General features: G+C 34.9%; 49 protein-coding genes, 1 other RNA gene, 2 pseudogenes and 1 other annotated feature. Of the genes and pseudogenes, 22 read left to right on the top strand and 30 right to left on the bottom strand.

Annotation, left to right across the window (positions count from 1 at the left end):
- Nucleotides 1–116 precede the first annotated feature (116 nt).
- On the top strand, nucleotides 117–767 hold the full coding sequence (locus tag ACESSZ_RS07280) for a YggS family pyridoxal phosphate-dependent enzyme (protein ID WP_008690201.1): 651 nt from the start codon (nucleotides 117–119) through the stop codon (nucleotides 765–767).
- Between the two features lie 236 nt (nucleotides 768–1,003).
- Here ACESSZ_RS07280 and ACESSZ_RS07275 read toward each other — a convergent pair whose 3' ends face one another.
- The 5 genes from ACESSZ_RS07275 to mutS form a co-directional block, all read right to left on the bottom strand.
- Nucleotides 1,004–1,711, bottom strand: a complete 708-nt coding sequence (locus ACESSZ_RS07275) for a DUF5131 family protein (RefSeq protein ID WP_008690203.1) — start codon at nucleotides 1,709–1,711, stop codon at nucleotides 1,004–1,006.
- 111 nt (nucleotides 1,712–1,822) lie between these two features.
- Nucleotides 1,823–2,557 (bottom strand): tRNA threonylcarbamoyladenosine dehydratase, encoded by a 735-nt coding sequence (locus ACESSZ_RS07270; protein WP_008690205.1) that lies wholly within the window; start codon nucleotides 2,555–2,557, stop codon nucleotides 1,823–1,825.
- Nucleotides 2,542–3,453 carry a tRNA (adenosine(37)-N6)-dimethylallyltransferase MiaA gene (gene miaA, locus ACESSZ_RS07265; protein WP_008690207.1) on the bottom strand — a complete coding sequence of 304 codons (912 nt, stop codon included), beginning with the start codon at nucleotides 3,451–3,453 and terminating at the stop codon, nucleotides 2,542–2,544. The genes ACESSZ_RS07270 and miaA overlap by 16 nt, the downstream gene beginning before the upstream one ends.
- A 2-nt stretch (nucleotides 3,454–3,455) precedes the next feature.
- Nucleotides 3,456–5,534: a DNA mismatch repair endonuclease MutL gene (mutL, locus tag ACESSZ_RS07260; RefSeq protein WP_008690210.1), complete on the bottom strand. Its 2,079-nt coding sequence runs from the start codon at nucleotides 5,532–5,534 to the stop codon at nucleotides 3,456–3,458.
- 38 nt (nucleotides 5,535–5,572) lie between these two features.
- On the bottom strand, nucleotides 5,573–8,104 hold the full coding sequence (mutS, locus tag ACESSZ_RS07255; RefSeq protein ID WP_119957547.1) for a DNA mismatch repair protein MutS: 2,532 nt from the start codon (nucleotides 8,102–8,104) through the stop codon (nucleotides 5,573–5,575).
- A 216-nt stretch (nucleotides 8,105–8,320) separates the two neighbouring features.
- On the opposite strand from mutS, the gene ACESSZ_RS07250 reads away from it, so the two are divergent.
- Nucleotides 8,321–9,529 (top strand): FtsW/RodA/SpoVE family cell cycle protein, encoded by a 1,209-nt coding sequence (locus ACESSZ_RS07250; RefSeq protein ID WP_008690215.1) that lies wholly within the window; start codon nucleotides 8,321–8,323, stop codon nucleotides 9,527–9,529.
- Nucleotides 9,530–9,593: 64 nt separating this feature from the next.
- Here ACESSZ_RS07250 and ACESSZ_RS07245 read toward each other — a convergent pair whose 3' ends face one another.
- Nucleotides 9,594–10,490, bottom strand: a complete 897-nt coding sequence (locus ACESSZ_RS07245; RefSeq protein WP_008690217.1) for a YwqG family protein — start codon at nucleotides 10,488–10,490, stop codon at nucleotides 9,594–9,596.
- Nucleotides 10,491–10,540: 50 nt separating this feature from the next.
- Complete coding sequence (locus tag ACESSZ_RS07240) at nucleotides 10,541–11,314, bottom strand: NAD kinase (RefSeq protein ID WP_008690220.1); 774 nt, start codon at nucleotides 11,312–11,314, stop codon at nucleotides 10,541–10,543.
- A gap of 58 nt (nucleotides 11,315–11,372) precedes the next feature.
- Between ACESSZ_RS07240 and ACESSZ_RS07235 the strand changes: the two genes are divergently transcribed.
- The gene (locus tag ACESSZ_RS07235) at nucleotides 11,373–11,918 is read left to right on the top strand and encodes a CYTH domain-containing protein (RefSeq protein WP_008690222.1); all 546 of its coding nucleotides are present in this window, start codon (nucleotides 11,373–11,375) and stop codon (nucleotides 11,916–11,918) included.
- A gap of 201 nt (nucleotides 11,919–12,119) precedes the next feature.
- On the opposite strand, the gene ACESSZ_RS07230 is transcribed toward ACESSZ_RS07235, so the two are convergent.
- The 11 genes from ACESSZ_RS07230 to yaaA form a co-directional block, all read right to left on the bottom strand.
- Nucleotides 12,120–13,061 carry a hypothetical protein gene (locus tag ACESSZ_RS07230; protein ID WP_008690223.1) on the bottom strand — a complete coding sequence of 314 codons (942 nt, stop codon included), beginning with the start codon at nucleotides 13,059–13,061 and terminating at the stop codon, nucleotides 12,120–12,122.
- Nucleotides 13,062–13,146: 85 nt separating this feature from the next.
- On the bottom strand, nucleotides 13,147–13,737 hold the full coding sequence (gene recR / locus ACESSZ_RS07225; protein WP_008690224.1) for a recombination mediator RecR: 591 nt from the start codon (nucleotides 13,735–13,737) through the stop codon (nucleotides 13,147–13,149).
- Nucleotides 13,737–14,045 (bottom strand): YbaB/EbfC family nucleoid-associated protein, encoded by a 309-nt coding sequence (locus tag ACESSZ_RS07220; RefSeq protein ID WP_008690225.1) that lies wholly within the window; start codon nucleotides 14,043–14,045, stop codon nucleotides 13,737–13,739. Before ACESSZ_RS07220 ends, recR begins: the two co-directional genes overlap by 1 nt.
- Before the next feature lie 5 nt (nucleotides 14,046–14,050).
- Nucleotides 14,051–15,856 (bottom strand): DNA polymerase III subunit gamma/tau, encoded by a 1,806-nt coding sequence (gene dnaX, locus ACESSZ_RS07215; protein ID WP_008690226.1) that lies wholly within the window; start codon nucleotides 15,854–15,856, stop codon nucleotides 14,051–14,053.
- Between the two features lie 77 nt (nucleotides 15,857–15,933).
- Nucleotides 15,934–16,407 carry a tRNA adenosine(34) deaminase TadA gene (gene tadA, locus ACESSZ_RS07210; RefSeq protein ID WP_017144729.1) on the bottom strand — a complete coding sequence of 158 codons (474 nt, stop codon included), beginning with the start codon at nucleotides 16,405–16,407 and terminating at the stop codon, nucleotides 15,934–15,936.
- A gap of 20 nt (nucleotides 16,408–16,427) precedes the next feature.
- Nucleotides 16,428–16,523: signal recognition particle sRNA small type (ffs, locus tag ACESSZ_RS07205), an RNA gene on the bottom strand.
- Between the two features lie 700 nt (nucleotides 16,524–17,223).
- A complete protein-coding gene (serS, locus tag ACESSZ_RS07200; protein ID WP_008690228.1) occupies nucleotides 17,224–18,510 on the bottom strand; it encodes a serine--tRNA ligase in 1,287 nt (428 codons plus the stop codon).
- Nucleotides 18,511–18,549: 39 nt separating this feature from the next.
- Nucleotides 18,550–18,760, bottom strand: a binding site (T-box leader).
- 10 nt (nucleotides 18,761–18,770) lie between these two features.
- A complete protein-coding gene (gene gyrA / locus ACESSZ_RS07195; RefSeq protein ID WP_008690229.1) occupies nucleotides 18,771–21,305 on the bottom strand; it encodes a DNA gyrase subunit A in 2,535 nt (844 codons plus the stop codon).
- A gap of 18 nt (nucleotides 21,306–21,323) precedes the next feature.
- Nucleotides 21,324–23,270 carry a DNA topoisomerase (ATP-hydrolyzing) subunit B gene (gene gyrB, locus ACESSZ_RS07190; protein WP_008690230.1) on the bottom strand — a complete coding sequence of 649 codons (1,947 nt, stop codon included), beginning with the start codon at nucleotides 23,268–23,270 and terminating at the stop codon, nucleotides 21,324–21,326.
- A gap of 10 nt (nucleotides 23,271–23,280) precedes the next feature.
- Nucleotides 23,281–24,381: a DNA replication/repair protein RecF gene (recF, locus tag ACESSZ_RS07185; protein WP_008690232.1), complete on the bottom strand. Its 1,101-nt coding sequence runs from the start codon at nucleotides 24,379–24,381 to the stop codon at nucleotides 23,281–23,283.
- Complete coding sequence (gene yaaA / locus ACESSZ_RS07180; protein WP_008690234.1) at nucleotides 24,378–24,581, bottom strand: S4 domain-containing protein YaaA; 204 nt, start codon at nucleotides 24,579–24,581, stop codon at nucleotides 24,378–24,380. The genes recF and yaaA overlap by 4 nt, the downstream gene beginning before the upstream one ends.
- 215 nt (nucleotides 24,582–24,796) lie before the next feature.
- Between yaaA and ACESSZ_RS07175 the strand changes: the two genes are divergently transcribed.
- Complete coding sequence (locus ACESSZ_RS07175; protein ID WP_117547800.1) at nucleotides 24,797–25,054, top strand: zinc ribbon domain-containing protein; 258 nt, start codon at nucleotides 24,797–24,799, stop codon at nucleotides 25,052–25,054.
- Between the two features lie 50 nt (nucleotides 25,055–25,104).
- Here the strand turns inward: ACESSZ_RS07175 and ACESSZ_RS07170 are convergent, their stop codons facing one another.
- The 5 genes from ACESSZ_RS07170 to dnaA form a co-directional block, all read right to left on the bottom strand.
- Nucleotides 25,105–26,802: an ATP-binding cassette domain-containing protein gene (locus ACESSZ_RS07170; RefSeq protein WP_008690237.1), complete on the bottom strand. Its 1,698-nt coding sequence runs from the start codon at nucleotides 26,800–26,802 to the stop codon at nucleotides 25,105–25,107.
- A 72-nt stretch (nucleotides 26,803–26,874) separates the two neighbouring features.
- Nucleotides 26,875–27,900 carry a tetratricopeptide repeat protein gene (locus ACESSZ_RS07165; RefSeq protein WP_008690238.1) on the bottom strand — a complete coding sequence of 342 codons (1,026 nt, stop codon included), beginning with the start codon at nucleotides 27,898–27,900 and terminating at the stop codon, nucleotides 26,875–26,877.
- Nucleotides 27,869–28,096 carry a helix-turn-helix domain-containing protein gene (locus tag ACESSZ_RS07160; RefSeq protein ID WP_008690239.1) on the bottom strand — a complete coding sequence of 76 codons (228 nt, stop codon included), beginning with the start codon at nucleotides 28,094–28,096 and terminating at the stop codon, nucleotides 27,869–27,871. The genes ACESSZ_RS07165 and ACESSZ_RS07160 overlap by 32 nt, the downstream gene beginning before the upstream one ends.
- Nucleotides 28,097–28,164: 68 nt before the next feature.
- Entirely contained in the window at nucleotides 28,165–29,283 is a 1,119-nt protein-coding gene (gene dnaN / locus ACESSZ_RS07155) for a DNA polymerase III subunit beta (RefSeq protein WP_008690240.1), read from the bottom strand.
- A gap of 149 nt (nucleotides 29,284–29,432) precedes the next feature.
- On the bottom strand, nucleotides 29,433–30,788 hold the full coding sequence (gene dnaA / locus ACESSZ_RS07150; protein ID WP_008690241.1) for a chromosomal replication initiator protein DnaA: 1,356 nt from the start codon (nucleotides 30,786–30,788) through the stop codon (nucleotides 29,433–29,435).
- Between the two features lie 618 nt (nucleotides 30,789–31,406).
- On the opposite strand from dnaA, the gene ACESSZ_RS07145 reads away from it, so the two are divergent.
- The 14 genes from ACESSZ_RS07145 to ACESSZ_RS07080 all read left to right on the top strand — a co-directional run bounded on the left by ACESSZ_RS07145 (nucleotide 31,407) and on the right by ACESSZ_RS07080 (nucleotide 48,131).
- The gene (locus ACESSZ_RS07145; RefSeq protein WP_008690242.1) at nucleotides 31,407–31,802 is read left to right on the top strand and encodes a hypothetical protein; all 396 of its coding nucleotides are present in this window, start codon (nucleotides 31,407–31,409) and stop codon (nucleotides 31,800–31,802) included.
- Nucleotides 31,803–31,921: 119 nt separating this feature from the next.
- Nucleotides 31,922–32,056 (top strand): 50S ribosomal protein L34, encoded by a 135-nt coding sequence (rpmH, locus tag ACESSZ_RS07140; protein ID WP_008977969.1) that lies wholly within the window; start codon nucleotides 31,922–31,924, stop codon nucleotides 32,054–32,056.
- 53 nt (nucleotides 32,057–32,109) lie between these two features.
- Nucleotides 32,110–32,436: a ribonuclease P protein component gene (rnpA, locus tag ACESSZ_RS07135; protein WP_008690243.1), complete on the top strand. Its 327-nt coding sequence runs from the start codon at nucleotides 32,110–32,112 to the stop codon at nucleotides 32,434–32,436.
- A gap of 30 nt (nucleotides 32,437–32,466) precedes the next feature.
- Nucleotides 32,467–33,456 (top strand): YidC/Oxa1 family membrane protein insertase, encoded by a 990-nt coding sequence (locus ACESSZ_RS07130; RefSeq protein WP_008690246.1) that lies wholly within the window; start codon nucleotides 32,467–32,469, stop codon nucleotides 33,454–33,456.
- A 14-nt stretch (nucleotides 33,457–33,470) separates the two neighbouring features.
- Nucleotides 33,471–34,085 (top strand): RNA-binding cell elongation regulator Jag/EloR, encoded by a 615-nt coding sequence (gene jag, locus ACESSZ_RS07125; protein ID WP_008690249.1) that lies wholly within the window; start codon nucleotides 33,471–33,473, stop codon nucleotides 34,083–34,085.
- A gap of 424 nt (nucleotides 34,086–34,509) precedes the next feature.
- The gene (locus tag ACESSZ_RS07120; RefSeq protein ID WP_008690250.1) at nucleotides 34,510–36,600 is read left to right on the top strand and encodes a GGDEF domain-containing protein; all 2,091 of its coding nucleotides are present in this window, start codon (nucleotides 34,510–34,512) and stop codon (nucleotides 36,598–36,600) included.
- A 58-nt stretch (nucleotides 36,601–36,658) separates the two neighbouring features.
- On the top strand, nucleotides 36,659–37,219 hold the full coding sequence (gene pth, locus ACESSZ_RS07115; RefSeq protein ID WP_008690251.1) for an aminoacyl-tRNA hydrolase: 561 nt from the start codon (nucleotides 36,659–36,661) through the stop codon (nucleotides 37,217–37,219).
- A 41-nt stretch (nucleotides 37,220–37,260) separates the two neighbouring features.
- A complete protein-coding gene (gene mfd / locus ACESSZ_RS07110; RefSeq protein WP_017144730.1) occupies nucleotides 37,261–40,710 on the top strand; it encodes a transcription-repair coupling factor in 3,450 nt (1,149 codons plus the stop codon).
- A gap of 181 nt (nucleotides 40,711–40,891) precedes the next feature.
- Entirely contained in the window at nucleotides 40,892–41,743 is an 852-nt protein-coding gene (locus ACESSZ_RS07105) for a hypothetical protein (protein ID WP_008690253.1), read from the top strand.
- A gap of 268 nt (nucleotides 41,744–42,011) precedes the next feature.
- A complete protein-coding gene (gene metK / locus ACESSZ_RS07100) occupies nucleotides 42,012–43,190 on the top strand; it encodes a methionine adenosyltransferase (RefSeq protein WP_008690254.1) in 1,179 nt (392 codons plus the stop codon).
- Nucleotides 43,191–43,486: 296 nt separating this feature from the next.
- Nucleotides 43,487–44,155, top strand: coding sequence for a response regulator transcription factor (locus ACESSZ_RS07095; protein ID WP_026006745.1), 669 nt, complete (start codon nucleotides 43,487–43,489; stop codon nucleotides 44,153–44,155).
- The gene (locus ACESSZ_RS07090) at nucleotides 44,152–45,111 is read left to right on the top strand and encodes a sensor histidine kinase (protein ID WP_008690256.1); all 960 of its coding nucleotides are present in this window, start codon (nucleotides 44,152–44,154) and stop codon (nucleotides 45,109–45,111) included. The genes ACESSZ_RS07095 and ACESSZ_RS07090 overlap by 4 nt, the downstream gene beginning before the upstream one ends.
- 280 nt (nucleotides 45,112–45,391) lie before the next feature.
- Nucleotides 45,392–46,159, top strand: a complete 768-nt coding sequence (locus tag ACESSZ_RS07085; RefSeq protein ID WP_008690257.1) for an ABC transporter ATP-binding protein — start codon at nucleotides 45,392–45,394, stop codon at nucleotides 46,157–46,159.
- Nucleotides 46,149–48,131, top strand: a complete 1,983-nt coding sequence (locus tag ACESSZ_RS07080) for a hypothetical protein (RefSeq protein WP_499842723.1) — start codon at nucleotides 46,149–46,151, stop codon at nucleotides 48,129–48,131. Before ACESSZ_RS07085 ends, ACESSZ_RS07080 begins: the two co-directional genes overlap by 11 nt.
- Nucleotides 48,132–48,298: 167 nt before the next feature.
- Here the strand turns inward: ACESSZ_RS07080 and ACESSZ_RS07075 are convergent.
- From ACESSZ_RS07075 to ACESSZ_RS07065, 3 genes and pseudogenes are all read right to left on the bottom strand, one after another.
- Nucleotides 48,299–48,502, bottom strand: a pseudogene (locus tag ACESSZ_RS07075) (manganese catalase family protein); the annotation flags it as partial.
- A 324-nt stretch (nucleotides 48,503–48,826) separates the two neighbouring features.
- Nucleotides 48,827–50,524, bottom strand: coding sequence for a methyl-accepting chemotaxis protein (locus ACESSZ_RS07070; protein ID WP_008690260.1), 1,698 nt, complete (start codon nucleotides 50,522–50,524; stop codon nucleotides 48,827–48,829).
- 556 nt (nucleotides 50,525–51,080) lie between these two features.
- Nucleotides 51,081–52,484: a GntR family transcriptional regulator gene (locus tag ACESSZ_RS07065; protein WP_008690261.1), complete on the bottom strand. Its 1,404-nt coding sequence runs from the start codon at nucleotides 52,482–52,484 to the stop codon at nucleotides 51,081–51,083.
- A 497-nt stretch (nucleotides 52,485–52,981) separates the two neighbouring features.
- On the opposite strand from ACESSZ_RS07065, the gene ACESSZ_RS07060 reads away from it, so the two are divergent.
- Entirely contained in the window at nucleotides 52,982–53,128 is a 147-nt protein-coding gene (locus ACESSZ_RS07060) for a hypothetical protein (RefSeq protein WP_008690262.1), read from the top strand.
- Between the two features lie 78 nt (nucleotides 53,129–53,206).
- Complete coding sequence (locus ACESSZ_RS07055) at nucleotides 53,207–54,775, top strand: recombinase family protein (RefSeq protein WP_008690263.1); 1,569 nt, start codon at nucleotides 53,207–53,209, stop codon at nucleotides 54,773–54,775.
- A gap of 73 nt (nucleotides 54,776–54,848) precedes the next feature.
- Here ACESSZ_RS07055 and ACESSZ_RS07050 read toward each other — a convergent pair.
- The 4 genes and pseudogenes from ACESSZ_RS07050 to ACESSZ_RS07035 form a co-directional block, all read right to left on the bottom strand.
- Nucleotides 54,849–55,265: pseudogene (locus ACESSZ_RS07050) on the bottom strand (manganese catalase family protein); the annotation flags it as partial.
- A gap of 2 nt (nucleotides 55,266–55,267) precedes the next feature.
- Entirely contained in the window at nucleotides 55,268–55,510 is a 243-nt protein-coding gene (locus ACESSZ_RS07045) for a spore coat protein CotJB (RefSeq protein WP_008690265.1), read from the bottom strand.
- A gap of 19 nt (nucleotides 55,511–55,529) precedes the next feature.
- Nucleotides 55,530–55,718, bottom strand: coding sequence for a spore coat associated protein CotJA (locus ACESSZ_RS07040; RefSeq protein WP_008690267.1), 189 nt, complete (start codon nucleotides 55,716–55,718; stop codon nucleotides 55,530–55,532).
- A gap of 167 nt (nucleotides 55,719–55,885) precedes the next feature.
- Nucleotides 55,886–56,128, bottom strand: a complete 243-nt coding sequence (locus ACESSZ_RS07035; protein ID WP_008690268.1) for a helix-turn-helix domain-containing protein — start codon at nucleotides 56,126–56,128, stop codon at nucleotides 55,886–55,888.
- 174 nt (nucleotides 56,129–56,302) lie between these two features.
- Here ACESSZ_RS07035 and ACESSZ_RS07030 point away from each other — a divergent pair, with 174 nt between their 5' ends.
- On the top strand, nucleotides 56,303–56,797 hold the full coding sequence (locus tag ACESSZ_RS07030; protein ID WP_008690269.1) for an AbrB/MazE/SpoVT family DNA-binding domain-containing protein: 495 nt from the start codon (nucleotides 56,303–56,305) through the stop codon (nucleotides 56,795–56,797).
- A 32-nt stretch (nucleotides 56,798–56,829) separates the two neighbouring features.
- Nucleotides 56,830–57,108 (top strand): RNA-binding S4 domain-containing protein, encoded by a 279-nt coding sequence (locus ACESSZ_RS07025; RefSeq protein ID WP_008690270.1) that lies wholly within the window; start codon nucleotides 56,830–56,832, stop codon nucleotides 57,106–57,108.
- The last annotated feature ends 563 nt before the right edge of the window (nucleotides 57,109–57,671 follow it).

The raw sequence follows: 57,671 nt of genomic DNA, 5'->3' as shown, positions 1-57,671 counted from the left end.
GGGAAAATCTTTTCCCTTTCATATACAGGTATGTCACATACCACGTTGAGGATAGCAACCGCTATCCTTTTCGTTTGTTAAATGCTATAATTACTACGTAATCAGAGGTGAGATTCATGGATAAAAAGAAATTATCAGCAATTCAAAGAGATTTGCCAAAAGATGTGGTCTTAATTGCTGTCAGCAAGACACATACAAAAGAAGAGATTGATGAAGCTTATGCGAGTGGATGTCGGATATTTGGTGAGAATAAAGTTCAGGAAATTAAGGAAAAATATGATCCTAACTACCATTGGCATATGATTGGCCATTTACAGCGCAATAAAGTAAAAGATGTTGTGCCTTTGGTAGATATGATTCAAAGCCTGGATAGTCTGCGTTTAGCTGAAGAAATTGAAAAACAGTGTGCGAAGATTGAAAAGGTGATGCCTGTCTTAGTCGAAGTCAATATAGCAAGAGAAGCAAATAAGACTGGTATATTATTAGAAGAATGCTTATCCTTCGTAAAACAATGCATGAGCTTTCCTCATTTGGATGTGCAAGGTTTAATGTGTGTTGGTCCTATGAATGGTACTACTGCCGATATAGAAGCTTGTTTTGAAAAAATGCAAGTTTTATATCATACATTGCAAAATGAATATGGTGCAGAGCGCATCCGTTATTTATCAATGGGAATGAGTCAAGACTATGCCTTGGCATTAAAACATGGTTCTAATATGATACGTTTAGGTACGATCATCTTCGGACAGCGTAATTATAACAAATAAGGCAAGTGTCGAAAAAACGCAAAACACCGCGAAACAACTAAAAAACCGTCGAATATATTACGCCAGTTAGCTATTTATAATAAATAGTTTCATAAATATATTGCATTTCTGGTGAATTATTTTTACAATAGTATTGCTGGTATACCAGCACTATCCTATATGTCATAGACAAAGACCATTAACCTTGACATAGGGGGGGAAGGGAACCATTACGTTCCCTTTTTTTATATTGGTCGCTATATATTTATATCTGCTTTCTTTGCCTGGCGCATAAGCTCACGAACACTCAGATGATAGTATTTCCCATCCTTTCTGAAATTGGTAGAACATTGCCGAAATTCAAAATGTGTCTGTGTTTCCAAGCACTGTTTTCGGATATCTAAGACCCAGTCATAATCCATAACACGTCCTTGAACATCCGATTCACCACCAACAACTACCAGTTCTACATTTTGCAAATAAGGTTTTATTTTTATCGGCGATAATAATGGCTGACAGATGATATTGCGATGCACAATCGGCAAGGCAGTAAATATGGGCAGGCGAATATCTGCCTGTTTCTGATTTTCAATGGTGCATCCGATAATAACATTGGGATAACCTTCCTGCCAATCCTTAGGAAGACAATTAGCTAAACGTTCGATGCGTTTTGTTAAAAAAAGGAAAGTCAAATCTTGACGTTCTTTCATCATGTTCCAACATTCCCATCGCCATTCGTCACAATCTTCTAAAAGAAAATCAGAACGAAAACAAACATATACCAATTGATTGGATTTCATCTTATATTCACCATTCTTTTTCTTTTCAATCGGTGCGTAAAAACGTTTTGTCTTTACAATCTCATTCGTATCGATACCACGTTTTGCATCTCCTTTATGTATATAACAATGCTTACACCCTTCACTATAGCGATGACAGCCACGCCATGGATCCCATATTGTCATATGACCACCTCTTTTCTTCATCATTATAACATAAAGAAAACCAGACCTAAGTGATTTGTACCCTTCATACTGAATGATTCAGAATGCCAGGTACATATCAAAATAGCCTGGTTACTTTTTTAATAGTTGTTTTATGGCATAAGAAGCAATTGCTAAACCGGCAGCGGATGGTACAAAAGGCGAACTGGCCGGTGGCATCTTTTGTTTACGCGTAATTCCATCTTCATAAATCACCTTTGTCTGCACGGTAGGCTGCTCACTTGACCATACCACCGGAATCTTTCCTTTGATATGATGTTTCCTTACCAAACTGCGCATAATCTTTGCAACCGGATCATAACTTGTCTTCATCAGATCACAAATGGTCACACACGTAGGATCCATGCGATTGGCCATTCCCATGCTAGAGATAAAAGGAATGTTATGTTGCAGACAATATTGTATCAAAGCCAGTTTTGAAGACATGGTATCAATTGCATCAACCACAAAATCGACAGGTTCTTTAAACACTTCCTCATTTTTTGTTGCATTATAGAAAAGATCCTGTGTGATAACCTCACAATCGTTGCGATAGCTTTCAATACGCTTTTTCATCACCTTCGTTTTAGATTGACCGATGGTCGCAAAAGTTGCATGTATTTGACGATTCAGATTACTTGGCGCAACCGTATCTCCATCTACCAGTATCAATTTGCCTATTCCACTTCGAGCGAGCGCTTCTGCAGCATAGGAACCGACACCGCCAACACCAACGATCAATACACTGGCCTGTTTCAATTTTATAATATTATCTTCACCAATCAACAGTTCCATACGTTGTAATGGTGTCTCTACTGGTGAAGCCATGACTCAACATCCTTCCTTAATTGTTCTTGATAAGAAGCATCTGCTATATCATACCAATGCACCTTCATCTGATTGCGAAACCAAGTGTATTGACGTTTCGCAAAGTTACGTGAGTTTTTCTTGATTTGTTCTATGCAAGCTTCTTTTGGACACTGCTTTTCAAAATAAGCTTTCCATTCTTTATAGCCGATTCCCTGAAAACTTTGTAATTGCCAAACATTCTCATGTGTCGTTACTAATTCGTTGATTTCTTCAAACAATCCTTCTTCCATCATCTGATCGACACGTTGATTGATACGTTCATATAATGCATCTCTTTCCATTGTCAAACCAATGATGAAGGCATCATAGACCGGTTTATGATCTTGACAGGCAATGACCTCACTCTTTTTTATACCATCATGTGCCATACTTAATGCCCTGATTATACGTTGGCGATTATTATGATGAATGTTTTCACATGCCTTAGTATCAACGATTTTCAGCAAGCTCCATAATTCGTCATTACTTCGTTTTTTTAGATAGGTTAAAAATTCCGTATCCTCTTTCTGATCTAAAAACTGATAATCGTAGATAACAGATTTCACATACAAACCGGTACCTCCTACAATCATCGCAAGTTTCTTTTTCGCATTGATTGCATGTATATAGTCTCTCGCCTTTTGCTGAAAAATCTTCACATTATATTCTTCATCAAAATGATATTCATCTACAAGATAATGTGGGATTCCCTGTTTTTCATCCTCTTTGATTTTCGCTGTTCCTATGCTCATTTCCTGATAAATCTGCATAGAATCGCCACTGATGATTTCTCCATCATATTGCTTAGCCAGCTGAATGCTTAAGTTTGTCTTCCCTACACCGGTCGGTCCGACGATTACTAATACCTTTTCCATAATCAACCTCTTTCAAAGTCATGAATCAAATCTTTTTCTTCCATACATATCAATGTCGGTCTTCCATGTGGACAATGGAATGGTTGTTCACATTTGCCCAAATCTTCTATGACACGGTTCATTTCTTCCATTGTCAGACTGCGATTAAATCGAATGGAGCTATGACATGCCATCGTTGCGATAGCGTGCTTCCTTAGTTTTTCCAAACTTAACGCTTTATCTCTTTCCCAAATATCAATCATATCCTGTAAAAAAGCTGCTTCCTCAACATCCTTCATCCAAACAGGCAATTCACGACAGACAAGTGTCTTCTCTCCAAAGGATTCCAGATGAATACCAAGTTGTTCCATGACCTTATTCAGATCTTCTAACTGCATGATTGCAGATACACTTGCCTCAATTGTTATCGGCAACAACAAAGGTTGTGCATCATTTTGTCCGGCTAAGATGGACTCTCGAATTACTTCATAGTGGTAACGTTCCTGTGCCGCATGTTGATCAATAATGTATAACCCTTTTTCTCCTTCGGCAATGATATAGCAGTTATGGAATTGACCGATGACACGCAGTTGGGGAAGGCTTGGATTCCGTGGTTTTTTATGAATCAAATCGGATTGTTCCATTGTTTGTACTTGCTTTTTAGGTACTTCCAATTTGCTTGTTTCCATATGAGGATGAAATGCCTGCTCTACGTTTGCTGTAGATGGTGTAAGCATTTCTTGTTCCTTTTCTTGTTCCTTTTCTTCTTTTTTTACTTCATTCCCTGGCTGTTGTTTGATACCTACGTTATGTGTTTGCTTTTGTTTCGTATCGACGGCATCTCTTATTTTATAAATTGTTTCTGTTTCTTTTGTCTCTGTGATACATTCTCTTTTTATCGGTTGTGGATATTTGATATGCGCTTCTTCTTTTGACTTTTCTATATCCACCTTTAACTGTTCCATATTTAATGGTGGTACATCCTTAGGATTCGCAAAGCTTTCATTCACTTCATCATGAAGCTTTTTCACCTTATCATCACGTTCATATGTTAATTGCATTTCAGGCATTTCTACTTTAATTTTCTTTTCCCGATTTACATTGACCTTCGGTACTTGCAGATGTTCCTTTAATGCATTACTTATCGTTTCATACACTAGTTTTTCCAATTGTTTTTCTTTTGATAAGCGAATCTCCCATTTACTTGGATGCACATTCACATCGACTAATTGAGCATCCATTTCCATATTGATAATGGCAATAGGATAACGTTCTTTAGGAAGATAAGGCGCATACGCATCCATCACTGCTTTTTGTAAATGATAATTACGGATCATTCGCCCATTGATATACAATAACATATAATATTTGGTTGCTCGATTGAAATTAGGCTGCATGATAAAACCGCCAATATGATAATCCATATCATTGCCATCTAAAGCAATTGCTGTCTTTGCGCTATCTCTGCCATAAATCTGCATCAACACCTCAAGTAAGCTGCCATTCCCTCTTGTTTTAAATACCGTTCTTCCATCATGTGATAAAACAAAACCAATTTCTGGATGTGATAAAGCAAACTTCTGAACGACATCCGAGATCAAAGAAAATTCATATTGCGGACTTTTTAAATGCTTAAAACGTGCCGGTGTTTTTTGAAATAGGTTTTTTACCTCAATCATCGTTCCTTTTGGTGTACCACATGGTTTTGCACTTACTAACGTACCATAATTGATTTCCACTTCCGTAGCGTCTGTCCCATTGTTCGTTCGCAAGATCACATGAGATACAGAAGCGATAGAAGGCAGCGCCTCGCCACGAAATCCCATCGTATGTATATTCCATAAATCATTTACTTCTTTCAGTTTACTAGTCGCATGGCGTTCAAAAGCTAATGTGGCATCTTCCGCATCCATTCCGATACCGTCATCAATGATGGTAATCGTATCTATACCACCTTGTAAAATTTGTATTTCCACATGACTTGCGGATGCATCAATACAGTTTTCTACCAATTCTTTTACAATTCCCATAGGACGTTCTACAACTTCACCAGCCGCAATCATATTTGATAAATGTTCATCCAAGCGATTAATCTTTCCCATATATCCTCACCTCCTGTTTTCGATAAACGTATTGTTCTTTATTTCATCTTTTGTTTTAATTCATATAGCAGCTGCATAGCTTCTATCGGTGTCATCTTATTTAAATCTATTTTATCCAATTGTTCGATAATTTCTACATGTTTCGGATTTTCTTTTTCAATCACATGCGGTCCGACGATGTTTTGTATAGGATTATCATTCAATTCCAAATTATCAAGAATCTGTTGTGCACGATCCAACACACTACCTGGCAGATGTGCCAATCTGGCAACATTGATACCATACGATTTATCAGCTTTACCTTCTATGACGCGATACAAGAACGTCACCTTTTCATCCTCTTCATGAACATCGACATGAACGTTCAAAATACCCGGATTACGTTCTTCCATCTGTGTCAATTCATGATAATGTGTTGAGAATAAAGTCTTCGCTTTGATATTGCGTAAAATATATTCAATCATCGCCTGTGCCAATGCCATACCATCATAAGTAGAAGTACCGCGCCCTATCTCATCAAATAGAATTAATGAATTCGCACTTGCATGCTTTAAGGCATTATTGGCTTCCATCATTTCTACCATAAAGGTTGATTGTCCTGACATGATATCATCACTTGCCCCAATACGTGTGAAAATCTGATCAAAGATTGGCAATTCCGCTTTGCGCGCAGGCACGTAACAACCTATTTGTGCCATAATCACAAGTAAAGCCGTTTGCCGCATGTAGGTAGATTTACCGCCCATGTTCGGTCCTGTAATGATCATGATATCCTGATCCTCTTGCATCTTAAGATCATTAGAAACATAGCGTGTTGTTTTCATGATCTTATCCAAGATGGGATGTCGTGCCTCTTCCATATAAACCGTATGCTCTTTATGAAAATGAGGTCGGGTATAACCATTTTCACTTGAAATTTCTGCTAAGGCATACAACGCATCAATGGTACTTAACGCAATTGCTAAATCATGTAATTTAGGAAGATATACACGTATTTTGTCTAATAAATTTTCAAACAATTCATTTTCCAGGCGAATACTTCTTTCCTGTGCATGAACGATTGCATCTTCTTGTTCCTTCAATTCTTGTGTGATAAAACGTTCCGCATTTGCCAGTGTCTGTTTTCGCACATAACCAAATTCTTCTTTTATTTGTGAAAGATTCGTTTTCGTCACTTCGATATAATAGCCAAACACTCGATTATAGCCGATTTTCAATGATTTAACTCCGGTGCGCTCCCGCTCCTTATTTTCTAATGCTAAAATCCAATTCTTTCCATTCTTACCGATTTCTCTTACCTGATCAAGTTCTTCATGATAGCCCTCTACGAAGACACCTCCATCTTTTAATGTAACCGGTGGATTTTCCACGATAGCACCATCTATTACCTCATATAATTCCTGACAGACATCAATTGTTTGAAATTCGCTATAAGCATTACAATCTTTGAATAGATCAAAAATCATCGGAGCATGTTCCAGTGTTTTAATCAAACGTAAAATATCACGAGGATTGGCACTTCCATAAGCTACTCTTGCGCTTAATCGCTCCATATCATATACAAAGCTTAAATGTTCTTTCAGCTCATCTTTCGTAATAAAATTATCATTTAAATATTCAATAGCATCTAAACGTTTATTGATCATTTTCGTATCAACAAGTGGATACTCAATCCATTTTTTTAACAAGCGAGACCCCATAGAACTGCGACATTTATCTAAGAAGCTCCATAAAGTCAATGATTTAGAATTATTGCGAATACTTGCCGTTAATTCTAAGTTTTGCTTAGTATTGTAATCCATTTGTAAAAATTCATTTTCATAAACCTGTTCAACATGATTCAGATGAGCCATATTACGGCGTTGTGTTTCATCTAAATAATTCGTAAGTATACCAAATGCATGGCGTATTCGATCATCTTCAATATCACTGATAAGATGTTCATATGCTTCCTTGATGGCTGCATCTTGATAATAAGAAATTGTTATCCGATCCATATCTTCGATCATTTTTACAATTTTCTTATCGAACTTTTCTTCAATGACAATTTCTGCCACATTATTACCAAGCAGTACTTTCTGAATTGCCATCACCTGCTTATCAATCAACTGTGCGCGCATTTCTCCTGTCGTCATCTCACATAGAACGACCGCTAAGCCAAATTGATAATCATGCAATGACGCAATATAAACAGTTGCTTTTTCATCATTCACTTCATCCATGATCGTCCCAGGAGTAACAATTTTAAGAATATCACGTTTTACTAAGCCTTTTGCTGTAGCGGGATTTTCCATCTGTTCCACGATAGCAACTTTATACCCTTTTTGGATCAAGCGCTGAATGTAGCCATTCGCTGCATGATGCGGAATACCACACATTGGCACTCTTTCTTCCACACCGGCATTTTTGCCTGTTAACACAAGATCTAATTCCTGACTTGCTATTTTTGCATCGTCAAAAAACATTTCATAAAAATCACCTAAACGGTAAAAAATAATTTCATCCTTATGTTTCTCTTTTAACTCTAAATATTGTGTCATCATCGGTGTATAGGTATTCTTTTTTGTCATAAAATCAACTCCTGCTCTCGTTTCTATATTATATCAAAAATGAAGGTTGCTTGGTATAAGTATGCAGAAATCTTTTACATATCTTTCTTATATGAGAAGCATTACATTTTCCTTAATTTATTCAAATTTGTATGCCGTGCGCAACATAAGGAAGAAAAACCGTGCTATAATAGATACAAGCCTTTAATTAGGCATAGTAATAATGGAGTGATGCCAATGAAAGTAGGATTATCCAGGGCGAAGAGTCCGGATAAGTTTGATTTTGTTTTAATGGCTTATTTAATTGTCATGGCAATCACCAGCTTCGTTTCTATCTATTCTTCTTTCGGAATTGTTGGAGCCCAAGCTGGAATGGGGTATCTTACAAAACAGATCATGTGGTTTATGGCAGGTTTTATCGCCTTAGGTGTAATCATGTATTTAGGCAATGACAGTATGTTTCAATTCGCTAAGATTGCCTATTGGATATTAATGGTCTGTTTGATCATCTTATTTTTTGCCAGGATATTATACTCACTGACCGGCAGAGTGATTTCTATCATGCAGCCAACCAATGGTGCTATTTCATGGTTTTTCCTTCCTGGAACTTCCTTTCAGCCCAGTGAGTTTATGAAAATTGTATTGATCATCATTACCGCAGGTATTATTGATGAACATAACAAAGAAAAAGTAATTGATTCCTTTGAGATGGATGTTAAACTATTTATAGAAGTTGCAAAATGGGCTCTGCCACCTATGGTACTAATTCTATTACAGCCGGATACCGGAGTTGTTTTGATTATTGGTATCAGTCTATTGGCTATGCTATTATGTTCGGGAATACGCAAAGAATGGATATGGCTATTAGCCGGACTTATCATCATCTTTATTGCCGTCTTTGCTTATCTCTACATATTTCAATTTGATTTACTAACTAGTATGATGGGAGGAAGCTATAAAATGCGAAGGATCACTTCTTGGCTTGATCCTGAATCTAGCATCAATACGGATAGTTATCAACAATATATGGCCTTGTTAGCGTTAGGCAGTGCCGGTGTAAGCGGACATGGTATGCAACAGTTTCTAGTACCGATACCCGAAGCACAGACGGATTTCATCTTTGCTGTTATTGGTCAAAGCTGGGGATTGATTGGTGCAGTATTCATCTTAATACTATGTTTAGGACTTGATCTTCATTTATGTAAGATTGCCAGCATATCGAAGAATATGTTTGAAAAATATCTGATTTTAGGTGTTTTAGGAATGTTGCTATATCAGCAAGTGCAAAATATCGGAATGATCATTGGATTATTACCAATTACCGGTATTACCCTTCCTTTGATATCGTATGGCGGATCTAGCATGCTATCTTATTTGGTAGCCTTTGGAATCATTATGAATGCCAGTGCGAAAGCTAAAAAATTATCAGACTATGTATATGAATAAGAGGTTGTAATGATATTAGATAGATTTACGAAATGAAATCTTCTATACACTACAACCTCTTTTCTTACATACAGTCCCAATTATAAACAACGTTTGTAAAATCTTTATTTTTAAGATCTTGTTCAGAAATAAAGAAATTTGCGACACCAGAATCTCCCCACATAATATCTTCTACTGTATCTAATTGAAATAATAGGATATCGCAAGGATTGTCTTTCATATACTCTCTGGGATCATATTGTGTAAAACAAGGATATCCGCCTATTTGTGAAGCAAATGTTTCTAATCTATCACATAAGTTATCATATATGACATCATCTAAATCGAAAATAGTGTGTTGATCCTCTTTTAATAAATCTTGACATGACTGAGTAAAATAATCTTTAAAGCGATAATCATTTATGGTAATTGTCTGAAAATGTTCATGCGGTTGCAGACGGTATTCACAATCCAATGGAAAGGGTAACATTGTTTCTTTATGTGCTTTCGGTTGAAAGATACGATTGCTTACAGGCTGGTTTGGTATGGATTCATAATAGCGAATTGCCCATCTCTTTTGAGATCTTGGATCATCAAAATCACAGCCATAAAGATCATCATCACCACTTATAAAAATCTGTAAAAGCCCTGATGTTGGAAATCCTTCCGGTGCTTTAAACTGCGAAAAATTAATCTGCGCCAACAAATACAATGGACTCTTTTCTATTTGATCAATTGGAAGTGTCTCATGTTCAGGAATATAATATGCACCTCCGATTTTACAATCAAATAAAGCTGGTTTATCTTTTTCAAGAGTAAAGTAAGTAATCGGTTTTTGTGATGTGTTTTTTAAACGTTCATAAAACATTTCAACGGTTGCTTGTATTTTCTCTTGGTTTTCTACTCTTTCTTCATTTTTTGGTTTTGTTTCATTTTGTGTCTTTACCTCTTGTTTGGCAAATATTTTTTTAAGAAAACCCATAGTCTTTTCCTCCAGTTACTTTCATTCCGATGCTTCCTACTGCTTGCGAATTAATATAAGTTTTTTAATCGTTTTAAATAACTGTATGCACGATAACGAACAAATTGTACTTTAAGATCTGACATACTGCAAATAATTTCGTGTGTATCCGCTAATGATAAATTCAAATGATCATAACATAATACAGCAGTATCAAATGTCTCACTACGCATAGTGATGATGCGATTTTCCATCATAATGTAAGGTACCCCTAGTGAACGATGTTTGGAATGTTGAATTGGTGTAATTTCAGTCAATTGCATTAACGATATACCACTATCAATAACAGCACCTTTTAAGCTTCGATTATATGCAGTAGAGCCTGCCTGTGTACTTAAACATATCCCTGAACCACGGCATGTTTCAAAAAATTCTCCATCTATATAGATATCCAAAATTTGTGATTTCACGATATTTTCAACACGCATTTCATTTAAAGCATAGCGGGGTACAGGATCATTATCCATCTGTATTTTTAACAAATTGGAAGTGAAGATGGATGGCTTTTTGTGTAAAAGATCCTGAATGCATTCATCAATTTCCTCTCCTGTATAATCCGTAAAGAAACCCAATGTACCTGTATGGATACCGAGGAATTTTATTGTATTAATAATGGGAAGATATTTATGCACCCCATATAATAAAGTGCCATCTCCACCTATACAAATTACCAATTCAGGATTTTTTTTATCATATATCCATCCATGTTTATTTAATTGACTACACAAATATTGTTCTGTTTGAAATGATTTTTCATCTTTCTTTGCGACAGTTGCATAATTCATAAGAAATCACTTCCTTTCTTATTCATACTATTGTATTATAACATTTGGGTGATATAAGATGAATAACAATATTGAAAAAGAGTATAAAGTTCTCGTCACAAAGGAACAATTTTATAATTTATATCAAAATTTTGCTACACCACCATTTCATGAACAAGTAAATATTTATTATGACACTCAAGATTTAATGATTCGTAAACATAAAGGAGCAATGCGTATTCGTGATGTCAATGGTATGCATATTTTCACATTGAAGATGCAAAGTGAAGAAGGTTTATTAGAATTTGAGAAGCCAGTACCGAAAAATGCTATTACTAGTTTAGAAGATGAAGAAATTCAGGAACTATTACATCGCTATCAATTACAAGGTCCTTTTTTTAAGATAGCCGAACTTCATACGCAGCGAGCGGTTTATGAAAGTGAGTTTGCTGAGCTATGTTTTGATATCAGCACCTATCATGGAAAAACAGATTATGAAATTGAATATGAATATAAAAAGGAACATGATGGTCTTTCCATATTCCAAGACATCATGAAACAAATAAATGTCGTATATGAGAAAAATTGTATTTCAAAAATTCAAAGAGCAATCAACAGTTTATAATTTTTGATTGTTCAAAATGTAACTACTATGTTGCTATGAGAAATGCAATAGAAACAAAGATTCATTTAGAATAACCACGTTTTCTCCATTCTTGTTTGTGCCTTTAAGTTAGCTTATAGGAATGAGCATATTATAAAATCGTTAGCATCCATCTTTACCATTTCTTTTTATGTTATGTACATTCAAATTCATTTCATAAGGCTAGTCATCATCGACTAGCCTTTCTTCGTAATTTATATGTAACTGACATAATATCTCTCTGTATTCGTCACTTAGTTTTTGATTAAATAACAGACATAATTGTATTGTTGCATTAAATTCACTTTTCTCAATATATGTAGAATAAAACATATAGTGTCCTAACATGTATTGAAACTTTTTCGTAAATTCCAAAGTATTCACAATACAAGGAAGATACAAGATGAGTCCCGCTTTCGTATATTCTATAAACTCTGTTTTACTATTGCTGACAAACTGATATTGGTTATGATTCTTCATGATGGCAATTGCATATTTATAGAGCATACGAACATCATGCGTACTATACATATCACATGCAATTTTATCATGTATATTATTCACAAGATTTATTTGTGCATCGATCATAAAATCATGTGTCTGTTCGTGAAACAAGGATGACCACATATCTGAACCTATTTCATTCGCTAATTTTAATATTTTTGAAGTAAGAAACATATCATCTTTATCAAGATAGATATAACTCTCTACTTTATTTGAAATAGCTACGCCTATTTCACTTAAATAAATGGGAGCTTGAAAAAAGACTAAGTTTTCTAATATAAGGCAATTTAAATAATCTGGAAGTTTATGATTTTTTGTTACTTTACGAATTGCTTCCTCTAATGAATCTTTATCTGGATAACCGTTTTTTGTATCATAACGATTCCACATTTGTGAAAATGTCAGTGTATAGCTTTTTTGTAGTCTGCCATATCCGATTAGACCTTTTTCTTTATTTTTTCCTTTTTCAGTACCCTTCGCCAGAAAAAATAATAAATCACCATTATGAAAATCACTGATTTTTTTGGTATTGCTAGGTTTCCAAAAATTGATGGAATGATTGCCATTCAGTCTATGATATTCTATCATCTTTTTATCTGTAATATAGGCAATGGAAGCCATCGTACAACACCTCTTTCTCTCTTATCTATTTTATCATGTAATCGAAATTGAAACATAGAAAAATCGTGATTTCTCACGATTTCTTTTACATTTTTTTACGACCTTCAATTGCTTTGATTAAAGTGAGTTCATCTGCATAATCTAAATGACCGCCCATAGGAAGTCCATGTGCAATACGTGTGACTGTAACATCATAGCTTTCTAAAAGCTTTGAGAGATATAAAGCAGTCGTTTCTCCTTCTACCGTCGGATTGGTTGCGATAATAATTTCTTTTGTATCTTCTTGAATACGTGTCAATAGGCTTTCAATGTTAATATCTTCAGGTAAAATACCTTTCGCTGTGGATATTACACCATTTAAAACATGATAAACACCTGCATACTCTTTCGTCTTTTCCATGGCAATTACATCCTTAGGACTTTGAACAACACAGATAATATCACGCTGTCTTGTTGTATCCTTGCATATATCACACAAGTCTCCTTCAGCCAGATTTCCGCATACCTCACATTTTTTCAGACCGTCTTTCATATCAGCTAAACTTTGTATAAAGCCATCTAAGGTTTCTTCATCCCACTCTAGTGTTTGAAAAGCATATCGTTCTGCGGTTTTCATTCCTACACCGGGAAGTTTCCGAAAACTTTCTACAAGAGCCTCAAACTTTTTTGGATACATTAAAATCCTCCAGGCATTTTCACTCCGCCTGTTAAAGCATTCATTTTCTGTTCTTTATCTTTTACGGCTTTACTTAATGCATCATTAATAGCTGATTTCAACATTTCTTCTAAATCTTCTTTTCCATCTTTTTCTAATAATGCTTCATCAATACAAATTGTTTCAATTTCCATGCTTCCTTTTACGGTAACTTTAACAACCCCACCACCCATGGTAGAATCGTATGTCTGTTCATTTAAAAGTTCTTCTGCTTTTGCAAGTTCTTTCTGCATCTTTTGTGCCTGTTTTAATAAGCTTTGCATATTCATAATATCTATTCCTCCGTTATAATAATATTTTCTTCACCGAATAAATCCAGTATTGTTTCTTCTTGTGTTTTCTCAACAATCTCTTTTCTTTCTATCTTTACAGTTTCTATCTGTATTGGTTCAGGCAATGTTCCGTTTATCATTCGTTCTTTAAATTCACGAATAATTCTTGTTTGATGTTCTTTGGAAATAGCAAATATTTTTTTATTTTTATGCAGCAGTTCTTGTATAAATGCATTGAATTCATTTTTACTATCTGCCTCATTGATTTCATTTGCTTCTGCCTGATTGTCCACACTAATAACGATGTAGTTACTACCACTACCGACAATCATGCTATTTTTTAATAGATTTGCTGACTTTGCCCATGTTAAATCTAACATATATTCAGCAATTCGATAGAAATCTTTTATGTCTTGCGCCTTTTCTGGTTTATTTGCCCCTGCCAATAGTCCTAAAATAAAATCATCATCTAAAGGTTTAATTGTTTTAGATGTATTAGGAACATCTACTGATGAAATCACCTGAGTATGTAATTCAAGTTCTTGGTTGTCTTCTGTTATGGATACATCCAAATCATATGGTTCATCATCTTCAGGTATTTCAAGTATTTTCTTTTCCTTTTTAGGTTCAAATGTTTCACGTGAAACATTCTTATTCAAATCTTGTTTAATAATAGCTTGTTTACTTTCTGATTTTACTGGCAACACCTGTACTGATTCATTTTTTTGTATTACATCATCATCCAACATTTGCAATAAGCAAACCTCGAAATAAGATCCTACATTCGCTGCACCGCGATATTTATCATATGTTTCCATTAAGAGATGAATCATATCGAAACGTTTCTTGCGACTCAATCTTTCAATCATATGATTGACTTCTTCACCGTTTAATATACGTAATAACCCTATATCTTTAGTATATTCGAAAATAATTGATTCTTTTAGAATTTCAATCAGATCTACTGTCAATCGTTTAATATCTATACCTTTTTCAATCAAAGTGTCTACAATATTTAAAAGATTCACTGCTTCTTTATCGATGATGGCATCAATAATTTCAAGTTTTTCTGTTATTGTGGTAATTCCATATATTTCGTTAATATGATGCACCTTAATATCATTTTGTGCATATGCAATACATTGATCCAGAATTGATAAAGCATCACGCAAACCACCATCTGCTAGTTGTGCAATAATTCTTATTACTTCATCTTCACATGTTAATTGTTCACCCTGTAAGACATCTCGTAAACGATTTTCTATATCATTTCTTGGAATCTTAGTAAAATCGAAACGTTGACATCGTGAGATAATTGTAGGTAAAACTTTATGAGGCTCAGTAGTAGCCAGAATAAAAATAACATGTTCTGGTGGCTCCTCAATCGTTTTTAACAGTGCATTAAAAGCACCAGTGGACATCATGTGAACCTCATCTATGATATACACTTTATATTTTCCTTTTAAAGGTGCATATTTCACTTTTTCAATTAAGGTACGTACTTCTTCAACACCATTATTACTGGCAGCATCTATTTCAATAATATCTGGATGATTTCCTTCTTGTACAGCAATACAATTTTCACACTTTCCACAAGCCTTCGTATGTTCATCTGTACAGTTTATTGTCTTGGCAAATATTTTTGCAATAGAAGTTTTACCAGTACCACGTGGGCCACAAAATAAATAAGCATGTGCTATTTTATTTTGTTCAACAGCATGTTTTAATGTTTGGACAATATGTTTTTGACCGTAAACTTCATCAAAACTATTAGGTCGATAGGTACGATATAAAGCCTTATAAGCCATAATTCACCTGCTCTCTGTCTTATTTATTATATCATAAAGCAATGTTCTCATATAGTAAAAAAGCAAATACTTTTCACCTATTTAGGGCTTGTATTTGCTTTTTTTTGTTTCCTTTTTTGCCTAAAGAATTGTTTCAATAATGCTCCACATTCTTCTTCCAAAATGCCGCCAATAGTTTCGGGATAGTGATTAAAACCGGGTGTCTCATACATTTTCATGCAGCTTTCTATGCATCCACCTTTTGGATCATATGCACCAAACACGACAGTTTTCATACGTGATTGGATAATTGCGCCACTACACATAGGACATGGCTCTAAAGTAACATAAAGAGTACAATCCTCCAAACGCCAACTTCCGATTATATTGCATGCTTTTTCAATTGCTAATATTTCAGCATGTGCAATTGCTGACTGTTTACTTTCTCTTAAATTATGTGCTCTTACTATTATTTTATTATGATAGACAATAACACAGCCAATGGGCACTTCATCGATAGCAAATGCTTTCTCAGCTTCTTTAATTGCTTCAAGCATAAAGTTTTCATGCATGATTATCACCTTCATTTCGGTATAATAAAAGCTACTACACATGATAGAGCTCCCTTAAGGCTGCTTTGTTCCCAATCTGACCTGATTCAGTAGATACCATTGTAGTAGCTTATATATTATAACATATATTCATTTGAATGCAATATCTGTTTTCAATTTATTGTAGTAACAAAGATGAAAAGGAAACATAAAATAGAGGACACCAATATGATAGCTTTTCATACTAAAAAACAATTCATAGAACATGATTTCTTTTTAAAAAAAAGTTGTTTCAATTTTCAGTTTAAATACTTTTTAAAGTAAATATGATTTTTAATAATACACCATATTTAATATAATCATCTGCAACGTTCTTTATCTGAACCGTATCTATCTTCTTTTCTACATAGCTTCTATGTATCAATAATTTTTTATACTTCACTTAATTTATTGGTAATACTCTTTCCAAGATTGTAACACAAGAAAAACATTAACACCTTTCTTTGGTATTTAGATATTTAAATTTAATATTAAAAATCATTTTTCTCATTTTTAAAAATTAGCAAAAAACTACCACAATATTTAAATTCATGTAAAACAATTTTCAAATAATGTTTCACGTGAAACAAAAAAAGTGGTTAAAATGTGAAAATGATGTGCAGTGAGATATACAACTGCCAATCTCTTAGTATTTCAATGCAAATCACAAGCAGTAAAAATATTCTATTTTATTCAAAATAATCCTTTAAATAAAGCTTTTTCTTACTTTTTCAAGCTTTTGAAAATAATGCCTTGAAAATACAAAAAAAGAGGAAATTAAGTGATTTCCTCAATTTTTTATTTCTTCGGTACTAACTTTTCTGTACCACCCATATAAGGCTGTAACACCTTAGGAATATTTACGCTTCCATCCTCATTCAGATTGTTTTCTAAGAAAGCAATCAACATACGAGGAGGAGCAACAACTGTGTTGTTTAACGTATGAGCAAAATATTTTCCATCTTTGCCTTTTACACGAATTCCAAGTCTTCTTGCTTGTGCATCTGTTAGATTAGAACAACTTCCAACTTCAAAGTATTTTTTCTGTCTTGGACTCCAAGCCTCAACATCGACAGACTTGCATTTCAAATCCGCCAAGTCACCTGAACAACATTCCAAAGTTCTAACAGGAATATCTAAGCTTCTAAATAAATCAACAGTATTCGTATAAAGTTTCACAAACCAATCTGCACTTTCCTCTGGTTTACAAACAACGATCATCTCTTGTTTCTCAAATTGGTGAATACGATAAACACCACGTTCTTCAATACCATGTGCTCCCTTTTCTTTTCTAAAGCATGGAGAATAACTTGTATACGTATAAGGCAAATCCTTTTCATCTAAAATTGTATCAATGAACTTACCAATCATAGAATGCTCACTTGTTCCAATCAGATACAAATCTTCGCCTTCAATTTTATACATCATACCTTCCATCTCCGCAAAGCTCATAACTCCAGTTACAACATTGCTGCGAATCATAAAAGGTGGAACCACATAGGTAAAGCCACGCTCAATCATAAAATCTCTTGCATAAGAAATAACAGCAGAATGTAATCTTGCAATATCTCCCATCAAATAATAGAAGCCATTACCTGCAACTTTTCTGGCACTATCTAAATCAATTCCATTAAAACGTTCCATAATTTCCGTATGATAAGGAATTTCAAAAGCCGGTACGATCGGTTCCCCATATTTTTGTAATTCCACATTTTCTGAATCATCTTTTCCAATAGGAACACTAGGATCAATCATGTTAGGAATCTTCATCATGATTTCCTTTATTTCTGCAGCCATCTTCGCTTCTTTTTCTTCAATTTCTTTCATTTCATCTGCCATGGCCTGCACTTTTGCTTTTACTGCATTTGCTTCATCTTTTAAGCCTTTTGCCATCAATCCACCGATTTCCTTGCTCATGGCATTACGCTTTGCGCGCAGATCATCACCACGCTGTTTTAACTGGCGATTCACTTTATCCATTTCGACAACTTTATCAACTAATTCAAGCTTATGTTCCTGAAACTTCTTTTTCATGTTCTCTTTTACAGAATCTACGTTTTCACGTAAAAATTTCATATCTAACATCGCTATATCCTCCTTACAAATAAAAAAGAGGTATTGTCCGAAAGGGACGATACCTCGTGTTGCCACCCTTTTTTAATTCATAGCATCACACTATGAATCCTCTCAAGTGATAACGGTACTACCGGAAGTAACTACTTTATTCACTACTTCACTCCAAGGTTGATTTCATAAAGCTTTGACAATAACTCACACCAGCCGTTATCTCTCTTTGCTCAAAGACTCTATTACTTATCCTTATCGACGTTTTCTTATTTTTTATATCATTCTTTATTCTCGTTGTCAATTGGTTCCACGGCATCTTTCGCAGATTCTTCAGTTTCTACTGCTTTTTCAACTGTTTCTGTCGAAACTTCAGCCGTATCTTCCGCTTCCTCTTCTTTATCAACGATAGCAATCTTCGCTACAGATTCATCTTCTCCAACATTGATTAATTTTACACCCTGTGTATTTCGGCTATAAATACCAATATTTTCAACAGCAATACGGATTATGATACCTGTATTTGTAATGATCATGACATCTTCATCACCATTCACTGCTCTTACAGATACTAAATCACCTGTTTTCTGGGTAATGTTAATTGTCTTAACACCTTTTGCCCCACGAGTTGTTAAACGATATTCTTCAATAGCTGTACGTTTTCCATAGCCATTTTCACTAACGGCTAATAAATGCGTACCATCTCTAGAAGTCGCAACACCTACAACAACGGAACCATCGACATTAAAGCCTTTGACACCACTTGCCGTACGTCCCATAGCACGTATACCATCTTCATGGAAACGAACTGCCTTTCCATTAGAACCGGCAATAATAATTTCATCATCGCCTGTTGTTTCCTTCACACCCATCAATTCATCATCATCACGTAAAGTAATCGCAATCTTACCATTTTGACGAATCGAATCAAATTCACTCATTGGTGTACGTTTTACAAGACCATTCTGTGTCACAAACAACAGATATTCTGATTCACTTTCCGGATTTACCGGTACTAAAGCACGTACCTTTTCTTCTTTATCCAGATTCAATAGATTAACGACTGGAAGACCCTTCGCCGTTCTACCTGCAGAAGGTATTTTATATCCCTTCATACGATAAACCTTACCAAGGTTTGTGAACAACATCAGATAATCATGTGTTGACATGGTTGTTAATAATTCAACGATATCATCCTCATTCACAGACATTCCCTTGACACCACGGCCACCACGATTCTGTGTACGATAGGTATCAATTGGCATACGTTTAATATAACCATTTGTTGTCATTGTGATAACAACATCTTCCACCGGAATTAAATCTTCATCTTCCATGGAATAATCTGCTTCACTGATTTCTGTACGTCGTGGATCACCAAAACGATTTTTTACTTCTGTTAATTCATCTTTAATAATCTGAATAACACGGGAATGATTTGCTAAGATATCTTTTAAATCAGCAATTGTCTTTAACAATTCCTGATATTCATTTTCAATCTTATCACGTTCCAAACCGGTTAATCGACGCAGACGCATTTCTAAGATTGCATTTGCCTGAATTTCGGTTAATTTAAAACGTTCCATCAAACCGCTTCTTGCTTCTGCATCATTTTGACTTTCGCGAATCAAACGAATGATTTCATCAATATGATCCAATGCAATACGCAGACCCTCTAAGATATGCGCACGATCTTCAGCTTTCTTTAAATCAAACTGTGTTCTTCTGACAACAACATCAATCTGATGATCTACATAATGCTGCAGCATTTCTTTAATGCCCATTTGTTTAGGAGCACCATTGACCAATGCCAGCATATTGACACCAAAGGATGTCTGTAAAGATGTCAGACGGAACAATTGATTCATCACTACTTCTACCTGTACATCTTTTCTTAATTCTATGACAATACGAATACCGTCACGATTCGATTCATCATTCAGATAGGTAATACCATCCACCTGTTTTTCACGAACTAAATCAGCAATCTTACTAATTAGATTTGCTTTATTTACCTGATATGGAATTTCTGTGACAACGATACGATTCTTGCCATTGCCCATTTCTTCCACATGATATTTACTTCTTGTGATAATGGAACCTCGTCCGGTTTCATATGCCTGACGAATACCACTTCTACCTAAAATAATACCGCCAGTTGGAAAGTCTGGACCTTTGATATAATTATCCATTAATTCCATGACTGTAATATCCGGATCATCCATAACCGCAAAGGTTGCGTCTATTGTTTCCGTAAGATTATGCGGAGGAATATTGGTTGCCATACCTACCGCAATACCAACAGCACCATTGACGATCAAATTAGGAAAACGTGCCGGCATAACTTTAGGTTCTGTTTCCTCACCATCATAGTTAGGTCCAAAATCTACAGTATTTTTATTAATGTCACGCAGCAATTCCATGGCAATCTTGCTCATTCTCGCCTCGGTATATCGCATAGCTGCAGCACCATCACCATCCATAGAACCAAAGTTACCATGACCTTGTACAAGCATATAACGGTAACTGAAATCCTGTGCCATACGTACCATAGCATCATAAACAGCAGTATCTCCATGTGGATGATACTTACCAATAACTTCACCTACGATACGTGCAGACTTCTTAAAAGGCTTGCTGGCAACAATACCCAACTCATTCATCGCATGCAGAATACGGCGATGTACCGGCTTTAAGCCATCGCGAACATCTGGTAAAGCTCGGTCTACAATAACAGACATGGAGTAATCCAGGAAGGATTTTCGCATCTCTTTTGATATATCAACTTCTTTTAGTTTATCTTTATTCAAATCCATTCAAAAATACACCTCCTGTTAAACATCCAATTCTGCATATACAGCATTTTCCTGTATAAATTCACGTCTAGGTCCAACTTCTTCACCCATCAGCATTTCAAAGACTTTATCTGCTTCCATCGCATCATTGATATTGACTTTCTTCAATGTACGGAAGGCTGGATCCATCGTTGTTTCCCACAACTGTTCCGGATTCATTTCTCCTAAACCTTTATATCGCTGAATACTTACATTTTCACCCATTTCCGCAATGACACGATCACGGCTGGATTCATCATATACGTATTCAATACGCTGTCCTTTTTGAATCTTAAATAATGGAGGCATGGCGATATATACATATCCACCTTCAATAATAGGACGTAAGAAACGATAGAAGAAGGTTAGCATCAGTGTACAAATATGTGCACCATCGACATCGGCATCGGTCATGATAATAATCTTATGATAACGCAATTTCGATATATCCATCTCTTCTCCGATACCGCAGCCAAAGGCAGTAATCATAGAGCGAATTTCATTATTTTCAAAGATTCTATGTAAACGCGCTTTTTCAACGTTTAAGATTTTACCACGCAGTGGCAAGATGGCCTGAAATTTAGAATTTCGTCCTTGTTTTGCACTACCGCCGGCAGAATCACCCTCGACAATATAAATTTCACATTCCGATGCATCACGGCTGGAACAATCCGCCAATTTACCAGGAAGTGAAGATATTTCCAACGCACTCTTACGTCTTGTCAGCTCTCTGGCTTTTTTCGCAGCCATACGTGCTTTGCTAGCTAGGATACATTTATCAATGATGATTTTTGCTGTATCCGGATTTTCTAAGAAGAATTTTTCCAGCTGTTCACCAAGAATACTGGAAACAATTTTACGAACTTCTGAATTACCTAGCTTTGTCTTCGTCTGTCCTTCATATTGTGGATCTGGATGTTTAACGGAAATAATAGCCGTTAAACCTTCACGCACATCATCGCCGGCTAAGGTTTCATCCTTTTTGATCATCCCATTTTCTCTGGCATAAGCATTGACGATTCTGGTTAAAGCTAAGCGGAAACCATCCTCATGTGTTCCACCTTCTGCTGTATTAATGTTGTTACAGAAAGAATAAATATTTGGTACATATCCATCGTTATACTGTAAAGCGATTTCTGCTAAGATACCATCTTCAATACCTTCTACATAAACAACTTCTTCATGCAGTGGACTCTTATTCTGATTCAGATATTCTACATACTGACGAATACCGCCATCATATTTATAAACGATTTCTTTTCTTTCTTCTTCACGTTCATCCGTTAAGATCAACTTAATACTTTTATTTAAGAAGGCCAATTGACGGATTCTGGTATTCAATGTTTCAAAATCATAAACCTGCGTTTCGGTAAAAATCGTTGGATCTGCTTTAAAGCGTACCATAGAACCATGCTTATCTGTCTTACCGATAATCTTTAATGATTCAACTGCTTTACCGCCATTTTCAAAACGCATGAAGTAAATATTGCCATTTTGATATACCGTAACTTCTAGCCATTCACTCAAAGCATTAACAACGCTGGCACCAACACCATGCAAACCACCGGATACCTTATACGCACCACCGCCAAATTTACCGCCGGCATGTAAAATGGTAAATATCGTTTCCACACCGGAAATTCCTGATTTTTCAACGATGCCTGTAGGCATACCTCGACCATTATCTTCGACACGAATGATATTATCTTTTTCAATCGCAATATCAATATCTGTCGCAAAGCCTGCTAAGGCCTCATCAATGGAGTTATCCACAATTTCCCATACAAGATGGTGAAGACCTTTTTCACTGGTGGAACCAATATACATACCAGGTCTTTTCCGTACTGCCTCAAGACCTTCTAACACCTGTATATCATCCGCAGTATAGGAATGATCAACCTTGATGTTTTCCATTTCTTCGATTTCTTTCATCTGATTTTCATCCATAGACATCCTCCTAACATCTCTGTAATGTTCCATTGGCTACTTTCCATAAGGTAACCTTACGCAGTTTTCGTATTTTTTCTGCTTCCGTCGTATCTGTGGTAGAAATGAAGATTTGCACTTCGGCAGGTAACGACGTTAACAGTTTTTCTCTTCGATACACATCCAGTTCGCTGAATACATCATCCAGCAATAATACCGGAAATTCTTGTATGATATCACGTATCATATAAACCATACCTATTTTCAAAGCCAATAAGACACTTCTTTTTTGACCTTGTGATGCATAGGTTGCTAAATCCTTGTCATTGATCATAAAAGTAAAATCTTCTTTATGAATACCAATGATTGTTTGTTTTAGATAGATATCACGAGCAAGATGTTTTGCATATTTTTTTTGCAGAGCTTCTTTCATGACATTTTTATCTTCATCAAAAGGAATACAGCTGTCATAGGAAATATTAAGTAGCGTATCATCCTGTGAGAGTTCTTTATAAAACTTTTGACATTTTTCTAATAGTTCCTTTAAAAAATAATGTCGCTGTTGTATGATCACAACTTCTTCTTCAATCAACTGTGAGGTCAAGACTTCTAAATAAGCCTTATCTACATGTTCTTGTTTCAAATATGCATTACGCTCTTTTAAGAGCTTTAAAGCCACATAAAGCGTACTCACATACTTTTTACTTATCTTACTTAATTCCATGTCCACAAAGCGTCTTCTGACGCGAGGAGAGGCATTAAATAATGACATGTCATCCGGACAAAACATTACGGCATTAAATTCACCGATAAAATCACTTACACGATTTACCGGATTTTGATAAATAAAGAGATTTTTACCTTTTTCATTCACCGTAATTTGAATATCTTCTTTTTTATGCTCTTTTTCAATTTTAGCCCGAATAAAAAAAGCCTCGCTTTTTTCTCTGATCAAATCTTTATCTGTATTTGTCCGATGTGATCTGGTCGTAGAAAGATACAATAATGCTTCCAACAAATTTGTTTTGCCTTGTGCATTCTTTCCTGCCAGCACATGAATGCCATCAGAAAAAACAGCTTGTAAATCCTCATAATTGCGAAAATCATGCAGTCTGATTTCAGAAACTCTCATGACAATGTTATGATTGTTCCTTCAATGTTGATGACATCACCGGGATAAAGCTTTCTGCCACGGCGATTTTCTTTCTCTTTATTTACATAAATTGAAAGCTCTTTTACGGCAAATTTAGCTTCTCCGCCGCTTTGAATAAAGTCTGCCATCTTTAACAACTGGCCCAGAGTAACATACTCGCTGCTTAACTTGATATTCATTCTAAAACCACTCTCACATTCTTATATATTATATCATATTTTAAGGCTTTTTTGTTGGTTTTTTATAAGGTTTGCTATCTTTTTTCAGAAAGTACCATAAGTATTTTTATATATGCAATTTTAGTAAAAATAATAGCGAAAATACATTTTAAATATGACAGGATGATGTCAAGATACCTTGTTTATAATGAGGGTACAAAGAAAGGATGATGAAGATGGAACAAGCCATTTGTCAGAGCTGTGGCATGCCGTTATCTGAAGATGTTTTAGGAAGTAATGCCGATGGTTCAAAGAACGAGGAATACTGCATGTATTGTATGAAAGAAGGAAACTTTACAGCCGATTGTACGATGGAAGAAATGATTGATTTCTGTGTAAAACCAATGATGGAAGAGATGCCTGAAAAAAGTGAAACTGAAATAAGAAATATGATTGCTTCCTATATGCCTCTTTTAAAACGTTGGAAAAAGTAAAAGCATTGCTGTTTGCTTATAACCTAAAAAAGCTGATGATCAGCTTTTTTTCATACTTCTGTTAAATTCAGAAAGTGACAAAATTCTTTATCTTTATACAAAGATTCATAAGAGCCTAACTTATAAATTTGTCCTTTTTTCATCCAAATTATTTCATCATAACAAGGTAATAAATCAGGATACACATGATGAGCCACTTCAATCAAGATAGCAACATCAAGTGTAAGCAATAAGCTTTCTATTTGGTGTCCCATGATGCCATCCAATGAGGAACAAGCCTCATCTACAAGTAATACCTTGGATGGATGTAACAAAGCTCTGGCAATCGCAATTCTTTGTTTTTCCCCGCCTCTGAAATGAACTTTATCTTCGATTATTTGATCATGAAGCCGTTTGATGAGATGTGATAAGCCTACTTTTTTCATTATTGTAATTACTTCATCTTCACGAATATCGGTTTGATAAAGCGTCAAATTTTGTAAAAGCGTGGCTTCAAAAAGAAAATGATCTTGCGTAATAATATGCATATTTTCATATACATTTGCTATTTGTGATACCTCATATTCTCCATTTATTTTTATACTACCTTTATCAGGTGCATCATAGCGCAACAGCATTTTTAAAATACTGCTTTTCCCACTTCCGCTCTCCCCAATCAATAAATATTTTTTACCTGTTTTAAATGTTAAATTGATGTCTTGTAAGATTTTATGATGCCGACTGCTATAAAAAACTGATTGTAATGTAATTGATCTTACATCATCAATTTTATTCGTATGATCAATCATCGGTAAATCAATCGTATGCAATACTTCCTTCATTACTTTTAGACCAGATTGCCATAAGGATGATCTAGTGAAAAAGTCTTGTAAAGGTGAGGCTACATTATTATTAAGCTGACTGATTCCCATTAAGGTACCTAAATGAAACGCACCATGAAGCACTAAATAAGCACCAATAAACCAAGGTACACATACAGTAACATAGTTTAATAAAAAAATGATCGTATCAGATAAACAAAGGACTGTCTGTAGCTGATATTTACAAGTTTCCTGTTTTTTATTCATATCAGAAAATTGTGTATGAATGGCTTCTTCCATTCCATAGAACTTCACCGTATCTGCACCTTTGATGATGTTTTTCATGTAGCTTAGGAAAATGGTATTCATATGAAGTGATTTTTCGGTTCTTGTCATGATTTTCTTGCGCGTTAAGAAAGGAACACAGATGTTCATCAGAGTCATAAGTAGAATGACGCATCCCATCATCATATTCAGATAAAAAATACCAAAAACAGCTCCTAAAAATAACAGAATATCATATAACATAGCCTGTAGAGAATCAAAAAACTTTGTTTGTATTTCCGTCATACATGAAGATAAATATGTTAAATACGTACTGTCAGGAACTTCATGGAATATGGCAATTTGTTTATTGAAAATAGCTTTCATCAAGATAGCTTTCATATATTGAAAGGTTTCTTTTTGATATTTGGCATAAAGTATCTGACGTAGATATTTACAAACACACATACCGCTAATTACCATGCATGTATAGATAATTTGTATTTGTAAATCATCAAGCTTCATTGCTGTAATAGCATCTATTAAATTTTGAAAAACTAAGGCAAATAATATTTGTAAAAAAACAAGTAACAAACAAAAAAATATCCATAAACCTACATATAATTTTTTATGCAATAAAATCGTTAGAAGTATATTTCGATAAAATTGCTTTTCTTTTTTCATAGTATCACCGCCGTTTTTAAGATACGATAGAGATACTAGTATGTAAATAAGTCGCTGTTAGCTAATAGAGAATCATAGCTTCGATATGAAATACGCCTGTTCATAATCAGAATGCTGTTCATGATATTGCATGACGATCGTTTTTAAAAACTTTTTTGTCTGAAAATCATATTCATTCTGTATCCAATCCATCATCTGTTTCATGTCTTTACTTACATCCTCACCTTTTATTTGATGTGCACAATAAGAAAACATGAGCTGTAAGATTGGATCTGTGATTGTCTTCATATTAATAAAAGATTCTTTACTTTTTTCTATATCATGAAGACAAAGATAAGCAAATGCCTGGTAAAAACTAAGGTAGGCAGAATGATAACCTGCCGTTTTGGCTTGTTTTGCGTACAGTAAAAGTGAGGGATAATCTTGCTGTTCCAAGGCGATAGCACATTTATTATTTAATATATGCAAACATAGTTTATCATCCTGTTCACATTTTTTTAAAATTGTATCTAATAGTGAAATAGCATCATCATACTGATGTAATAGGGATACTATATTGGCTTTTGTCACTAAATTATAATACATACGTTTTAAATATAAGCCTTTTTTTAGATATTCATCCGCTTTTTCACAATATACAAGGCTATGATAGATATCACCCAAACGTAGATTAAGTTCTGCTAAACGAAAATACAGCCATGCATCGATTGCCTGATATTTCGTAAATTTATAGTTTTGAATTATTTTATTATATTCTTTTTGCGCTTCTTTCCATGATTTATTTTTCTCTAAGTTATAGGCATAACATACGGATAAAAGATGCTGTTCTTCTATATCTAAAATACAGATAAAATTTTTCATAAATACTTCATCAAAGAAAAACGTCTTATGATCTTCAAAAAGATAGGTTAATGTATATGCCAAAATGTACTGATGAAATACCGAAGTTTCCATATAAATATCCATGTTATCTTCAATATCAGTATATACTTCATGAAGAAACGACATATCAAATTCTAAAATGGCTTGTAGTATAGTAACAATATCAAACTTGCACACATGATTTTCATAAGTTTTCCTGATCAATAAAGAGTTCATGAAATATTTTCTTTTTTGTATATTCCGCAACATCCTTTTTACCATGTTCAATATCACTTAGAAAAGATGGGGTAATTCCAATCATATCCGCAAAATAGTTCAAAGACAGGTTTTGTTTCTTACGATGATAACGAAGAAAGAAACCAAAGCATTTACTATCATGATGGGATGTATATTCTGTTTCAAGAAAACTCATGCGATTACCTCCTTCTATAAAAAGAAAGAAGTGATCAAATGTACAACCACTTCTATCTAAATTGTTATTTATGCGTAAGTTCTTACCGGTAATACTAACTGTAAGACAGAATCATCATCAACGGATTGGATGATAAAAGGCTTCATTTCTCCACACAGACTGAATTTTACCAAAGAGCCGCTTAATGCTTTGATTGCATCAAATACGTAACGTCCGTTGCAGCTGATTTCAAGAGCGTTTCCACTAAAACTTGCACTGCTTAAGACTTCTGTAGAGGAACCTACTTCAACAGATTTACTGGATAATACACATTCCTGCTCACTTAAATTAAATTTAATAACGGATACACCATCATTTTTAATAAAGCTTGCACGGTCAATGGCATTTAATAAATCATGAGCGTCAATTGTTAATTCATAATCAAACTGTAAAGGTATCAAACGGCTTGTTTCCGGATAAACACCATCAATCAGACGAGTCTGTACAATGGTATCATGAATGATAAATTGTGCTTTCTTATCATTGACAGCAATTTCAACATCGCCTTCCCCTTCTAAAGTTTTTACAACTTCTTGAAGAGATTTTGCCGGAATCGTTATATTAAAGTTTAAAGATTCTTCTATTTCTACTGTCTTTTTAGCTAAACGATAAGAATCGGTAGCAACACAATGTAATTGATGTTCTTTACATTGGAAGTTAACACCTGTTAATACTGGACGTGTTTCTTTATCACTGGTCGCAAAACTAGTTTGTAATATAATTTTCTTTAAAATATCTTCACTTACATTAAAACATTCGTTTGGTTTAGAAAAATCAATCGCAGGATATTCAGAAGCTCTCATACCATTGATTCTGAATTCTGCGGTATTGCCGGAAATCTTTGTTAATGATCCATCTAACATTTCAAATTCAATTTCATCAGCATCTATCTTACGTACAATCTCTAAAATATATTTTGCTTCAATGACAATAGATCCCATATCGTGAATTTCTAAGACACAATGTTCACTCTTTTTTAATTTTGTTTGAATGGAAATGTCAGAATCGCTACCTGTTAAAATTAAGCAATCCATGGTAGCTTCAATTTTCACACCAGAGAAAGCTGGTAAAGGTGAAAAGGTTGAGATAGCTCTGGCAGCTACGGATAATGCGTTATAAAATTCTTTTTTGCTTACTTTGAAGTACATGAGTGGAGCTCCCTTCTTTATCTTTTATTTATAATGAAATAATAATAAGTATGTGGAAACTGTGGAAAACTTCAGTATATCCCATAACATACGTTTATTTTAACATATTTTTGCTGTGGATGAAACGTTGAAAGATGTTGATAACTTTTTTATTTTATCCCCAGCTTGTTTTCAATCTGTAATAATGCCTGCTGAAAGGTTTCTTTTTCCTTTAACAATTTTACCATTTTTTCATAACTAGCCATTATTGTAGAATGATCGCGGTTACCAAATTCAAAGCCTATTTTCACAAATGGCATTTCTAAATGTTTACGACATAGATATACGGCTATATGTCTGGCATTGGCGATATTTTTGGTTCTTGATTTGGATTCTATCTGCGTTCTTGTTAATCCATAATATTCACAAACCGCTTTTTTTATTTTCTTAGGTGTTAATTCATCATCCACTGCAATGACGGGATTTTCTTTAAATATTTCCTGCGTAAATGCTAAATCAATTTTTTCCGGATTATATAATATTGCTTTAAAGAAAAGTTCATTTAAAGATCCTTCAAGTTTTCTTACATCACTGGAAAACCGTGTTGCTAAATAATCAAGAACTTCATCTTCAATCATGATTTCTTCTTTTCGTCCTTCCATCTTTTTTTGCAAGATAGCTTTGGCTGTTTCGAATTCCGGAGAACCTACGGAAACAGAAAGACCGCTGGAAAAGCGTGAAATCAGACGATTTTCGATACCTTTTAATTCAGTAGGATGAATATCACTGGTAATAACAATTTGTTTATTATCACTAACCAATTTATTGTAAAGGTTAAAGAAGATTTCTTGTGAAGTACTTTGTTTCAATCGTTGAATATCATCAATTAGCAGATAATCAACAGAACAAATCATTTCTTTGACCTCTTCTACTGTTTTATTTTTCATAGATTCAATCAGTAAAGTGACAAAATCTTCACTATATATGTAAAGAACTTTTTCATCAGGTTTATTTTCTTTTACAAAATTACCGATGGCATGTAATAAATGGGTTTTTCCTAATCCCGAGTTACCAAAGATAAATAATGGGTTATTAAACTTACCGGGATAATGACAGGCGGACATGGCAGCCGCATAGGCTTCACGGTTATTCTTGCCGACAACAAAGCTGTCAAAGGTATATTCTTTTTTTATTTTATCCTCAAACATGATTTCATTTCTTCTTCTCACCGCTGAGGATGGTTGTAACAAATCGACTTCATTTCTTAATAATATTTGACAGGATACTGGCTGATCCAAAACCTGAGATAATTTTTCCTGAATCAGATCAATGGATTCCATCATTATTTGTTTATTAATTTTAAATGGAACAATGATGGTTGCCAATTCACCATCTATATCATATAACGATGAATCCTCTTTAAACCATGCATTAAAAACAGCATCATCAAAATGCGCATTTTCATTTATGAGGGTCAATGTTTTTTGCCAGATCTGATCCAGCTGTATACTAGCAAACTTTGACATAAGCAACTCCTTTTTTCGGTAGTCATATTTTACTATAAATGGTGGAAAAAAACTATGCGTATTATGAAAATATCAAATTTTCCACAGGAAAAGTAAGTATTTCATCGATAAATAAAGGATAAAAAAAGTTTTCCACACTTATCAACGTGGAAAGCCTGTGGATTTTTTAATGTGGATAAGTAAAAATGGTGGAAAAGTTGATAAGTACTAGTATAAGAAATAGCTTTCCCATAGCTTTTTATATTAAAATAAACTGATAATTAAAGGCTAAATGAATGTTTTCCACGTTTTCCACAATAGGTGGAAAACCTAGCTTAAATTTACTGTGGAAAGCTTGTGGATAAATAAGAATATTAGAAATTTTAGCTAGAATTCCCCTTTTTTCTTTTCAATAGGAGTAAAACTTAGAAGTTTTCCACTTTCTTTTATAGAAGAGGATTAGAATTGTTGAAAACTTTTCTGATTATGAAAACATAGTACCTATATAAACATAAAAATTTTGTTGAAATCTTGAAAGAACAAGATCACTTTTTATTTTCTGAAAAGAACTATGGGAAAATGTTTTAATCTTCGTTATAATAGATACGATATATAAATTAATAAGAAAGCAGGTTTTTTATGAATACAATAGGAAATATAGTAAAAGAAAAATTACAGAATTATGAAGAAAAGCTAAAGGCCAGCAATCGTCGTAGTTTATCTAGAATATGCAATTGTACAGAAGGAGCTTTTTTATTGGCCATGACAATCTATGTGGTTGGCAATATGAATGCTTGGACAATTTTAATGTTGGCAATCTGTGTCTTTTTAATATTTAGAATCATACATATCTATATAACGATAACAAGCTCATTGGATATTAGATTATTATATTTTGGAATGATTTTTTGTGAAATTGTGCTTTCCGGAATAGGTTTCTTTTATACACCAATCCTTCTATTTTTAGGTTTGATATTCGCTATGTTAATCGGATTTCCTTTTTTATTCCATAAACTTTCTTTATTGAAAAACTAAAAAAAGAAATACGAATTTTCATTTATTTTAAACTTTTATTGACTTTGATAATGAATTTATGTATAATTTCTTAGCAATGCTCAATTTGTATAAAGAAAAAAGAAGTGGAGGTGGCTCTTGTGAAAAGAACATATCAACCGAGCAAAAGAAAACACCAGAAAACTCATGGATTCAGAGCCAGAATGGCTACTGTTGGAGGACGTAAGGTTTTAGCACGTCGTCGTAGTAAAGGTAGAAAAGTGTTGTCAGCTTAAAAAATCACCTTCGGGTGATTTTTTTGTAGTAAGGTCTGAAAAGGAGCAACGATATGAAAAAAGAATTTCGTGTAAAAGATACGCGAGAGTTTGCGGAAATCATGAATTATAAGAAGTTCTATACATGTCCTTCCTTTGTTATTTATGTAAAACCTAGAAAAGAAGATCATGCGCGTGTAGGAATTTCCGTTGGAAAAAAGATGGGAAAAGCTGTTATACGTAATAAAATTAAGCGGCAAGTACGCAGCATGGTACAAGATATTTATACATTTGATGAGAATTTTGATACGATTATTCTTGTTCGAGTGAAATATCATGAAGAAAATTATATAAACAACAAAAAACTCTTGGAAAGATTGATTAAAAAAGTTAAAATATAAAGGTAGGCAACTTTAGCGAGGAGAAATGAAATGAAAGATTTTTTTAAACAAAAAAAGAAATTGCTTCTTGTTGTAATGCTGATGGTGGTAACGCTCACAGGATGTAGCGTACCGCGTGGTCAGAATGGTAAGACTTATGTGGACTCCATTATTACAATTAAAGAAGAAACCGTAGCAAGGAAGAATGTAGATTTTGAAAAGGGATCAAAAGCAGAAAAGCTGTATAAAGACTTAAAACCGGATGAAAGAATTACCATCAAGCCAACAACTTTCTCAGATGCGATGGATGAAGGTTGGTTCCATGGTATTATCGTATATCCAATTGCACAGCTGATCAACTGGGTAGCAAACTTTACGGATGCCGGTATTGGTATCATCGCAGCAACCTTTTTGATTCAGTTATTAATTTTCCTGTTTTCTATTAAATCACAGGTCGCAAATCAGCGCATGCAGGCATTACAGCCAGAAATGCAAAAAATCCAGGCAAAGTATGCCGGTCGTACAGATGATCGTTCCAAAATGGCGCAAGCACAGGAAATGCAGGCTTTATATTCTAAATATAAAATTAATCCATTTGGAACTTTATTAATCACTTTTATTCAGTTCCCTGTTATTTTGGGTATGTATCAGGCAACAATGCGTGCTTACAGTGTAGTAACTGGTAGTTTTGCCGGTATCAATCTTGCAAAAACACCAATTGAAGGTTTAAAAGAAGGACAGATTGCTTTTGGCGTTATCTTCATCTTGATGGTTCTGTTCCAACTTCTTTCCTTTAAAATGCCACAATGGTTACAGGAACATCGAAAAAAGAAACAACATGTAAAAGAAAAGAAATATGCAGAACCTAAGAAACAGCCGGGTATGATGGGCTCAATGAATATGATGATGTATATGAGTACAGCAATGATTGCCATATTCGCTATCAACTGGCCATTAGGTATGTCATTCTACTGGTTGGTAAATTCCATTGTCAGAGTAGGACAGAACTTATTGATTCATAAATGCTTTATCAAAGATTAGGAGGCATACGTTCAATGAAAACATATACTGGAAAAAACTTGGAAGATGCTATTCAAAATGCAGCAAACGATAAACAAGTGACAGCAGAGGAACTTACTTATACCGTTATTGAGGAAACTAGTGGTTTTCTGGGATTAGGAAGTAAAGTAACGATTAGTGCTTATTGCAAAAATGATATCATGGATTTTATGAAGGATTATCTGCAAACTTATTTTGATGGAATTCAAATGGAAGCAACCATTGAAGTAAGTGAAGATAATGATTTCTATCATGTAGATTTGGATGCTGAAAACAATGCTATCTTAATTGGTAAAAATGGGCAAACACTGCAATCTATGAATGCTGTATTGAAATCTGCAGTATCCAGTGAATTTAAAAAACGTATCCGTGTTCTCATTGACATCAATGGATATAAAGAAGAAAAATACCAAAAAGTATGTTCTTTAGCATTGCGTGTAGCAAAAAGTGTACAGCGCAGCAAAACAGATGCTATCTTAGATCCTATGCCAGCTGATGAGCGTAAAGCTATTCATAACTATTTGACGAATATGCGTAATATCTCCACGGTAAGTGAAGGGGAAGGTAATCAAAGACGATTAAAAATCGTATATGACCCTGAAAAACAATAAAAAACTATTAGAAAGTCTGTGAAAAGCAGACTTTTCTTTTTGCACAATAAGAAATTCTTGTTAGTAAGATGTCTTCATTTATTTGATATGAAAGGTACATGTTATTTACTGATTAGTTATAGGATGGAGAACCTTTAGCTAATTGTAAATCACGAGTATGTAATGTGCTAGATAATTTTTTATTTAAAATGCTAAATGAATTTCGAAAAAGATATTTGTTAATCTATCGTAAATAGGAAAGTAAGAAGACTGTTTTTATTTATGGTGGTATAAAAAAGAAATTTAAAAAGTTCTAAATAGTGTATATTACGGAAGGTTTATAATTTTTATATCTTATATTTATCACATATAAGTAAATTTTCTAAGATTCCATATACTGCTCAAAATATTTATGCTAAAATAGCGATAAAGGAAGATGAGCACAATGACAGAAACAATCTTTGAAACTTTATTGAAAGAGATGGAAGAACAACAAAAACTACATCATCTGCCAATTGTAGAGAAAAAGGCGAAGCAATTATTAAAATTAGCTGAAAAAGAGCAAAATCATTATTATGAAAGTATTGCCTGGTATTTTATATCTTTATTATCTTTTTATAATGAAGATAAACAAAAAGCTATGAAAGCATGCGGTCAAGGTTTAAAACTATGTGAATCAGCGGATAATGTACGCTATGAAATACGTTTAATGAATCTTGCCGGCATTTTATATGCAGATAGTAGTAATGAATTAACAGCGCTTCATCATTTTATTAATGCTTATTTCCTGTCAAAAGAACATCCGGAATATGGATTCATGCAATTGATTTTAAAAAATATGGGAACATTATTTTTTAGTATCGGTATGTATCAGGAAGCTTTGCAATACTATACAGAAGCATTTGACTATATGTTGCTCGATAAGTTTGAAAAGGGAGATTTACAAATTGTTATTTCTCATATCATGTTTACACTTGCCAGAATGAATGAGCAGGAAGAAGTAAGGATTTGGAAAAAGAAATATGACGAATTAGATAATGAATTAGCTAAAATACCAGAAGAATATGTACTTAGTGAACTATATCTGGATGTCTGTGCGCATACTACATCAAAGGTGCCTGAAAAAATGGAGCAGGTATTAAAAAATTTATATCAGGAAGAGGACTATTCCCATATTAAAAACTGTATGTTTTTTATGCTTGAAATGAGTTTGCATATGAAAAATGATTCGCTGTTTATTAAATTATATCAAACAGCAAAGAAATTATTTAAAGATATGAAAAATCCATATTTTGAAGAAGAACTTTCACAAATCTATATACAATATCTTAAAGAATTTCATAAAGATAATTTAAAAGATGAAATTTATCAACATTACGAAATATATCAAAAAGCTCAATCTTTTAATTTAGAGAATCGTAAGATCAGTATGAAAGTTAAAATGGATTTAGAAAATACGTTGTATAAACAACGTAAAATCATTGAAAACAATCAGAAACTTATGCAGTACACGCAATTAGATGACTTTACCGGCGTTTTGAAAAAAACAGCTTTCCGCAAACAGACGATAGAAAAACTTCAGCGTCGAAATAAGAATCAGAAAGCATTTTTCTTGATGATGGATATAGATAATTTTAAACATATCAATGACAGTTATGGACATATGATCGGTGATCGTGTCATAAAAGAAATAGTAGCAATCATTAAAAATAATGTTGATCAAAATACCCTTATAGGAAGAGTAGGCGGTGATGAATTTGCCATTTATGCAGATCATGTATATGAATTATATAAGATAGAAAATTGTGTAGAAAAGATAAAAAATGATGTACAAGATATTAAAATTAGAAATGTTAAAAAAAGAATAAGTATCAGTATAGGAATATGTGAAGCATCGGATGATGATTCATATGATATTATTTATAAAAAAGCAGATCATGCATTGTATGAGGCAAAATTGAGTGGAAGAAATCAATATGTAGTTTATGAAGAAGATAACGTTCAGGAAGAAAGCTTATTACCAATGCATAGTAATGAATTTTCTAAATTATCGATCTCTGCAGTTCTTCCAAAGGTATTTATGATTTTAAATACGGAAAAGAAAAGCAATACGATTTTAGACAGAGCCATTTGTTATATAGGGAGAACCTTACATATAGAAGACTTATTTTTACTTTATTTTATAGACCGAAAAAAAGAACAAGGGTATTTAAAAGTGTTTAACTTAAATGATAAAAGTATTCGCAGTCAAGCCATTTACCATATAGAGGAAGGGTATTTTAACGAATTTGATGAAACAGGTTTATTTCAAAATCATGATCTGAATCATTGTGATTTTCCATATGAAACAAAGTATAAAGAAAATCATATCATGTCTACCATACAGAAAAAAATTGAATATGATGGTCATTTTTATGGTATTGTGGGTATGAATAAAAAGAGTCGTCAAGTTTGGAATATAAAAGATGTTCTCTTAATTGAAAATATGGCCTGTGCATTTTCTACATATTTTGAAAGTTGGCGAAAACAGGATTGATTTCCTGTTTTTCTATGGAATTTTCATGTATAATAAGAAAGCTGATTGAGGTGATAAAATGAAATTAATAGCCGGTTTAGGAAATCCAGGGAAAGAATATGAAAATACAAGACACAACTCAGGTTTTTGTGTCATGGATGCGATTGCTAAGGAATTGCATGTTGATATCACACAAAAGAAATTTAAATCACTCATTTGTATGACAAGAATACAAGGAGAACAAGTATTATTAATGAAACCGCAAACCTATATGAATAATTCTGGGGAAGCTATTATTGAGGCTGTCAAGTTTTATCATATTGATGTAAAAGACATTTTGATTATTTATGATGATTTAGATTTGCCTGTTGGAAAGATACGATTACGTGAAAAAGGAAGTGCAGGTGGTCAAAATGGTATGAAAAACATTATTGCACATTTGCATACACAAGAGTTTAAAAGAATTCGCGTAGGGATCGGAAAGGATTCACGAGTACCTGTCATTGATTGGGTATTAGGGAAAATCAGAAAAGAAGATCGTGAAGATTATGAAAAAGCAATAGCACTGGCAAAGGATGCAGCTATTTATAGCGTTACGCATACCTTTATGGATACGATGAGCCATTTTAATGTGAAATAAAGCTTTTTCATGATAATACATGCAGAAAATAAGGTGATAAAGTGAAAATACTTCTTCAGGAATTCATGCAGAATGCAGCGGTTACTTCCATTGTTGAAGGTAAAAGTCAGCTGGGTAATTTATCATTAAGTGAAGAAGCCCTGCTGTTAGCAGCGGCATATCGCAAAAAACCGCAAAGTATGTTTATTATTAAGAATAACGCATATACGGCACAAAAACTCTATGATCGCTTAGAATGTCTATTAGAGGATGATGTGCTGCTTTTCAGCGTGGAAGAATCATTACGGGTGGAAGCTATTGCTGCTTCACCGGAAAGCAAAGCAGCACAGATGGAAACAATGGCAAAGCTTTTAGATAAGCATCCTTATATTTGCGTCATGAATGCAGCGGCTGCGATTCGTTTTCAACCATCTGTAGATATTTTTCAACAACACTTTATTCATATTCGGCAAGATGATGTGTTGGATTATGAACAACTGAAACAACTGTTATTTGAAGCTGGCTATGCCTATGTAAATCGTGTTGATCAACCATTATGTTATGCGGCAAGAGGTGGTATCATCGATGTATATTCGATGAATTATGAGCATCCGATTCGTATAGAATTTTTTGATAATCTTGTCGAAAGTGTACGATTTTTCGATATTTCCACGCAAAGAACAATTGAACTGATAAAAGAAGTGACAATCATTCCTGCTAATAATCTTTTGTTTACGGATGAAGAAATCGGTTGTATCGTTGAACGTGCAAACCAAGAATTAGCTATACAGCAGAAACAGTTATCATTATCTTTTCGTGATCAGTTGATATCACAAGTGAATGAAGATTTAGACTTATTGGCAAATCGACATGCAGAAAATCATTTATATCGTTATTATGCGTTTCTTGATCAGGCAAATACGATTTGCGATTATGTGAAAGATGCTAGTATTGTTGTTTCTAGTAAGGAAGAAGTTAACGATACAATCCGTCATCTACAGGAAGAAAATATTGCCTATTTACAAGAATTATTTCAAGAAGGAAGTGCTTTGTATAAGTTTGGTGTATTTGAAGATTTATCCAAAATATTAGGCAAACATAAAGTTATTGAATTTGGCATGTTTGTGGATTATAAAAAACCGATTACATCACAAATCATGAGCATGTCATTAGGTGATATTAATTTAGAACGGACTATCCAGGAAATCATTTCAGCATCGCATCGTCACAGAGTTTTATTATGTTTAGATCATCATGAGATTTCACAAGTCCGTAAACTGCTTGAAGAACAGCATGTAGCTACACGCATCGTTCATGAGGATGATGTATTAACTGAAGGCGTCTCTATTTTAGAGAAGAAAATGGTTGAAGGATTCAGCTGTTTAACAGAAGGAATCAGCGTTTACACGAGCAAGGAATTATTTCATAAATCCCGTAAATCCACGCGTTATTCCAATAAGTTTAAAGAAGCTGAAGTTTTGCATGATTATCAAGAACTGCATATCGGAGATTATGTCGTACATAATCAGCATGGTATTGGTAAATATTTAGGTATCGTCAATAAAGAGGTAGATGGTATCCACAAGGATTTTTTGCATATTGCCTATAAAGGTGATGATGTTTTATTAGTACCATTAGAGCAATTTCAATTGATTCGTAAATTCGTATCAAAAGAAGGAGCAGCTCCTAAACTAAATAAATTAGGCAGTGGTGAATGGGAAAAGACGAAGAAAAAAGTCAGTGCAAAAATAGCAGAATTAGCAGATCGTTTAATTCATTTATATGCCAATCGTGATGAGCATATCGGGCATGCATTCGCAAAAGATACGGCGATGCAAAAAGAATTTGAAGATGATTTTGATTATGAATTAACAATTGATCAGGCAAAAGCAGTAAAAGAGATAAAAAGTGATATGGAATCCAGTAAGCCAATGGATCGATTGTTATGTGGAGATGTCGGATTTGGCAAGACAGAAGTTGCCGCAAGAGCTGCTTTTAAAGCAGTGAGTGATAATAAACAGGTTGCCTTTCTATGTCCGACAACCATTTTATCTTTACAACATTTTAAAACTTTTCAACATCGTTTTCGCAATTTTCCAGTAAATATTGCGGTCGTAAATCGCTTTATTAAACCACAGGATCAAAAACAGATCATCAAAGATCTAAAAGAAGGTAATCTGGATATCCTGATTGGAACACATCGTTTATTATCTAAGGATATACAATTTAAAGATCTTGGATTATTAGTGATTGATGAGGAACAGCGTTTCGGTGTAGAACATAAAGAAAAGATAAAAGAGTTAAAAAACAGTGTTGATGTTTTATCACTTAGTGCTACACCAATTCCAAGAACATTGCAAATGTCTTTGATAGGCATACGTTCACTTTCACAATTAGAGACACCACCATTAAACCGCATGCCGGTACAGACATATGTAATTGAGAAAAATTTTTCAATGATCAAGGAAATTATTCAAAGAGAACTGGCACGCAATGGGCAGGTTTTCTATCTTTATAACAATGTGAAAGAGATTTATAATGTCGCAAGAAAATTACGAGAAGCATTACCGGATGTGGAAATTGGTGTCGCTCATGGACAAATGAGCCGTGATGATATTGAAGATGTCATGATGCAATTTACGGATAATCAATATCAGGTATTGGTTTGCACGACGATTATTGAAACAGGGATTGATATACCAAATGCGAATACCATTCTCATTGAAGATGCTGACCATTTTGGTTTAAGTCAGTTATATCAAATAAAAGGAAGAGTTGGTAGAAGTGATCGTTTGGCATATGCGTATTTGATGTATTCTCCGCAGCGTCAGTTGAGTGAAGTAGCAATGAAACGACTCAAGTCAATCAAAGAATTTACACAACTTGGCAGCGGATATAAGATTGCCATGCGGGATTTAACGATTCGTGGTGCCGGGGATATGTTAGGTCCTCAACAAGCTGGTTTTATTGATACGGTAGGTATTGATATGTATATCGAGATGTTGAATAGTGCGATTATGGAGAAAAAAGGCATTAAAAAAGTTGAAAAGCCGGTTATGAAAAAAGCAAACATAAAAGTAGATGCCTATATACCAGGACAGTTTGCCAATGAGGATTATGAGAAAATTACATTGTATCAGCGTATTGAAAAGATAGAAACGAAACAAGAATTAAAGGCAATGTTAGAAGAGATTAAGGATAATTATGGAAAATTACCTAAGGCGGTTCAGTTATTGTTTGAAAAGAAACGTTTGGATATTCTCATAAATGAACCTTATGTAGAGAATTTTCAGGAACAGCCAAAAAGAATTAGTATGTCATTTACCGAAACCTGGTCAAATGCAATTGATGGTGTGAAATTATTTGAATTCATGACGTGTATTTCTAAGGATATTCAATTACGGTATGTCAATCGTAAAATCACTTTGCAATTTGCAAAGCGAAAAGATTGGTTGATTACGGTTATTGAAATTTTAGAGAGTTGTGAAAAACTTGAAAGAAAAGAAGCTTAATGATACATCCACCTTTGTGATGAAGGTGGGTGTTTTCTTTTTTGAACGTTTTATTGAAACTGTTTATAAAAAAGAAACAAACAATGAAAAATGAAATGGTTTTAAGAAAATTATACACATAAAAATGTAACTTATATCAAAAAGAATGCTATACTTTAAGTAAGAAAAGAGGGATGTTGTTATGAAAAAAACGAGTCGCGTATGCTGTGCAATCTTATGTTTCTTTTTATTAACTGCTTGTTCATCCAATGATAAAACAAAGCAGCCATCAAATGCCACAAAAGTAAAAGAACAAACAACACTCAGTAATGAAACAAAAGAACTATTCACTTATTTGGATGCAACTTTAAAAGCAAAAAGTTTGCATTTGCAATCACAACAAGATTATGAAAGAGATCAACGCTATTATCAAAATAATACGGAAATTAAAAAAGATGGGAATGGTGGAAGTGTGATTTCCACTGGTGATATCGATAATGCAAATCCAAAGCAAGCACATTATATGGTGAAACAAATAACAGAAGATAGTACCGTGGTATATGGTGAAGAAAATGGTTATATGTATAACTATCTGAAACAAGAAAATGGTACCTACAACTTAAGTCAAAAAGAAGCAACGACATCATCAGATATTGAAAATAGTTTTTTATATTATTATTTGAACTATGATTTATTAAAACTTACACAACAAAGTTTTACATGTGTAAAAGATAAGGAAGGTAATGATATCTTATATACATTGACGATAAAAGATCCTGATTCTTACATAAAAATTTATAATCAAAAAAATAAAGAGGATAAAATAGAGAATGCCGATATCTCAAAACTTCATTCTTATAAACTTGTATTCTGTATTCGTGATGATTTGGTTAAATCTATAACAAGTGATATGGATTATGAAATCAGTATTCCACAAAAGGAAGATAATACCGAGTATGATACGTATGTTGAGCAGACAAAATTGCATCATTATACGGAATTCAGTAAAATTAATGAAACAGTGAAGATTCATCTGGAAAATTTCAAAGGTTAAACAGTGTTTTAAGAGAATGTTTGAAATGCCCTTTGTTAATTAGTTGTTCAATTAACGAGGTTTATGTCATTGCATTCTCTTTTTATATATGAATCATGTTATAGTTAACGCTTTTTAACCATAACCAGCTTATCCAATACACTCTTATCTGCATGTGTCAAGATGTAGAGAATCAGCTTTGAAGAAAGATGGAGTAAACCTTGTTTCATAAATAAAAATGCGTTACAATAAAAGAGCTGAAAAAGATAATAAAAAGAGAGGAATACATATGTTAAATAAACAGTTTTTCACTTCTGAATCGGTAACAGAAGGACATCCTGATAAAATCTGTGATCAAATCAGTGACGCGGTGTTAGATGCTATCATTGAACAAGATCCCAATGCGCGTGTAGCATGTGAAACCTGCTGTACGACTGGTATGGTCATGATCATGGGTGAAATTTCGACAAACTGCTATGTCGATATTCCAAGTATTGCACGTAATGTAGTACTGGAAATCGGCTATGACAGAGCAAAATATGGTTTTGATGGTACAACTTGTTCCGTATTAACTTCGATTGATGAGCAATCCAGTGATATCGCTATGGGTGTTGATCATTCTTTAGAAACAAAAGAAGGTAAGGAAGAAGATAATAATGGTGCTGGTGATCAGGGAATGATGTTTGGTTATGCTTGTGATGAAACACCAGAATTGATGCCATTATCAATTTCTTTGGCTCATCGTTTAGCAAAACAACTGACTGCAGTCAGAAAAGATGGTACATTGGATTATCTTCGCCCAGATGGTAAGACGCAGGTTACGATTGAATATGAAAATGATGTTCCGAAACGTGTAGATACAATTGTTATTTCAACGCAACATTCGGATACAGTAGAGTTGGAAACCATTCGCAAGGACCTGAAAAAATATGTTATTGATGTTATTATTGATCCGACAATGATGGATGAAAATACGAAAATTTATATCAATCCAACAGGTCGTTTTGTAATTGGTGGTCCTCAGGGTGATAGTGGGTTGACTGGCCGCAAGATTATTGTAGATACATATGGTGGAATGGCACGTCATGGCGGCGGTGCTTTCTCTGGTAAAGATCCAACGAAGGTAGACCGTAGTGCTGCTTATGCTAGCCGTTATGTGGCAAAAAATATTGTAGCTGCAGGACTTGCAAAACGTTGTGAAGTACAATTGGCATATGCCATCGGTATTGCTCATCCCGTGAGTGTTTTGGTTGATACATTTGGCACTGGTAGATTACCTGATGAAGAAATTGCTGAAATTGTGCAAAAAGAATTTGATTTGCGTCCTACCAGCATCATTAAGACATTAGATTTGCGTAAACCTATTTATCGCAAATTAGCTGCGTACGGGCATATGGGTAGAGAAGATTTGGGTGTGAAATGGGAAGATACGACACCTGCGGAATCATTAAAAAAATATTTGAGATAAAGAAAACGTAGTAATTCAGTTTTCGCAACGCTAGTTTTATAAATCATTCGCCCTTACTATCCTATGGATAGGAGGGCTTTTTTCTGACATCTGTGTAAGGTTAGAGCGTTTTTCGATGAAGTTGTGTATAATTAAGAGGAGAAGAAAACAAGAAGCTTTCACTTGTGCATTAGATGAAATGGATAAAGTACAAATTTATGGTCAGTAGGAAGATAAGCAGTAAGCGAAGATAAATAAAGAAGATACGTTGAGTTAAGATAAGTTAAAAAAGATGGTCTATGTTGGAAGGTGAAGATATGGTAAAAGTTGCGATTGTTGAAGATGATGAAATTATACTTGAAGAGTTAAGTAATTGTTTAAAGGAATGGAATTTTGAGGTCAATAAAGTAGATGTGGCAAAAGATATTTTACAACAGCTCACGACTGTAAATTGTGATATCGTATTGCTGGATGTTCATCTACCCAATATAAACGGTATCAGTGTTTGCCGTCAATTTCGAAAGTTTAGTAATGCACCGGTAATTTTTATATCCAGTGATGCAGATCGTATGAGCATGGTAAGTGCCTATGAATATGGTGGAGATGATTATATCGTTAAACCATTTGATAAGATGGTTCTCATCGCTAAATTGAATGCATTTATCAGAAGGATGCAGCAAGAAGCAGATAAGGAAGTTTTAGTATGGCGTGGTGTTGAATTAAATCTGCGAACCTATCAATTAAAATATCAAGGAAAGATGATGGAAATTACGAAGAATGAGATGAAAATATTAGAATTGTTGATGAGCAATCCACATGTAGTAATATCACGCAGTGATATGATGATGGCTTTGTGGAACAGTGATTGTTATGTAGATGATAACACCTTAAGTGTTAATGTTGGAAGATTGCGGAAAAAACTGGAAGATGTCTTTCGCATAGATGATTTTATTCATACAAAGAAAGGCACAGGTTATTATATATGAAACTACTACATGATTTATCAGGATCTGTATGTTTACTTTTAACGATGGTGATCGTACAAGTCATTTGTTTATGGACATTTGAAATAGAGAAAGAAATCATTGAATACATCTTGTTTATGGAAATCAGTATGTTATTGTGTTATATCGGTATTGCTTGGGTAAAACGAAGAGCTGAAATAAAACAATTACAAGAATGCAATCATGTCTCTTTTTTAGAAAGAAAGGCATTAACTGCTAAAGACAAAGAAATACAGCGTATCATCAAGGAATTGGAAGAGGAATATTATTCACAGAAACAATCTTATCAGAAAGAGAAAAAAGAACGGGAACAGTATTTTCAATTATGGATACATCAAATAAAGACACCCATTTTTGCTATGCATATGTTGAATGAACATATGCAGGATGAAAAAAGAAAAAAACAAATCCGTGCTGAGTTATTCAAGATCGAGCGTTATACGCAGATGGCATTGTCTTATCAGCGTATAGATGATGATTATATTATGGAAAAGTGTTGTTTACATACAATAGTACAAGAAGCATTACGAACTTATAGCACATTGTTTATTGAAAAAGGTTTGTGTCTTGATTTCTCATATGATGAGGATGATGAAATTTATACGGATCGCAAATGGTTGTGTTTTGTTATTGAGCAACTATTAGATAATGCTATAAAATATACCCAACATGGTACCATTCATGTACGTTGTAGTAAGGACGAAGTAAGCATTGAGGATGAGGGTTGCGGTATTGCTAGCGAAGATATTGTATTAATCAAACAAAAGGGATATACTGGTAAACTTGGCAGAGAGAAAAAACAAGCAACCGGCATGGGATTATATTTCGTTAAAGAAATTTGTGAACGTCTGCATATCAAATGGCAAATATCTTCACAATGGCAGCATGGTACTAAGGTATCTTTGTATCCGGTGAAGGAAAGATTAATGGATAGATAATATGGGAGCAATGTTTTTACGTAAAAAATTATGTACGATTTCTTTCTATTAAAATGAGTCTATACTACAAAGACAATGGTTTTTAGCATGATGAAAAGATTGTTAAGCAATACCTAACATGATGTTATAAACAATGATTTTAAGAAAGATTGAACGACAACGAAATCTTTGATAGAAAAGGGTGAAAAGAAAGATGACATAGATGTTAGATATCCGTCATCTTAAGTTAAGGCAGAAAATGGAAATGCTTGTTATACTTTAGATCAAGGAGGAAATATCTATGACAATATTAGCATTAGAAAATGTGCATAAAGTATATACATCTCGTTTAAAAAGTCAACATACGCATGCTTTGGACGGGGTGAGTATGGAATTAGAAAAAGGTGAATTTGTCGCTATCATGGGCGAAAGTGGTTCGGGGAAGAGTACACTGTTAAATCTATTGGCTTGTTTTGATGATACAAGTGAAGGAGCTATCTATATTCAGGATAAAAACATTGTAGCAATGAAGGAAGAAGAAAAGGCATTATATCGTAGAGAACACATCGGTTTTGTGTTTCAAGATTTTTCATTGCTTGACTCTTTAAGTGCAGAAGATAATATTTTATTACCATGCATCCTTTCTCAAAAAGATTTAAAGGAAAAGCGAAAATACTTGCAAAAGCTTTGTCATACTTTGCATATTGAAGATTTATTAAAACGTTTTCCTTATGAGTTAAGTGGAGGTCAGCAACAACGTGTGGCAATAGCAAGAGCCTTGATCAATGAACCAGATATTTTATTGGCAGATGAGCCAAGTGGCGCTTTAGACTCAAAAAGCAGCATGCAGCTATTAGAACTGCTGTGTGCATTACAAAAACAAGGACAATCGATTTTAATGGTGACACATAGCCCACTAGCAGCATCCTATGCACAACGTGTCGCTTTCCTAAAAGATGGCAAAATTATTCAAGAAATCTATAGTGGAGAAGATAATCGTGAAACTTTTTATAATCGTATCGTGCATATGCTGAGTGTTCAAGAAAGCAGGGATCTGCATGAATATTAAATATTATTTCACCTTGGCATGGAGTGATATTCGAAACATGAAGGATATTTATCTTCCTTATGGTGGAATGATGTCCATGTGTTTTTGTTTCTTATATATAATCGCATACTTAGGTACGCATGGTAATTTTTATTCCTTAACAAAAGGTTCCATTATGACGCTAGACTTACTAACATGTGGTGGTGTCATCTTATGTGTATTAATTTTTATCTTATGTTGGACGTTTTCATTGACGATACGCCGTCAGATATCCACGCGTCAGGGATTATATCGTGTGTTGGGTTTTTCCCGAAAGAATTTATTATTACTAAATGCCTGTGTGATGATAATTATCAGTGTGTTAGCACTCATTGGAGGTATGATATTCTGTATTGTATTCGGTAAGTTGCTTATCATGAGTGCAGAACGTTTTGCAAGACAAACACTGATACAAGGAATTACCGTTGATATGCGACTGATGTTATGGATAAGCTTATTTATGCTTTCTGTCGGACTTGTTTTGCTCGTTCGTGATTCAGTATATATTGTTACGCATAACCCTTTAACAATGTTACGTAAAGAAAAAATGCAAGAACAGCCAAAAGCAAAAAAATTGACAACCATATTTGGTATTGTATTTTTAGGCGTTGGTTATGGTATATCTTTATCCGTAAATGATATTGGTGATGATTTAGAAAAAATTGTTTTTGCCATTCTTCTTGTGATTTTTGGCACATATTGTGTTTTTAAAGGAACAGGGATTATGTTGTTGAAGCTGCTGCAACGAAATGAGAAACTATATTATCATAAAAAACATATGATTACCCTATCAAATCTATTATTTCGTTTGCGTAGTTATGCTGTTTCAATGGCAAGTATTACGATCTTACTGACGATGCTGATATTAACTGCATCCATGTGTATATCACTGTATACAGGGGTAGAAGATAGTGTAAAGCAACGCTTTCCTGAGTATAAATTTATCATTAATGGTATAAATGATGATCAACAGCTCCAACAAATAGTAAAGAAACATCATTTAGCAATTCAAAAAGAAGTCCAGATACCAGTAGTTCATGGTGCTATGCAAGTGGTAGTACGCAATGAAGAATTATGGATTGGAAAAGTGAATGAAACGATTAAAGAAAATGATTCGGTTCCAGCATTAACAGCTATCACATTATCTGGATATCAAAATGCGACAAATACACAAGTTCATTTAAAAAAAGATGAAGTTTTATTATTGAATCGTACATCCCATCCTATTCATACAATGAATATACGCATGGAAAATGATGATCATACCATTTCTATTATGAAGAAAAAGGTAAGATCTTCTGATGTCGATTTTGAAGTTTTCCCTACGGATTTAGTCTTAATCGTACCTGATCAACAAGCAGTTGCTTATTTAGATTATCTATTCGGGGAATATGTACACGATGATCCAGGTTATAGTACGACTTTAAGTATGTATCGCAGTATGAATTTCATTGGTAGTGAAGATAATCAAAAGGCATTAGCTGCAGACTTAAACGCAAACGAGGAAATAACAATAGAGGATTATTATACAGTTTTAGATGAAATGATGAGTGCATATGGAAGTTTTCTGTTTTTAGGCATTCTTTTCTCCATTCTCTTCATCTTCTCAATCTTTATGATCTTGTATTATCGTATGCATGAAGATTTTCGCGAGCATGATGAACATGAGTACAGTATTTTATATCGTATTGGATTAACGAAGAGAGAGTTGAGTTTAGAGTCGGCAAGAGAGAACAGATGGCTGATCTTAGCACCTCCTATATTAGCAATCTTACATTGTCTTATGGCTTATCCGGCTTTTCACCTTTTTGCAAGTTTATTTGGTTTTGGAAAGAATGGTTTTTCGTTTATGCTGATGGGTGAAGGATGTTTGGTCGTTTTATTTGTTTTTATTGTTTATATGTTACTGTTGCAGATGTTAATAAAGAAAAAAATTATGACAAGAAAGGTTTAAGTAGAAATTGTTTGTGAGAAGCGTGTTATAAGTAATGATTTTGTTGTAAAGATAGTAATTTAAATATAAAAATAGGAAGCCTTAACATCAGAAAATGCGTTAAGGCTTCCTTTAAAATACTTTATGCAATAAGCAAGAAGGACTTAGGGGTTCTCAGCAGTGTTGTATTATTTGTCAAAAGCAGGATTATAACGATAATAGTTGTCTGAATCTAATTGTTTTTGAACGTAAGCCAAAGCTTCACCAAATCGTTGGAAATGTACGATTTCTCTTTCGCGTAGGAAAACCAAAGGGGCTATGACATCTGGGTCACAGGCTTCCCGGATAAGGTTGTCATACGTTGTTCTGGCTTTTTGTTCTGCTGCAACCTCATAAGAACAACATAGGCCAAAAGCCTTATAAACACGCTGTTTTTTATTGTACAGGCTTTCCCTAGCTGCGATTGCATAAGGACAAAAAGTACATAATCTATATAATATAGAAGATAAAACAAACTATCCTGCAAAAAATTTCATCGTTCAATCGTATGCAATCCAATCCTTAATATATGCCAAACAATATGACAACACGAATCTGCGATACGGTGGTAAAAGAATAAAAGCCAGTGGGGTTGTCTATTTGCAACAATATTTCGTCTGGTAAGCTCGTATTTGCAAGCTCTACATGGTTGAAACAAGCCATCCTCCTTATACTGCCTACCGTTTTTCATACAACTGAAACTGCCCAATCATATGATCCAACATCTGCGTCTGTGTAGAAAGCTCCTCGCTTGCGGCCGCCAGCTCCTCGGATATCGAGGCATTATTCTGCACCACATCCGAAACCTGGCGCACCTCCGCTGTGATATTAGAAATGGATTTATGTTGATTTTCTGTGGCGGAAGCAATCCTATCCACCATAAAAATCACCTGTTTTGTACACTCGATAACCTGCAGCAGCGAATCGGCCGCCGTGTGGGCAACCTTTTCTCCATTTTTTACTGCTGCCACCGATTCCTTGATCAGAGCTGTCGTGTTCTTGGAGGCCATTGCCGTCTTATCCGCTAGACTGCGTATTTCTCGCGCAATCACCGCAAATCCCGTCCCCAGTTCACCGACCCTTGCCGCCTCTACAGAGGCATTTAAGGCTAGTAAATTCGTTTCGAATGCAATATCCTGAATAGTCTTCACTATCTTGTAAATTTCATCGGACCTTTCACTGATGATGTTCATCGCACTAATCATTTCCTGCATCTGCTGGTTGCTCTCAGAAACCTGTGCGCCCGCACGGTCTGTCTGGTTGCGCGCTTTATCCGCGTTCTCCTTTGTTACCCTGACTTGCTCAGATATTTCATTTACAGCTATGGCAAGTTTTTCAATCGAATCGGCCTGTTCCTCCGCCCCGATCGCAAGGATCTGCGCTCCTGAGGATACTTGTTCACTACCATTCGCCACTTGCCTTGCGGACTGGCTGATCCGCCAGAGGGTATCACTTAGTTTATCCCGCAGTCCCCACATCGACACTAGGATGCGGTCATAATGCCCCATGTAGTATTCATTGACATTGGATTGAACTTTAAAATTTCCCTCGGACATATCGCCAAGGATATCGCTGATATCTTCAATAATCGTCTTTTGATAGCTGATTAAATCCCGTATACTATCCGACATCTTTCCCAGTTCATCTCTCGACGTATAGGAAACGCACACGCCGTCTAACTGACCGTTTGCCAACTGCTGGGCGGCATCCTCAATCTCCTTCACAGGCTTGCGGATGCTGTTGGAAATATAAATGCCAAGCAGTGCCGCAGACACGATACTGAATGTCATGATGATCATGATAACAGTGATTGCCGATGCCTGCGCATATTCCCCTTCCTTCACCATATCCTGGGCGTTATGCGCCGCCACATCCGCGATCTGTTGGAGAAGATCCGCCATCTGATTCAGAACCGGAATATAACTGGACTTCATGACCTCGTATGCCTCATCCGTTTTCCCCGTTTCCACCAAAGCGAATACTTTGTCACGGTAGACGATGGCCTCCTGCAGCCGTTTATCCACCCTATCCACCATCGCGATGTCCCCTTTGAAGGAGTTACGGATTACGGGAAATGTAGCGCGCATGTTTCTGAGGCTTTCCTTCGCCTTATCAATGTACTCCGCGGATTCTTCCACATCAGACTCCAATATGGCATTTAAGATATCCCCTCGTGCAGCCTGCATCTCCCTTTTCGCTAGCCATACATTGATCGTCACTGTATAATTATTACGATAAAAAGAGGAAAGATTATCGCCAATTCTATTCAGCATGAATAGAGCGGCAATACTTGCCGACAGACATATTGCGATTACCATTGCATACGATAATAACAACCTAAACTTTAGTTTCATATTTCGTATTTTCTTCAACATAATTTTCTCCCAACGATGATGATTCACATCACTCCTATAACAGTTTTGATATTTTTCTGTAAAGCACACCCACTTCAATCGGCTTCTTAATATGGCTGTTCATTCCTATCGCTTTCCCTTCGATCATGCCATGAGATAATAGAACCAACGCATACGCCTAAGCACTTTGCGGATCCGCTGAATTACCTCGCTTCCATTAAATACGGTATTTTATTAATCATACATTGAATTACCGATCTTCTAATGGATCTTTAACACTGTTTGTATGGCCATAATGGCCTACTTCGTCGTTGCGATGGGCTTGTCAGTCTCCGCCTTTTCAAGCAGCATATACGCATGGGCGCAGAAGCCTTCATCATCCGCGACCAGCATCTTGAGATTCTCCATGATGCCGCTGTCTGCTCAAATGGGATGAAGATATGTTGCTAGAATGTTTACTCATGCCAATCTCGTTATGCTTCCCTTGAAGACGAGCTTGGCTCTTTCATTTTTGACTGGCATTTAGCCCCAAATTCTCTCTTGTTTTACGTTGCACGAACCTTTTACACCACTGTCCTCATATCTGATCCTTAGGGTTTTCCAATGAAAACCTTGTGCGTAAAAAGTCCAGTCTATCCTCAATAAACGCCTGCCAAGATTGTGCACACGCCGTCCAATGCTCCGCCATCATATCTGTTTCCAGCTGAGCGATAAAATCGTTCAAATCCATATGTGGCTGTTCACCAAAGCCTCTTAACACGGCAGAGAAAATATATCCCCATGCCATCAGCTCCCTCAACTTACCATAGCACTCCCTCAAGAATACAGAGGGAACTTCAGTAGAGATAAACTTTAAGAGGACATCAATACACAGAATATCGTTATTTTTACCGTGAAGTTTGCTGATTTCCTGCAATAAAGCTTCTCTCTTTTCCGCGGTAATTGATTCCAAAGTAAAGAGAGTTACGTTATATATTGTCAAAAAGAGAAACTCCATTCCTTCCTTGTGCAGGGTCAAGTTCTCTTGCATTTCCCGCGTGTTAAGTATATACGGATTGATAGGCTCCATACATACCCGGGTCCCGACCCCCATGTAGGCTTTCGTCACCCCCAGTGAATGTAGTACATCCAGGGTCCGACGTACTGTGCTCAATGACACATGATACCGTTCTGCCATTTTAGGCAGGGACGGCAGATAGCTGCCAACGGGATAGACCTCCCAGAAAATCTCTTGAATAATGGTGGAGGCAAGGGTATAGCGCACCTGCGGCCGTTTTCGATACATCGTCCATGTAAACGGAATCTGCGGCACATTTTTCAAGTGATGTTCCTCGGGAATGGAATCGACAAATGCCTTGACTTCCAGAAAGTTCTGATAGTAGTAAGCATCTGTTTCCGCCTTCATGCGGTTGGCTATCTCAACTGACAAAAGACCATCTTCCATATAATTGACCATGCCGTACTCTTTATTGGGATAAAAATAATTGAGATAACGCAAGAATTGCCAGTATAGACTTTCCATTAAGCCATTGTTGAAAGTTCTCAGGACATCATAATACAATTTTGTTGGTTCCTCACTCAATATCCCAGTTGCATTTGTTTTCTTGTATAAACCTGCAGAGATACTCCGTTCTAAGTTTTTTAACCCCATCTCCCAGACCGTAGAAAATAGCAGAGCCCCTTGTTGGTTAATATCTAGCATTCCATCTCTGCGCGGAACAAAATACTTCATAGCATTTTCTATGAAGGTTTTCTCTGTCCCCTGGTACACGATTATGGCCATCTTCCGCTGTTCTGTTTTTATGTACCCAGCTGCCTCCAATTTGTCCAAAGCAGTCTGCACCGTATTTCGCGCCAGACCAAAGGAAGCACAAATCTGTGAAATTGATCTTAACTGGTCGCCATATTGGTACATGCCAAAAAGAATTCGCGATTCATAGTATTCGTAAATCAGCTCGCTAAGTACATTATCATTTGCCATTTCTGTCCTCCAGCAGGGGGACACCTGCTCTTATGTGTTTACCGTTCCTTGGTGATTTTCAGCGAAGCAATAAATTATTAGTTTATTTTTTATCTCTCTGCTCATATTAGGGTAACCCTGTTCATGTTGGTACTAACTTAAGTATAGCACGCTTTCTACGAGCACGCAATGAATATTTCATTTGTATCTGGGACTTTTAAGGGATCTCATTTCTACCTCTGCGAACATAGAGCAGGGACAAAACGCAAATTATACAATTATAAAATTCGCACTTGGAGTTAAAGCATTTCATATGCTGAAAGAAGATTGCGGCTATGTTCTATATATCAGCATACTGATACACTCGTCTAATACGCATCATCCATCACACTGGAAATGGTGAGCGTCCCATGGAGCTTTCTAAAGCCATCTGATTCCTTCATATGAATGGATAACTTATTTCATTATGTACAAGCATTTTTGGATGCTTTTTAAATATAGTGTAGTGAGGTGGTTTCATGGCAAATGATGTTAAAGTAGTTTGCAAGAATGTTTTTAAAAATAGTGATACAGCGGCTCTGCAGAAAGTGTTTACTATGAAATGGATAGAATTGATAAACCAATTTGAAAAAAGTAAGGGGCACTCTACCCCTGCGAGTTGTTAAACAAGCGATTCTGCAAAGTGTTATCATAACATAAGCAGTGATCGTTTGTTTTGCCATCTTTGAAAAGGAGAACAAAACATGATGAATACGTCAAGGGTTGCGATATATTGCCGCTTATCCGAAGAAGATAGAAACAAACAATCAGAAACAGATGACAGTAACAGTATTCAAAATCAAAAGTCTATGCTGCTTCAATATGCTTTAGAACAAGGGTGGGAGGTCTACAATATTTACAGTGATGATGATTACACTGGCTCTGACCGACGACGACCAGAGTTCAACAAGTTACTGAATGACGCAAAAGACCATAAATTTGATATTGTCTTATGTAAGACGCAATCCAGATTTACCAGGGAGCTTGAATTGGTAGAAAAGTATATCCACGGTCTATTTCCCATTTGGGGTATTCGCTTTATTAGTATAGTTGATAATGCGGATACCGCAAATAAAGGAAATAAGAAATCAAGACAGATCAACGGATTGGTGAATGAATGGTACTTGGAGGATATGTCGGAGAACATCAAGAGTGTGCTGACAGATCTAAGAAAAAACGGTCGTCACATTGGAGCATTTGCTCTCTTTGGTTATAAAAAAGACCCTAATATAAAAGGACACTTGATTATTGATGAAGAAGCTGCACAGGTTGTCAGAGAAGTTTTTACTCTGTTTTCACAAGGCTATGGAAAAACTGCCATTGCCCGCATGCTGAATGATCGAGGTATTCCCAACCCAACGGAATACAAGCGGCTTCATGGTTTACGCTGTCGAACACCCAAAGGCAAGAACAGTACCTTATGGAAATATTATGCTATTTCCGATATGCTGGTAAATGAAGTTTATATTGGCAATATGGTACAGGGCAAATATGGGAGTGTATCCTACAAGACAAAGCAAAATAAGCCACGTCCGAAAAGTGAGTGGTACATTGTCGAAGGTACGCACGAACCGATCATTGACCGTGAATTGTGGGATAAGGTACAGGTGTTGATAGCTCAAAAGGCAAAGCCATTTACAGCAGGTACGATTGGGTTATTTGCCAAAAAAGCCCGCTGTATGAACTGCGGTTATGTTATGCGTTCTAATAAACAGTCTGATGGCAGACGATATTTAGGGTGTTCTAGCCGACACGTTTCTAAGAATGCTTGTGTTGGTTCTTTCATTTCTGTACCTAAGTTGGAACAGGCGGTGATTACAGAAATCAATAAGCTGTCTGCCGCATATCTGGATAAAGATGAACTGGAACAAAGTGTAATCTTTAACAGTGATGTAAGAGGAAAACAGAAGGCTCTGAAAGAGGAAATAGCCGCGTATCAAAGTAAGATTGGAGAATATACCAAAGGTATTCGTGAGTTGTATTTAGATAAGGTTAAGGGTATCTTGTCAGAGCAGGACTATTTGGACTTATCCAAAGACTTCTCAACTCAAAAGAAAAGGTTAGAAAAACTGGTGATTGATACGCAAAAACAGCTTGACATTATGGAAAGAAAGATACAAGCTGGTGATAACAAACGCCAGTTAATTGAGCAATATACCAATCTTGAACATTTAAACAGGGAAATCGTTGATAAGCTGATTGACTATATAGAAGTTGGAAAAAAAGACCCTGTCACAAAAGAAGTACCTATTGAAATACATTGGAATTTCTAAATTCTTATAAGCTGGCAGCGGGTATGCCTGATTATCGCAAACACCACTTATACAGTCAATGTTGATCTTACAAAGCGGCACCATCTGCTGCCATGTCTTCCATCAAGTCTGTGATAGGGTCACCTTTTGATTGGAAGTAAGTTGAAGTAAATGGAGCACCACTAGCTGCTTGTGGCCAGATACCGGTTGTATGATCGACATAGTAAGCATCAAAACCGGCTTTTTTAATTTCATCTACACTAAGATTGCGTGTTAGTTGATAGACGATGGCTGAAACCATTTCCAGATGAGCTAATTCTTCCGTTCCAATATCGGTCAACATCGCTTTCACTCGATCATAAGGCATTGCATATCGCTGATTCAAATAACGCATGGAAGCACTCAATTCACCATCTGGACCTCCAATTTGCGTAATGACAATTTTCGCAAAAGATGGATCCGGATGTTCTATCTGAACAGGAAACTGTAATTTCTTTTCATATACCCACATACTTACTTATCTCCTTCCCATGGCCATTTACCATGTATATATTCCCATGAACAGCTATTATTCTCACGGTTTGTTAATGGGCCATGCAAGGCTTCATATTCTTCTCTCGCCTGTTTACTGCAACATTGCATTGTGCGATAGTACGATAAAGCTTCTTTATCGTGCGGATGAGAATTTAGAAAAAGAGCAGCTTCCTGCAGAGCAAAATCATACATTTGTAACTGTGTTAAAACATCATCATGCATAAAAAGGACCTCCTTTCATTTATGGTCGAAATGGTTTGTTTAAATCATAAAATATTGTGCCGCTGCAAAATCCTTTTTCCAATGGCATTGGCATACTCCATTTTTGCATTGGAACATAAGCCATACCTACCACCTGTCTACGGTGCGTAGATAAATTTGTACATACTTCAGAAGGTAAACCATAATCATTCTGTATATTGTTTTGCATAGATGTCACCTCCTTTCTTTCTATACTATTTCATAAGAGAAAAAACTTGTAGATATATAACCTGTCAAAAGGAAAGCAATAGAATATTAGCAAAAACAGCAGATTAGACTTAATTTTCATGGCAAAAGAAAAAAGATGCAATAGCTTGCATCTCTTCTCTATAAAGACTATTCAATTTCCTGATCTAATTCATTAAACGGTTCATAATCGAAAAATTCTGCTAGTGTGATATCCATACCATCACAAATCTTTTTGATTGTGGAAACAGTTGGATTCTTACTCCTTCCAGAGGTAATATTACTTAGTGTTGATTGTGTCATACCACATAAAATACTAAGTTTATTCATGGAAATGTTGCGCTCATCGCATAATTCCTGAATACGTTGGCAGCATACTTCTTGTAGTGTCATTGGAATCACTCCTTTTCTAATACCTATTCTAAAAGATTCGCTATAGAAAGTTTAACCAATTATAGTTAAATTAACTATATATACAACAAATTTATAAGTATCACGCATTCCCGTTTAAGAAACGAATATTTCAAATGAAAATGCTCATACTACACGTTGTAAAGGAGTGTCGTTATGAAAGCTACTGGAATCGTTAGAAGACTGGATGATTTGGGACGTTTAGTTATCCCTAAAGAAATAAGAAAACAATATCGATTGAAAGAAGGAGATTCTATTGAATTTTTCATTGATAATGATCGCATCGTAATTCAAAAACATGATATCATGTCAAATCATATGGAAGAAATAAATATCATGTGTGAAACTTTACATGCAATGTATCAAAATACTGTTTGGTTTATCCAGGATGAATGGTTAAACAAAAAACAAATTAATTTGCGCGAAAGTTTCTTAGAACAATGTCATGTTCATCGCATGCAAGTTTTTAAAAATACAATGGTCATGAAAAATCAGGATACGGCATATGATGGTATTATCTATCCGATTACCTCTTTTGGCGATTGGTTTGGAGCCTTTGTTATGTTATATGATAAAAGTGTATTAGATAAAGAACAGTTATATGCGTTGGAGGCATTTACACAACTTTTATCTCGCCAACAATCACAATAAATGGTAAACTATACCGTAGAGGTGAAGTTACGATGCGATTAGATAAATATCTGAAAACAGCACGTATTTTAAAACGGCGAACAGTATCAAAAGAATTAGCCGATCAACAACGTGTTTATGTTAACGGAAAAGTAGCAAAACCATCTACGGATGTAAAGATTGGTGATGAAATACGCGTTCTGTTTGGTTATCGAGAATTAAGTGTTCGCGTTTTGATGTTACAGAAACAAGTAAATAAGAATGATGCGGCACTCATGTTTGATGTGTTAGAAGAAAAAATTATCAAGAAGGATGCACCAAATAATAGATGATAGAAACAGGAACATACAATTATAAAAAGGCTGTAATGCGAATTGACACAAGGGAAATGAATCTTAAAGTTTAGATAAATAGTTCATTTCAAAGTCGTCACTCCATTACGTCTTTTTTTTCATTATGGGGAATCATAAAAATGAGGAATCATGAATAGATATTATTAGAATCGATAGAACAAAGAAATTTCTGAATTCGAGTTGACTATATATAATTAAAAGTGGTAAAATAAAGTATACCATCAGTTGCATGTGTTTTGAATGGAGGGCTCATTATTACAGATTCAGAAATCTTTCAAATAATCGTAGATATCATGGAAATATCAAACGAACAAGATGATTTGCATGCGTTATGCTCTTGGATAGATGAAATAGGAATTGATGCAGTGTTTGAAACAATCATTCGTTTACATACAATTTATACGCTGGAATAAAAACGTTAGAATCATTTTGTTAAATCTTAAAAAGTCTTAAACCCTTATTATTTAGTGTCTGCTGATTAAGCAGCTATCTGTAACTTCCAACTCTTATATCTGTTCCGGTCATACCAGAATCGGAACAGA

The sequence above is a fragment of the Eubacterium sp. 3_1_31 genome (assembly GCF_964249515.1).
GTDB classification, from domain to species: domain Bacteria; phylum Bacillota_I; class Bacilli_A; order Erysipelotrichales; family Erysipelotrichaceae; genus Longicatena; species Longicatena caecimuris.
The sequence above is the reverse complement of the archived record's forward strand: the minus strand, read 5'-3'. Positions and strand labels throughout refer to the sequence as shown.

Coding starts and splice junctions, on each gene's coding strand:
- ACESSZ_RS07240 (WP_008690220.1), bottom strand. CDS start 11,314: ATGAATTATGCAACTGTCGCAAAGAAAGATGAAAAATCATTTCAAACA.
- ACESSZ_RS07230 (WP_008690223.1), bottom strand. CDS start 13,061: ATGGCTTCCATTGCCTATATTACAGATAAAAAGATGATAGAATATCAT.
- serS (WP_008690228.1), bottom strand. CDS start 18,510: ATGTTAGATATGAAATTTTTACGTGAAAACGTAGATTCTGTAAAAGAG.
- ACESSZ_RS07220 (WP_008690225.1), bottom strand. CDS start 14,045: ATGAATATGCAAAGCTTATTAAAACAGGCACAAAAGATGCAGAAAGAA.
- ACESSZ_RS07275 (WP_008690203.1), bottom strand. CDS start 1,711: ATGACAATATGGGATCCATGGCGTGGCTGTCATCGCTATAGTGAAGGG.
- ACESSZ_RS07065 (WP_008690261.1), bottom strand. CDS start 52,484: ATGGCAAATGATAATGTACTTAGCGAGCTGATTTACGAATACTATGAA.
- ACESSZ_RS07085 (WP_008690257.1), top strand. CDS start 45,392: ATGACAATATTAGCATTAGAAAATGTGCATAAAGTATATACATCTCGT.
- ACESSZ_RS07130 (WP_008690246.1), top strand. CDS start 32,467: ATGAAAGATTTTTTTAAACAAAAAAAGAAATTGCTTCTTGTTGTAATG.
- ACESSZ_RS07270 (WP_008690205.1), bottom strand. CDS start 2,557: ATGGCTTCACCAGTAGAGACACCATTACAACGTATGGAACTGTTGATT.
- pth (WP_008690251.1), top strand. CDS start 36,659: ATGAAATTAATAGCCGGTTTAGGAAATCCAGGGAAAGAATATGAAAAT.
- ACESSZ_RS07105 (WP_008690253.1), top strand. CDS start 40,892: ATGAAAAAAACGAGTCGCGTATGCTGTGCAATCTTATGTTTCTTTTTA.
- recF (WP_008690232.1), bottom strand. CDS start 24,381: ATGAGAGTTTCTGAAATCAGACTGCATGATTTTCGCAATTATGAGGAT.
- ACESSZ_RS07080 (WP_499842723.1), top strand. CDS start 46,149: ATGAATATTAAATATTATTTCACCTTGGCATGGAGTGATATTCGAAAC.
- ACESSZ_RS07145 (WP_008690242.1), top strand. CDS start 31,407: ATGAATACAATAGGAAATATAGTAAAAGAAAAATTACAGAATTATGAA.
- ACESSZ_RS07090 (WP_008690256.1), top strand. CDS start 44,152: ATGAAACTACTACATGATTTATCAGGATCTGTATGTTTACTTTTAACG.
- ACESSZ_RS07095 (WP_026006745.1), top strand. CDS start 43,487: ATGGTAAAAGTTGCGATTGTTGAAGATGATGAAATTATACTTGAAGAG.
- ACESSZ_RS07160 (WP_008690239.1), bottom strand. CDS start 28,096: ATGAGTTTTCTTGAAACAGAATATACATCCCATCATGATAGTAAATGC.
- dnaX (WP_008690226.1), bottom strand. CDS start 15,856: ATGGCTTATAAGGCTTTATATCGTACCTATCGACCTAATAGTTTTGAT.
- ACESSZ_RS07035 (WP_008690268.1), bottom strand. CDS start 56,128: ATGACACTACAAGAAGTATGCTGCCAACGTATTCAGGAATTATGCGAT.
- ACESSZ_RS07165 (WP_008690238.1), bottom strand. CDS start 27,900: ATGAACTCTTTATTGATCAGGAAAACTTATGAAAATCATGTGTGCAAG.
- yaaA (WP_008690234.1), bottom strand. CDS start 24,581: ATGAATATCAAGTTAAGCAGCGAGTATGTTACTCTGGGCCAGTTGTTA.
- ACESSZ_RS07175 (WP_117547800.1), top strand. CDS start 24,797: ATGGAACAAGCCATTTGTCAGAGCTGTGGCATGCCGTTATCTGAAGAT.
- ACESSZ_RS07245 (WP_008690217.1), bottom strand. CDS start 10,490: ATGGGTTTTCTTAAAAAAATATTTGCCAAACAAGAGGTAAAGACACAA.
- ACESSZ_RS07235 (WP_008690222.1), top strand. CDS start 11,373: ATGAATAACAATATTGAAAAAGAGTATAAAGTTCTCGTCACAAAGGAA.
- ACESSZ_RS07025 (WP_008690270.1), top strand. CDS start 56,830: ATGCGATTAGATAAATATCTGAAAACAGCACGTATTTTAAAACGGCGA.
- jag (WP_008690249.1), top strand. CDS start 33,471: ATGAAAACATATACTGGAAAAAACTTGGAAGATGCTATTCAAAATGCA.
- ACESSZ_RS07070 (WP_008690260.1), bottom strand. CDS start 50,524: ATGTTGAAGAAAATACGAAATATGAAACTAAAGTTTAGGTTGTTATTA.
- ACESSZ_RS07040 (WP_008690267.1), bottom strand. CDS start 55,718: ATGCAAAACAATATACAGAATGATTATGGTTTACCTTCTGAAGTATGT.
- metK (WP_008690254.1), top strand. CDS start 42,012: ATGTTAAATAAACAGTTTTTCACTTCTGAATCGGTAACAGAAGGACAT.
- miaA (WP_008690207.1), bottom strand. CDS start 3,453: ATGGAAAAGGTATTAGTAATCGTCGGACCGACCGGTGTAGGGAAGACA.
- recR (WP_008690224.1), bottom strand. CDS start 13,737: ATGTATCCAAAAAAGTTTGAGGCTCTTGTAGAAAGTTTTCGGAAACTT.
- ACESSZ_RS07055 (WP_008690263.1), top strand. CDS start 53,207: ATGATGAATACGTCAAGGGTTGCGATATATTGCCGCTTATCCGAAGAA.
- mutL (WP_008690210.1), bottom strand. CDS start 5,534: ATGGGAAAGATTAATCGCTTGGATGAACATTTATCAAATATGATTGCG.
- gyrB (WP_008690230.1), bottom strand. CDS start 23,270: ATGGATGAAAATCAGATGAAAGAAATCGAAGAAATGGAAAACATCAAG.
- ACESSZ_RS07060 (WP_008690262.1), top strand. CDS start 52,982: ATGGCAAATGATGTTAAAGTAGTTTGCAAGAATGTTTTTAAAAATAGT.
- ACESSZ_RS07045 (WP_008690265.1), bottom strand. CDS start 55,510: ATGCATGATGATGTTTTAACACAGTTACAAATGTATGATTTTGCTCTG.
- ACESSZ_RS07250 (WP_008690215.1), top strand. CDS start 8,321: ATGAAAGTAGGATTATCCAGGGCGAAGAGTCCGGATAAGTTTGATTTT.
- ACESSZ_RS07120 (WP_008690250.1), top strand. CDS start 34,510: ATGACAGAAACAATCTTTGAAACTTTATTGAAAGAGATGGAAGAACAA.
- mutS (WP_119957547.1), bottom strand. CDS start 8,104: ATGACAAAAAAGAATACCTATACACCGATGATGACACAATATTTAGAG.
- rnpA (WP_008690243.1), top strand. CDS start 32,110: ATGAAAAAAGAATTTCGTGTAAAAGATACGCGAGAGTTTGCGGAAATC.
- dnaN (WP_008690240.1), bottom strand. CDS start 29,283: ATGTACTTCAAAGTAAGCAAAAAAGAATTTTATAACGCATTATCCGTA.
- ACESSZ_RS07030 (WP_008690269.1), top strand. CDS start 56,303: ATGAAAGCTACTGGAATCGTTAGAAGACTGGATGATTTGGGACGTTTA.
- ACESSZ_RS07280 (WP_008690201.1), top strand. CDS start 117: ATGGATAAAAAGAAATTATCAGCAATTCAAAGAGATTTGCCAAAAGAT.
- gyrA (WP_008690229.1), bottom strand. CDS start 21,305: ATGGATTTGAATAAAGATAAACTAAAAGAAGTTGATATATCAAAAGAG.
- ACESSZ_RS07170 (WP_008690237.1), bottom strand. CDS start 26,802: ATGAAAAAAGAAAAGCAATTTTATCGAAATATACTTCTAACGATTTTA.
- tadA (WP_017144729.1), bottom strand. CDS start 16,407: ATGCATGAAAACTTTATGCTTGAAGCAATTAAAGAAGCTGAGAAAGCA.
- dnaA (WP_008690241.1), bottom strand. CDS start 30,788: ATGTCAAAGTTTGCTAGTATACAGCTGGATCAGATCTGGCAAAAAACA.